A 54,871-nucleotide genomic window follows, 5' to 3' on the forward strand; every position below is an offset into this window, starting at 1 on the left:
GTGCTCGATACGCCCCCGCGCGGCTGCCTGAACATCCACGCCAGCCTGCTGCCGCGCTGGCGCGGCGCCGCGCCCATCCATCGCGCCATCGAGGCCGGCGATGCCGAGACCGGAGTCACCATCATGCAGATGGACGCCGGCCTGGACACGGGCGACATGTGCCTGGTCGAGCGCCTGCCCATCACCGCCGACGACACCACGGCCAGCCTGCACGACAAGCTGGCCGACCTGGGCGGGCGCCTCATCGTCGAGGCGCTGGAGATGAGCGCCTGCGGCGGCCTGCCGCGCACGCCCCAGCCCGCCGAGGGCGTGAACTACGCGCACAAGATCGAAAAGGCCGAAAGCCAGATCGACTGGCGCCAGGATGCCGAGGCCATTGCCCGGCGCCTGCGCGCCTTCAATCCCTTCCCGGGCGGCGCCACGCAGTACGGCGATGAATCCATCAAGGTCTGGGAGGCTCACGCCGACCCCGCCGCCGCCGTGGCGGCGGCAGTGCCCGGCACCGTGCTGTCCGCAGGCGCCGACGGCGTGCGCGTGGCCTGCGGCCAGGGCGTGCTGTGCATGACGCTGCTGCAGCGCGCGGGCGGCAAGCGGCTGGCGGCAGGCGATTTCCTGCGCGGCTTCGATCTGCCTGAAGGAGCCATCCTGGACGGTGCTGCCAGCGGCGGCACGCCATGAACCTGCAGCCCCTGGTGGAACGCGCACGCGGCATTGCGCGCGATCCCGCCTTCATGACCGGCGTGCGCGACATGTCGGGCACGGCGCTGGGCATAGGCGCCTGGGGCCTGGTCACGGGCGTGGCCATGATCAAGAGCGGCATGTCCCTGCCCCTGGCGCTGTTCATGGGCCTGCTGGTCTATGCCGGCAGTGCCCAGCTGGCCGTGCTGCCGCTGATGGCCGTGGGCGCGCCCATGTGGGTGGTCTGGTTCACGGCCATCTGCGTGAACCTGCGCTTCGTCATCCTCAGCAGCATGTGGCGCAGCTACTTTGCCCACCTGCGCCTGCGCCACCGCCTGGCCATCGCCTATTTCAGCGGCGACGTGATCTTCGTGGGCTTCATGAAGCGCTACCCCGATGCCCGGCCCCAGCCCGAGCAGCTGCCCTATTTCTGGGGTGCCGCATCGACCAACTGGCTGGCCTGGCAGATCCCGTCCACGCTGGGCATCCTGCTGGCCGACCAGGTGCCCCTGTCCTGGGGCCTGGGCTTTGCGGGCGTGCTGGCCCTGATGGGCGTGCTGCTGTCCATGCTCAACGACCGTGCCACCTGGGTGGCAGGCGTGGTTGCAGCCAGCGCGGCCGTGGCGGCCTTTGCGCTGCCGCTCAAGCTCAATATCCTCGTGGCCATCGCGGCAGCCGTGGCCGCAGGCCTGCTGGCGGAATCGCTGCAGCAGCGCCTGCGCGCACTGCAGGCGCCTGAAAAAGAGGAGCCAGGCCCGGTGATTCTCCCGCCCGATACAGCCCATGGCGAGCGCCATGCCCGGCTGCCGCTGGACGAAGACGCCCGGCCCGTGCAAACCAAGGAAAAGGAAACGCTCTGATGGATCTGTCCTGGCTGTGGCCCTGGCTGGCCTGCGTGGGCCTGGCGGCCATCACGCTGTTCACACGCGCCTTCTTCCTGATTCCCGAGCGCGAGGTGCCCTTGCCGCAATGGCTCAAGCGCGGCCTCAAGTACGCGCCGCTGGCGGCCCTGGCGGCCGTGATTGCGCCCGAGATCGTGATGACCAACGGCCGGCTGATCTCCACCGTGGTCGATGCGCGCCTGCCGGCCCTGGCTTGCGCGGTCATGTATTTTTTTTACAAGCGCAGCATCATGGGAACGATCGCGCTTGGCATGGCGGTCTATCTGCCACTGCATATCGGCCTGGGCTGGTAGGCGCAGCGCGGCCGAGAGCGACCGAGAGCGCCCGGCTGCCCGGCTGAAACCGGATTACAGGCGCTCCCGATGCCCCGGATCGCCGGTGCGCCCGCCCGCTGCCAGGGCGGGCACGCCGCCTACAATGGCCGCGCTTTACCTCTTTTTCGTTTCAATTCCATGGCGATCGCCACCGATCGCAACGCCGCCGTCATGAACATTCTCCGTTTCTCCGATCTGTGCGCCCAGGGCAAGGCCCAGGGCCAGCGCGTCTTCATCCGCGCCGACCTCAACGTGCCCCTGAACGATGCTGGCGAGATCACCGAGGACACGCGCGTGCGCGCCTCCGTGCCCGCCATCGAGATGGCACTGAAGGCCGGCGCCGCCGTGATGGTGACCAGCCACCTGGGCCGCCCCACCGAAGGCGAGTTCAAGCCCGCCGATTCGCTGGCGCCCGTGGCCCGCCGCCTGGGCGAGCTGCTGGGCCGCGAAGTGCCCCTGGTCGCCGACTGGGTGGACGGCGTGCAGGTGGCGCCCGGCCAGGTCGTGCTGCTGGAGAACTGCCGCGTGAACGTGGGCGAGAAGAAGAACAAGGAAGAACTGGCCCGCAAGCTGGCCGCGCTGTGCGACATCTTCGTGCACGACGCCTTCGGCACTGCCCACCGTGCCGAGGGAACCACCTACGGCATCGCCCAGTTCGCGCCCATTGCCTGCGCGGGACCGCTGCTGTCGGCCGAGATCGACGCCATCACCAAGGCCCTGGCCAACCCGCGCCGCCCGCTGGCCGCCATCGTGGCCGGCTCCAAGGTGTCGACCAAGCTGACCATCCTGCAGTCGCTGGCCAAGAACGTGGACCAGCTCATCGTGGGCGGCGGCATTGCCAACACCTTCATGCTGGCGGCGGGCCTGAAGATCGGCAAGAGCCTGGCCGAGGCCGACCTGGTCGGCGAGGCCCGCGCCGTGATCGACGCCATGGCCGCACGCGGCGCCGAGGTGCCGATTCCCACCGACGTGGTGGTCTCCAAGACCTTTGCGGCCGACGCGCCCGCCACCGTCAAGAAGGCCACCGAAGTGGCTGACGACGACATGATCCTGGACATCGGCCCCGAGACTGCCGCCCGCCTGGCCGAGCAACTGCGCAAGGCCGGCACCATCGTCTGGAACGGCCCCATGGGCGTGTTCGAGTTCGACCAGTTCGCCAACGGCACCAAGGTCGTGGCCCAGGCGATTGCCGAGTCCGACGCCTTCAGCATCGCCGGTGGCGGCGATACCCTGGCCGCCATCGCCAAGTACGGCATCGAGGACAAGGTCGGCTACATCTCCACGGGCGGCGGCGCCTTCCTGGAGGTGCTGGAAGGCAAGACCCTGCCTGCCTTCGAGATCCTGCAAAAGCGCGCCAACGGCTGAGCACGGCAACATCCGGATACGGGGCACTTTCTTGTCAGTGCCTCGCGGCGAAGCCACAATCGACACTTTGCGCAGCTGCAGCAATCCGCCGCAGCGCGCCCCCGCACCGAGGAGAAATCCATGCGATCGTTCAAATCCGCCGGCGGCCTGGCCCTGGCGGGCCTCTGCCTGGCCCTGGCGGGCTGCGTCAATGCACCGATGACCAGCTACTTCGAAGCCACGGCCCAGCCCAAGATCGGCGCTGCCGGCCACTGGGACTCCGTGGCCAACGATGTCGTCGCCAAGACGCTGGAGACACTGCAAAAGACCGGCATCGAGCGCACCACGCCGGTCCACGTGGCCCTGCCGGCCGAGCCCAGCCCGTTCGACAAGGGCTTTCGTGAGCTGATCATCACCAAGCTCGTGCAAAGCGGCGTGACCGTCATGCTGCAGCCGGCCCAGGCCCAGCTGCAGGTGAGCTACGGCGCCCAGGTCGTGCGCCACGGCAAGCGCCTGCCCAACCCCGAACTCGTGCTGACGACGACGGTGGTGCGCAACAACCAGTACCTGGCGCGCAAGACCGACGTCTACTACCTCGAAAAGAGCGACGCCGTGCTGTTCACGGCCGAGGACGAGCGCCCCGAATTCCCCGCCAAGAACCTGAAGGTGGTGGGCCAATGACGCTGCGCACGCCCCTCCTGCCGGCCGCGCTGGCTGCGGCGGCCCTGCTGTCCGCCTGCGCCGTGCCCGCCCCCGCGCCTTCGCCCGAGTTCTCGGCCGCACGCCGTGGCGAGCCCACCTACCAGTCGGCCGCAGCCAACCCCTTCATCGCCAGCAGCCGCGCTGCCGTGGACGAGCTGGTCAAGGGCCTGAACACCGAGGAACTGGGCGAGGCGCCCGTGCTCGTGGCCACCGTGGTCAACGTCAACGACCTGACGCGCTCTGCCCCCCTGGGCCGCACGCTCAGCGAGCTATACGCCTCCCAGCTGTCCGCCAAGGGCTACAACGTCAAGGAGCTGAAGCTGCGCGGCGATGTGTACGTCAAGGAAGGCACGGGCGAGCTGCTGCTGTCGCGCGAGATCAAGGACATCGCCCGCAACCACAATGCGGCCCTGGTCCTGGTGGGCACGTACTCGGCGGCTGCCAAGTACACCTATGTGAGCCTGAAGCTGGTTCGTACCGACGACAGCCGCATCGTGCGCAGCCACGACTACGCGCTGCCCAACAACATCGACATCCAGCGCCTGCTGGGCGCCCCGGCCACGGCGCAACGCTGAGGCCCTGCAGCCTGACTGCGCCCGTGTGGGCAGTCAGGCTGCGTCTTCTTCTCCCGACCTTCCCCTGCTTGCCCTCAGCGGCCGCGCGCCGGCCACAGCACCGAGGCGATGGCCACCACCATCAGCGCCACGGCCGTCCAGTCCTGCCAGTGCAGCACCTCGCCCAGCCACCAGGCGCCGCTGAACACGCCCAGCACGGGGATCATCATCACGCTCAGCGTGGACGCCACGGGCGGCAGGCTGCGCGCCAGGAAGAACCAGACCGTCTGGCCAAAGCCCAGCACCAGCACGCCGTTGAAGACGATGGCGCCCGTGGCCTGGGCATCGGGCCAGTGCCACTGGTGGCGCTCGAAGACGAAGGCCAGCACCGTGAGCGTCAGCGCGGTCAGCGCCACCATCCACAGCGTCATCGTCAGCAGGGGCACGGGCACCTCGGCGCGGCGCAGCTTCTGCGTGCCGAAGGCCCAGCTCAGCGCGGCGGCCAGCATCAGGCCCACGCCGATGGGGCGGCTGCCCAGGGCGCCGACCTCGTGCCACAGCAGCAGGAGCACGCCCGCCAAGGCCGCCGCCACACCCGCCCAGGCACGCGGCGCCAGCCGGTCATGGAAGAACAGGCTGCCCAGCACGGCCGAGAAGATGGGCATGGTGTAGCCCAGGATGGCCGCCCGCCCGCTGGACAGCATGGGGATGGCAATGATGATCAGGCTGTTCCACAGCACCATGTTGAACAGCGTCAGCTGCGCCAGCCGGGGCCAACAGGCGCGCGGCACGGCCAGCGGCAGGCGGCGCCAGACCACGAAGGCCGCCAGGATGGGCAGCCCCACCCACATCGAGGCCATGCGGAAACTCAGCGGCGGGAAATGCTGCACGCCCAGCTTCATCACCGGCCAGTTGATGCCCCAGATCAGGGTCAGCGCGATCAGCAAAAGGATTTGTCGGGCGGTGAAGGCAGGCATAGGCCGCCGATTGTGCCCATGGGCCGCCAAACCCGCTGGATGCCCGGCGACAGGCCCCGGGAAGGGCCGATCGCTAAAATCGCGCCCCATGACCTTTCTCGACATGCTGCGCAATGCCACCGCCCAGAACCAATCCATGCTGTGCGTGGGCCTGGACCCCGAACCCAGCCGCTTTCCTGCGGCCATGCGCGGCGATGCAAGCAAAATCTACGAATTCTGCGCCGCCATCGTCGAGGCCACGGCCGACCTGGTGAACTCCTTCAAGCCCCAGATCGCCTACTTCGCGGCCCACCGCGCCGAAGACCAGCTGGAAAAGCTCATGGCCCACATGCGCGCCGTCGCGCCCCATGTGCCCATCATCCTGGACGCCAAGCGCGGCGACATCGGCTCCACCGCCGAGCAGTACGCCAAGGAAGCCTTCGAGCGCTACGGCGCCGACGCCGTGACCCTGTCGCCCTTCATGGGCTTCGACTCCATCACGCCCTACCTGCAGTACGAGGGCAAGGGCGCCTTCCTGCTGTGCCGCACCTCCAACCCCGGCGGCGACGACCTGCAGGCCCAGCGCCTGGCCGACCTGCCGGGCCAGCCCCACCTGTTCGAGCATGTGGCGCGCCTGGCGCAAGGCCCCTGGAACACCAACGGCCAGCTCGGCCTGGTGGTGGGCGCCACGCGCCCGCAGGAAATCGAGCGCGTGCGTGAATTCGCGCCCTCGCTGCCGCTGCTGATTCCCGGCGTGGGCGCCCAGGGGGGCGATGCCGTGGCCACGGTCAAGGCGGCGCGCATCGGCGGCGGCCCCATCATCATCAATTCCTCGCGTGCGGTGCTCTATGCATCGCAGGGCGACGACTTCGCTGCCGCCGCGCGCACCGCCGCCCAGGCCACGCGCCAGACGCTGCAAGACGCAGCCGCCGCCTGAGACGGCAGGGAAGCCCGGCCATGCAAGGCAAATGGCTGGAAGACTTCCTGCTGCTGGCCCAGGAGCGCAGCTTCACGCGCGCGGCCGAGCTGCGCCATGTCACCCATCCGGCCTTCGGGCGGCGCATCCGCGCGCTGGAGGCCTGGGCCGGCACGCCCCTGGTCGAGCCCGGCGGCGGCCCCGTGCGGCTGACGCCGGCCGGCGAAGCCTTCCGCGATACGGCCGAGCAACTGGTGCGCACGCTGGCCCAGTCGCATGACGAACTGCAGGCCGTGGCCGGGCGCCAGGCCCGCGTGATCACCCTGGCCACGGGGCGCACGCTGGCGCGCACCATCGTGGCCGACTGGCTGACGCGCCACGGCAGCGTGCTGCAGACGGCCGAGCTGCGCGTGGTCACACGCACGCTGGACGAGACCGTGGCCATGCTGCAGCGCGGCGAAGTCAGCTTCACGCTGGTCTACCACCACGCCGCCATTGGCGTGCGCCTGGACGGCCGCCAGTTCAGCTACCTGACGGTGATGCAGGACAGGCTGGTGCCCGTGGCCCGCGCCGATGCCCGGGGCCGTCCGATGTACGAGCTGTCGGCCAGCCACCAGCCCGTCGCTCCCGTGCCCTACCTCGCCTTCTCCCACAGCATGGCCCTGGGCCGGCTGGTGGAAGACCACCTGGCCCGGCATCCGCTGGCGCCGCGCCTGCGCCGCTGCGTGGATTGCGACTCGGCCGACGCCCACTACGAATACGTGCTGCGCGGCCTGGGCCTGGCCTGGATGCCGTGGTCCATGGTGCGCGGCGACTGCCAAGCCGGCCGCCTGGCCGTGGCCGGCGACCCGGGCCTGGAAGTGCACTTCGACGTGCGCCTGTACCGTCCAAAGCGCCACCTGGGCCCCGCGGCCGAGCAGTTCTGGAGCGACATCACGGGCGCCTGACGGGTGCATGCATGCGCCCTCCTGGTGCAAACCCGCACCGCGCTGTGGAACAAGCGGGTTTTGGTGCTGCAACGGCTCCGCCTCGTGCCGAATCAGCACCAAATGCCTGGGTAGTCCTTCGCACAATCAATCTCATACATTTCAGGAATAACCCCATGCCCAGCAACTCCCTCCTGCGCCGCACCGCCCTGGCCTGCGGCCTGCTGATCGCCGCCACCGGCAGCGCCTTGGCCGACGACGCCGCCAGCTACCCCAACCGCGCCATCACCATGATCGTGGGCTACCCCGCCGGCGGCAGCACCGACCTGGTGGGCCGCTTCGTGGCCGATGGCCTGGCCTCGCGCCTGGGCCAGCCCGTGGTGGTGGAGAACCTGGGAGGAGCCGGCGGCGCCATCGGCGCGCAAAAGGCCGTCAAGGCCACGCCCGACGGCTACACGCTGTTCGTGGGTGCCAACAACGAGCTGGCCATCGCCCGGCTGATCAACAAGAGCATCAAGTACTCCATCGGCGACTTCACGCCCATCGGCATGATCGGCTCCCAGCCCATGGTGCTGGTGGCCTCGCAGAAGGCCGGCGTGAAGACAGCCGCAGAGTTCAGCGCCCTGGTGGCCAAGAACCCGGGCAAGTTCAGCTACGGCAGCTCGGGCGTGGGCACGGCACTGCACCTGGCCGGCGAGATGGTCAAGGAGCAGGGCAAGCTGCACATGACCCACATCCCCTACCGTGGCGTGGCGCCCCTGACCACGGACCTGGTGGGCAACAACATCGAGTTCGGCATGTTCGTGCTGTCCTCGGGACTGCCCCAGATCCGCGCGGGCAAGGTCATCGCCCTGGGCACGACGGAGGCCAAGCGCTCGGCCATCACGCCCGACATCCCGGCCCTGTCCGAGCTGCCCCAGTACAAGAACGTGGACATCAACGTCTGGTTCGCGCTGATGGCGCCCAAGGGCCTGCCCGCACCCGTGGCCGCCAAGGTCAAGAAGGCGCTGGACGAGACCATGGCCTCGCCCGAGTTCCGCAAGAAGATGGAAGAGTCGGGCTCGGTCGTGGCCGATCCCAAGACCGATGCCGGTAAGTACATCAACGCCGAGATCGCCAAGTACACAAAAATCGTCCAATTTGCCCATATTGAGAACTGACCCCCCTGAGCGGCTGCGCCGCTTCCCCCCACTCTCGCCGTGCTGCGCACGACGGGCGGGGGGACGCAGCCCTTGCTGCGGGGCGGCCCTTGCTTGGCTGCCCTCGCTTGCGCTGCGCCAGTTGCAAAAGCCGTGCGCGTGTAGACAACGGAGTGAGTGATGGAAACTTTGCGATTTGACCTTCCCCTGCCCGACCTGAGCGCCTGGCGCGCGGGCAATACCGGTACCGAGGGCGTGTGGCAATTCGACTCGGGACGCCCGGGCCGCCACGTGATGATTTCCGCGCTGGTGCACGGCAACGAGATCTGCGGCGCCTGGGCCGTGTCCGGGCTGCTTCAGGCCCTGTACAACGGCCTGGCGCTGGACAACGGCCGCCTGACCCTGGTGCTGGCCAACCTCGATGCCTTCGACCGCTTCGACGCGGCCAGCCACGATGCCTCGCGCTTCGTGGACGAGGACATGAACCGCCAGTGGATAGACGCACGCATCGACGAGGGCAGCACCCGCGAACGCCGCCGCGCCGCCGCGCTGCGCCCCTTCGTGCAGCAGGCCGACTGGCTGCTGGACCTGCATTCCATGCACGAGCCCTCGGCCCCGCTGCTGCTGACCGGCATGCAGCCGCGCAACCGCGATCTGGCACGCCAGATGGGTGCGCCGGCGAACATCGTCGTGGATGCCGGTCACAAGGACGGCACGCGGCTGCGCGACTACGGGCGCTTCGGCCTGCCCGACGCCGAGGCCGGCGACTCGCGCTCGCTGCTGATCGAATGCGGCTTCCACGGCGATCTGGCCAGCCGCGACGTGGCGCACGACCAGTGCCTGCGTTTCCTCGAAGTGGCCGCCATCTTCGACAACGGCGCGCTGCACGCCGCCCTGCCCGACTGGAAGCAGGCCGACGCACCGGCCCAGTGGGCGCTGGAAGTCACGGCGCCCGTGGTGGCCAAGAGCAGCGGCTTTCGCTTCACGGCGCCGTTCACGGGACTGGAGCGCTTCGAGAAGGCCGGCACGGTGATCGGCGACAACGATGGCGAGCCGGTGATCACGCCCTATGGCGACTGCGTGCTGGTCATGCCCTCGGTGCGCCAGGCGCGCGCGGGCGTGACCGTGGTGCGCTTTGCGCGGCGCTCGCCGCTCTGAGCCTCAGGGGCGCTGGCAGCGCGCAGGCGACAGCCGTTCAGGCTGCACGCCCTGCGCGGCCAGGCGTGCATCCAGCGGCTCGCCACGCAGCAGGTTGCGCGCCAGCAGGCTGTAGCCGAAGGCGCTCTGTATGCCGTAGCCGCCCTGGGCGGCCACCCAGAAAAAGCCCGGCAGCGGCACGGGCGAGGCATCCCAGCCCACGGCCATCTCGCCGTCGGCCACAAAGCTGCGCAGCCCGGCCCAGGTGTGGGAGGGGCGGCGGATCTGCAGCGTGGTCACTTCCTCGATGCGCCAGATGCCCGTGGCCACGTCCAGTTCCTCGGGCGCCACGTCCTGCGGCGCCACGGGGTCGGCGTTGGCGGGCGAGCCCAGCAGTTGGCCTGCATCGGGCTTGAAGTAAAAGCCCTCGTCGGCGCTGATCACGGCGGGCCAGTGCGCGGCGTCCATGCCGTCGGGCACGGCAAAGGTGAAGGCACTGCGCCGCTTGGGCACCAGGCCGATGGGCGCTGCGCCCGCCAGTGCGCCCAGCGCATCGGCCCAGGCGCCGGCCGCGTTGACCACGCAGCGCGCGCGCACCTGGCTGCCGTCGGCCAGGTCCACGGTCCAGACACCTGCGGCATGCGCCAGCGCACGGACCTCGGCGCTGCAGCGCAGCTCGCCGCCGCACTGGCGCAGGCCGCGCAGGAATCCCTGGTGCAGGCCATGCACGTCGATGTCGCGCGCGCCGTCGTCCGCAAAGCCATCGACCAGCAGCGTGGTGTTCAGGCAGGGCACCAGGGCCTTGAGTTCATCGGGGCCCAGGCGCCGCGCCTGGGGCGAGTGCAGGAGCGCCTCGGCATGGGCGGCATCGAGCAGGTCCTTCTGCGCGGCCGTGCCCACATAGAGCACGCCGCGCGGCGCCAGGATGGGCGCCTGCACAAAGCCCTGCGGCGGCTGCTCGTAGAAGGCGCGGCTGGCGCGCGTCAGCGCCTGGACTTGCAGCGGGCCATAGTGCTCCTCATACAGCGCGGCCGAGCGGCCCGTGCTGTGGTAGCCGGGCTGGGATTCGCGCTCCAGCACCAGCACCGAGGCGCCGCCATCGCGCGCCAGCTGCCAGGCCACCGAGGCACCGGCCATGCCCGCGCCCACCACCACGAAATCAAGGATGCTGCTGTCCATGGCCAGCCTCACTGTGCTTTCCGGCGACCAGCCTTGGCCGCTGCAGGAGCCGACACCGACGCTGCCTCCAGATAGGGCCGCAGGTAGCGCCCCGTATGGCTGGCCGGGTTGGCCGCCACGTCCTCGGGCGTGCCCGTGGCCACCACCTGGCCGCCGCCCGAGCCGCCTTCGGGGCCCATGTCGATGATCCAGTCGGCCGTCTTGATCACGTCCAGGTTGTGTTCGATGACCACGATGGTGTTGCCCGCATCGCGCAGCTGCTGCAGCACCTTGAGCAGCAGGGCGATGTCGGCGAAGTGCAGGCCCGTCGTGGGCTCGTCCAGGATGTAGAGCGTGCGCCCCGTGTCGCGCTTGGACAGCTCCTGGGCCAGCTTGACGCGCTGCGCCTCGCCGCCCGACAGCGTGGTCGCGCTCTGGCCCAGTCGGATATAGGACAGGCCCACGTCCAGCAGGGTCTGCAGCTTGCGGGCGATGGTGGGCACGTCCTTGAAGAAGGCATGGGCGTCCTCCACCGTCATCTCCAGGATCTGGGAGATGTTGCGGCCCTTCCACTGCACCTCCAGCGTCTCGCGGTTGTAGCGCTGGCCGTTGCAGATGTCGCAGGGCACATAGACATCGGGCAGGAAGTGCATCTCCACCTTGACCACGCCGTCGCCCTGGCAGGCCTCGCAGCGGCCGCCGGCCACGTTGAACGAGAAGCGCCCGGGGCCGTAGCCGCGCTCCTTGGCGGTGTTGGTCTCGGCCATCAGGTCGCGGATGGGCGTGAACAGGCCCGTGTAGGTGGCCGGGTTGCTGCGCGGCGTACGGCCTATGGGCGACTGGTCCACATTGATGACCTTGTCGAAATGGCCCATGCCGATGATGTCGTCGTGCGGTGCAGCCTCGCCGCCGGCGCGGTGGATCTGACGTGCCGCCTCGGTATAGAGCGTGTCGTTGACCAGGGTGCTCTTGCCCGAGCCCGAGACGCCGGTCACGCAGGTCAGCAGGCCCACGGGAAAGTCCGCCGTCACGCCCTTGAGGTTGTGGCCGCGTGCACCCACCACGCGCAGGGCCTGCAGTTGCGGCGCAGCCGCACCGGCCTCGGCCGGATGCTGGCCCGTGCGTGCGGGGAAGCCCTTGGCAGGAGACCGGACCTCGCCCTCGGCCGGCGCCTCGACCACGGGCTGCCAGGGCGTGCGCCGCGCAGGCACTTCGATGCGCTGGGTGCCCGCCAGGTAGCGGCCCGTGGGCGAATCGGGGTTGGCGCGCACCTCTTCGTAGCTGCCCTGGGCCATGACGCGGCCGCCATGCACGCCCGCGCCGGGCCCCAGGTCGATGATCTGGTCGGCCGCGCGCATCATGTCCTCGTCGTGCTCGACCACGATGACGCTGTTGCCGATGTCGCGCAGGTGCTGCAGCGTGCCGATGAGCTTGTCGTTGTCGCGCTGGTGCAGTCCGATGCTGGGCTCGTCCAGCACATACATCACGCCCGTCAGGCCGCTGCCGATCTGGCTGGCCAGGCGGATGCGCTGGGCCTCGCCGCCGGACAGCGTGTCGGCCCCGCGCTCCAGGCTCAGGTAGCTCAGGCCCACGTCGTTGAGGAACAGCAGGCGCGAGGCGATCTCGCGCACCACCTTGCCCGCGATCTCCGCCTTGGCGCCCGACAGCTGCAGGGACGCGCACCAGGCATGGGCCTCGGCCAGCGTGGCGTGGCCCACCTCGTAGATGGCGCGGGCCTGCTCGCCCTCGCCGATGCGCACGAAGCGCGCCTCGCGGCGCAGCCGCGTGCCGCCGCAGTCGGGGCAGACGGCGACGCTGCGCAGCCGCGCCAGGTCGTCGCGCACCACGCTGGACTCGGTCTCGCGCCAGCGCCGCGTGATGTTGGGGATGATGCCCTCGAAGGGATGGCTCTTGACCAGGGTCTCGCCCTTGCGCGCGCCGCTGTCGAAGACATAGGTGAAGGGCATTTCCTCCTCGCCCGAGCCCCACAGCATCACGTTGCGCACCTTCTCGGGCAGCTCCTCGAAGGGCAGCTCCACATCGGCGCCATAGTGGCGCGCCACGCTCTCCAGCATGGAGAAGTAGTAGCCGTTGCGCCGGTCCCAGCCCTTGACGGCGCCGCTGGCCAGGCTCAGCGTGGGAAAGGCCACCACGCGCTCGGGATCGAAGGACTCCGTGCAGCCCAGGCCGTCGCAGCCCGGGCAGGCGCCCATGGGCGAGTTGAACGAGAACAGGCGCGGCTCCAGCTCGGGCAGCGAATAGCTGCACAGCGGGCAGGCGAACTTGGCGCTGAAGAGGTGTTCCTTGCCGCTGTCCATCTCCAGGGCGATCACGCGGCCGCCGGCGTCGGCGCCACCCGCGCGCAGGGCGGCCTCGAAGCTCTCGGCCAGGCGCTGCTGGGCGTCGGCACGCACCTTGAGGCGGTCGATCACCACGTCGATGTCGTGGCGCTCGTTCTTCTCCAGCGCGGGCAGGGAATGGGACTCGTGGATCTTGCCGTCGATGCGAAAGCGCACATAGCCCTGGGCCTGCATCTGCGCGAACAGCTCGGCGAACTCGCCCTTCTTGTTGCGCGCCAGCGGCCCCAGCACCATGAGGCGCGTGTCCTCGGGCAGGGCCAGGGCCGCATCCACCATCTGGCTGATGGTCTGGGACTGCAGCGGCAGGTTGTGGTCGGGGCAGTAGGGCGTGCCGGCGCGTGCGAACAGCAGGCGCAGGTAGTCGTTGATCTCGGTCACCGTGCCCACGGTGGAGCGCGGGTTGTGGCTGGTGGCCTTCTGCTCGATGCTGATGGCGGGCGACAGGCCCTCGATCAGGTCCACATCGGGCTTGTCCAGCCGCCCCAGGAACTGGCGCGCATAGGCCGACAGGCTCTCCACATAGCGGCGCTGGCCCTCGGCGTACAGGGTGTCGAAGGCCAGGCTGGACTTGCCCGAGCCCGACAGCCCGGTGATCACCACCAGCCGGTTGCGCGGAATGTCCAGGTCGATGTTCTTGAGGTTGTGCGTGCGCGCACCGCGGATGGCGATGCGTGACTGCGCCAGCGCCTGGCCGAGGTAGCGGCCGTCGGGCTGGGAGCGGGAGTCGGCGGCCCGGTCCAGGCCGCCGTCTTCGGAAATCGTGTGGGAACCAGGCATCGGGAAAACCCCTGCGAAGGCGAACCCGCCATGATAGGTCAGAACCCGTGCCACCGCATGGCGGCTCGGTCTGCGGGGCGGCAGGGCCTGCCGCGGCGCCCCTTCACAAAACTGTCTTGCACTGCCTTGCATAACCCAGCCACCCCGCAGCGCCGGCCTATGGGCGAGAATGGCGGATTGCTTGCCCCCACAACAGTGCACCCCGTGCTCGATTCCCCCACACCCGTCCACGGCGCCCAGGCGCCAGCCCCCTCCTCGGCCGCATCGGGCCGCATGACCCCGCAGGAACGCCGATCCAGCGCCAGCCTGGCGCTGATCTTTGCGCTGCGCATGCTGGGCCTGTTCCTGGTGCTGCCGGTGTTCGCGCTGGAGGCGCGCAAATACCCGGGCGGGGATGATCCGGCCATGATCGGCCTGGCCATGGGCCTGTACGGGCTCACCCAGGCCGTGTTCCAGCTGCCCCTGGGCCTGGCTTCGGACCGGTTCGGGCGCAAGCGCGTCATCGTCGCCGGGCTGCTGGTCTTTGCCGCGGGCAGCCTGCTGGCGGCCACGGCCGACTCGCTGCTGGGCCTGATGTGGGGCCGGGGCCTGCAGGGCGCGGGCGCCGTCTCGGCCGCCGTGACCGCGCTGCTGGCCGACCTCACGCGCGACAGCGTGCGCACCAAGGCCATGGCCATGGTGGGCGGCAGCATCGGACTCATGTTCGCGCTGGCCCTGGTGCTCAGCCCCCTGCTGGCGGCCTGGGGCGGGCTGCCTGGCATCTTCGGCCTGACCTGCGCCCTGGCGCTGGCGGGCATTGCCGTCGTGCTCTGGGTCGTCCCGCCCGAGCCCGCGCGCCACGCCGACCAGCCGCGCGGCCGCATGGCCGAGCTGTGGCGCCATGGCGACCTGGTGCGGCTGAACCTGGGCGTGTTCGTGCTGCACACCGTGCAGATGTCCATGTGGGTGGCCGTGCCCGCCATGCTGGTGCAGGCGGGCCTGGACAAGCAGGCGCACTGGCATGTCTACCTGCCGGCCGTGGTGCTGTCCTTCGCCGCCATGGGCGGCCTGTTCGCCATGGAGCGGCGCGGGCGCCTGCGCGCGGCCCTGCTGGGCGCCATCGCCCTGATCACCCTCGTGCAGATCGGCCTGGGCCTGCTGGCGGCCGGCGGCGCGCAGCCGCCGCTGTGGGCCATGGCCGTGCTGATGTTCGTGTTCTTCTGCGGCTTCAACGCGCTGGAGGCCACCCAGCCCAGCCTGGTCTCGCGCATGGCGCCGGCTCCGCTGCGCGGCGCGGCGCTGGGCGCCTACAACACGCTGCAATCGCTGGGCCTGTTCGCAGGCGGCGCCCTGGGCGGCGCCGTCGCCAAATGGGCCGGCATGCCGGGCCTGTTCACCCTGACGAGCGTCCTGGCCGTGCTGTGGCTGGTCGTCACCTGGCCGCTGCGCCCCGTGGGCCGCCACGGCTGAACGGTAGTTTTCCGACGGTTACAAACTGCTGCAGCCAGCCGCTGCACCGGCATATCCGTCCCCTGCCAACGGCGGACGGCTTGCGGCACAATGGCGCGTCTGGCCCGGGATCCATCCTTCTATGCCCGGGCCACTTCTCTCTGTAAAGGTATTTCACTCATGGCATCCGTCAACAAGGTCATCATCGTCGGCAACCTCGGGCGCGACCCCGAAATGCGCACCTTCCCGAGTGGCGACCAGGTGGCCAACGTGACCATCGCCACCACCGACCGCTGGCGCGACAAGAACACGGGCGAGAACAAGGAAGCCACCGAGTGGCACCGCGTGGTCTTCAACGGCCGCCTGGCCGAAATCGTGGGCCAGTACCTGCGCAAGGGCAGCCAAGTCTATGTCGAAGGCAGCCTGCGCACGCGCAAGTGGACCGACCAGGCCTCCGGCCAGGAACGCTACGCCACCGAAATCCGCGCCGACACCATGCAGATGCTGGGCAGCCGCCAAGGCGGCGGCGGTGGCCAGCAAGGCGGCGGCTATGGCGATGAAGGCTATGGCGACAGCGGCTACGACGCCCCTCCCCAGCAGCAACAGCGCCGCCCGGCCCCTGCCCCCATGGCAGCGCCCGCCCCGCGCCAGGCCCCTGCCCAGCGCCCCGCCCCCGCACCCATGGCACCCCCGCCGCAGCGCGCAGCCTCGGGCTTTGACGACATGGATGACGACATTCCGTTCTGATTCGGACCATCAAGGTTCTTGAGCATCCAGACCCGCTTTCCCCGGAAAGCGGGTTTTGTTTTTCCAGGCGCCCGACGACAAATCCCATGCCCCTGCCGCGTGCCAGAACCCTGTTGTGGAGTCTTGTCCTGTGCCTGCCGCTGGCCGTGTTCGGCTGGCTGGCTGCAGCCCTCTGCCTGATCTCGCAAGAGGACTACACGCCCGAGCCCGGCAGCTTCACCTACTACATCGGCATCTCGTCCCTGGTGCGCCATGCGCCGCTGGTGGGCGCGCTGGGCAAGGCGGAGTACTTCGGCACCGTGGGCGACGGCAACAAGCCGCCACACGACCTGATGTCCTATGACGTGGAGTTCGCAAGCATTGGCCCCGCCACGCACGCCTTCGATGCCTACCTGCTCGGCAAAGGCTATTCCCGGACTGCGGACGACGAAACGCCCGGCCCCTCCTACGGCATGGGGCGGCGCGTTCGCCATGCCAGGTACACGGCGTCTTCGGGCCAAGTCGTCTACGTGGAAGTGGTGCAGGCCTCGTCGGCCGAGCAAGGCCCTGTGCGCTACCGCGCCACCATGGCGCACTACGACTGATTGCGGCCAGGGGCCCATCCCGCGGCAGGCAGCACCCCCTCGTACAATCGCGCCCGTGATTTCAGTCCACCGGCACCCTCAACCCGAGGCTCGCCAAGCGCGCAGCCGCGATGCCGCACGCCTTCACAGCTTCACGCTGGCCCGCATCGCGCGCGGCTCGCAGAGCCGGCGCTCGGGCTGCACCCGCCTGGCGCCGCCGTAGCACGGTCGAACCGTACAAGCCGCCAGGTTGTTTCGGGCATCGCCCGACGCCCGGCATGTTCATTCCCGTCTACAAAATCCTGCCCCGCCCTGCCACACCCAGCGCGGCGGGACTGGCCATTTCCATGTCGAAACACCCCCATCCCTTTCGCGCCGAGTGGGCGCCCAGCATTCCGCGCGAGCTCATGGCCGGCGCCGTGGCCACCTTTGCGCTGATCCCCGAGGTCATCGCCTTTTCCTTCGTGGCTGGCGTCGATCCTGCCGTCGGGCTGTTCGCCTCCTTCATCATCAGCATCGTCATCGCCTTCACGGGCGCGCGCCCGGCCATGGTGTCGGCGGCTGCGGGCTCGGTCGCCCTGGTGGCCGCTCCGCTAGTGCATGCGCATGGCGTGCAGTATCTTTTTGCGGCCGGCATTCTTGCGGGGGCCGTGCAGATCCTGTTTGGCCTGCTGCGCCTGGGCGTGCTGATGCGCTATGTGTCGGGCTCGGTGCGCACGGGCTTCGTCAATGCGCTGGCCATCCTGATCTTCTCGGCCCAGATGCCGCACTTGATCGGCGCCAATGCCGCCACCTGGGCCATGGTGGGCGCCGGCCTGCTGATCATCTACGGCCTGCCCCGGCTGACCACGGCCGTGCCCTCGCCCCTGGTCTGCATCGTGGTGCTGACGGTGGCGGCGCATTGGCTGGACCTGCCCCTGAAGACGGTCGCCGACCTGGGCCTGCTGCCGGACGGCCTGCCCAGCTTCGGGCTGCCGCAGGTGCCGTGGTCGCTGGAGACGCTGCGCCTGATCGCCCTGCCCGCGCTGGCGATCGCCATGGTGGGATTGCTGGAGTCCATGATGACGGCCAGCGTGGTCGATGAACTCACGGACACGCCCAGCTCCAAGAACCGCGAGTGCAGCGGCATCGGCGTGGCCAACATCGCAGCCAGCCTGTTCGGCGGCATTGCCGGCTGCGCCATGATCGGCCAGACCGTGGGCAATGTGCGCTACGGCGGCCGCGGCCGGCTGTCCACGCTGTTCGCGGGCGCCTTCCTGCTGATTCTGATGGTGCTGCTCAAGCCCTGGGTGTCGCAGGTGCCGGTGGCGGCGCTGGTGGCCATCATGGTGATGGTGTCGGCCTCCACGCTGGACTGGGGATCGGCCCGCGCCCTGCTCAGGCACCCCAAGCTGTCCAGCGCCGTGATGCTGGCCACCGTGGTGGTCACCGTGGCCACGGACAACCTGGCCGCCGGCGTGGGCGTCGGCGTGCTGCTCAGCGGGGTGTTCTTCACCTTCAAGGTCTCAAGGCTGCTGTCCGTCGAGAAGACGCAGGACGGCGCAGGCCTGACCTACCGCGTCTCGGGCCAGGTCTTCTTTGCCTCGGCCGACCTGCTGGTCGATGCCTTCGACGTGCGGGACATCGAAGGCCGGCCCGTGCGCATCGAACTGACCAACGCCCATTTCTGGGACATCACGGCCGTCAATGCGCTGGACAAGGTCTGCCAGCGCCTGCGCAAGCACGGCAGCACGGTCGAGGTGACGGGCCTGAACGAACACGGCCGGGCACTGGTGTCGCGGCTGGATATCGGCATCGAGTAGGAAACCTGCCCCGGGCATGGTTTCCCTGCGCCGGCAGACCGCTTGCTTTCCTGGGGCAAATGCGGTCTGCTCTTTCGCAAAGAGAAATCCGTCAAATATCAAATGGGGCATTCAGAAAATTCTCTATTTCAAAGAGTTACTCTTTTGAAATAAAGATTTCAGCCCGCTCATTTAGGATCTGGACCGCTGCCACCTCCCCGAACCCGTTCCATCTCTTCCATGCGACTCAGATCCGTAATCTTGGGCCTTGTCCTCCTGGTCTTTGCCGCATCCGCATCCTGGTTGGCCGTGTATGGGTTTCTCATCTCCCAGGAGGACTACTCGCCTGAGCGGGGATCGCTCAGATATTACGTAGGCATCTCTTCCCTGATACGCAATGCGCCAGCGACAGGGACGATGGCGCAGCCCACCTACTTCGGCTCCGTCGGTGATGGCAACAAGCCACCGCAGTCCGAGATGACTTTCGAGACCAGCGCCAAGGACATCACCGAGGCCACTGCGGCCCTCACCAGCTACCTGCGCCAGAAGGATTTCCACCAGAGATCCATCGAAGCCGATAATGCCGCCGCATCGCTTGTCCCCGAGGGAGAGCGCCTTGTCCAATACGCGCAATACGCGTCATCGGCCGGCGAAGTTGCCGTACTGGCGGTCACCCAGGCAATCGCAACAGGCCTGTGCAAGGTCACGCTCACCCATTACGACTGAACATGTCCAGCAGATCCCACATACCCCGAAGACTCATCTATACCTGCAACTGCGGATGGATTGACCTGGGCCACCTCCAATCGGTCGAGAGCCATCGCAATCGCTACGCCAGTGCGGCCTATCTCTGGAAAGACATACTGCATGAGCGTGGCATCGGGATTCCCGGTCACTCCGACAGCCATCTGATTCAATACAAGCAATCCATGGGGCGCTTTGGCCTGACCCAGGAATTTGCCAAGTTCTATCTCGTCAAGAAAGGCCTGTCTCTTTCAGCGAAGCGCTCCGTGGCCCTGGCCATATTCATGGAGGTTTCCATGGGCTTCGAGAGCCTGCAGGCATCCATGTCGCTCCTCACAGACAGTGGATTCAGCCAGGAAGACCTGGTTTCCAACCTGATTGGCTTCTACATGGTCGTGCACGGGGCACTGGACTGGAAGAACCTGTGCAAGCCGGTTTCCACCGAGGCATCGCTGGCCGTCTGGGATGCCAACGGTCCCGTGGGAAGCCATAAAAACAAAGTCTTCCAGCCGCAGTTCCACGCCTGCGAGGAATGCAAGAGCAAGCACCATGTGCAGCTGCCGCGCTTTCCTTCCGCGTTTCAGTCCATACAGCCCGCATCCAAGGGTCTGCATTTCATCGAAGCATCTGATGGGCTGCCAGTGCCAAAGCACATGCTTTCGACACTGTTTCCCTGAGTCTTCCTGCCCTGCTCCAGAACGCAGGCGCCCTCACCGCTCATCGAACGACAGCACCACGCGCTCGGTCAGCGGATGCGCCTGGCAGGTCAGGACAAAGCCGCAGGCGACCTCGTTCTTGTCGAGGGCAAAGTTGCGCTCCATGCGCACCTCGCCCTCGACCACCTTGGCGCGGCAGGTGCCGCAGACGCCCGAGGTGCAGGAATAGGGCACTTCCAGCCCGGCCGAGGAGGCCGCATCCAGGATGCTGGCCTGGCCGCGCGTAAAGGGGATCTCGCGCGAGAGGCCGTCGCGCACCAGGGTGATGCGGGCGGTGGCGGCGTCGCCGGGCTGGGCCTCGTGCACCACGGCGCCCACCGTGCCCTGGCCTGCGGCCGGCAGGGCCACGCCGAAGCGCTCGATGTGGATGCGCTCCTCGGCCACGCCGGCGGCCAGCAGGGCGGCCTCGGCCTCGTCGTTCATCTGGAAGGGGCCGCAGATGTAGGCATGGTCGATGTGCGCGGCCGGCACCACGCCCTGCAGGAATTCGGCGATCTTGGCTCGGTCCATCACGCCCATGTTCAGCGGCAGGTCGGTGTGCTCGTCCGAGAACACATGCTGCAGCGACAGCCGCGACATGTAGCGGTTCTTGAGGTCCTCGATCTCCTCCTTGAACATGGTGGACTGCAGCTGGCGGTTGCCGTAGATCAGCGTGAAGCGGCTGGCGGGCTCGCGCGCCAGCACGGTCTTCATGATGGACAGGATGGGCGTGATGCCGCTGCCGCCGGCGATGCCCACATGGTGGCGCGCGGCCCCGGGCTCGATGGGCACGAAGAAGCGGCCCTGGGGCGCCATGACCTGCAGTGTGTCGCCGGGGCGCAGATGCTCGTTGATCCAGTTGGAGAACTGGCCGCCGCGCACCTTGCGCACGCCCACGCGCAGCTCGCCGTCATCCACGCCTGCGCAGATGGAGTAGCTGCGGCGCAGGTCCTGGCCGTCGATCTGGTGGCGCAGGGTGAGGTACTGGCCCTGGGTGAAGCCGAAGACCTCGCGCAGCGCGGGGGGCACGTCGAAGGAGACGACCACGGCCTCGGCCGTGTCGGGCGCAATGCTGCGCACGCGCAGCGGGTGGAACATCGTGGTCGTGGTCATATCGGCTTGAAGTGTTCGAAGGGTTCGCGGCAGTCCAGGCAGCGGTGCAGGGCCTTGCAGGCCGTGGCGCCGAAGGCCGAAAGCCGTTCGGTGTGCGCGCTGCCGCAGTGCGGGCAGGCAACGGGCTCGGGCGCGGCGATGCCCTGGCGGCGGCGCACCAGGCGGATGGGCGAGGTGCCTTCCGGCAGGCCGGAGTCGCCACAGCGTCCGGGCGGCGCGATGCCGTACTCGCGCAGCTTGCGCCGGCCGTCGTCGCTGATCCAGTCCGTGGTCCAGGCGGGGGCGCGGCGCAGCACGGCGCGCGCGGGGCCCAGGCCCGCGGCCTCGATGGCATCGAGCACGCTGCGCTCTATGACCTCGGTGGCGGGGCAGCCCGAGTAGGTGGGCGTGAGCACGATCTCCATGCCCTGGCCTTCGGGCAGGGCATGGACCTCGCGCACGATGCCCAGCTCGCAGACCGAGATCACGGGCACCTCGGGATCGGGCACGTCCTGCAGCGCGGCCCAGGCCAGGCGCTCGCGCTCGGCCGAGGCGGATGTGACGGCCACCAGCCGTGCGGCAGCCATCACCACACCCCGCCCGGATAGGCGCGCTGCAGGTGCTGCATCTCGGCCAGGATGAAGCCCATGTGCTCGCTGTGCACGCCGTTGCGGCCCGTGCTGCGGAAGGCGGATTCGGCCGGCATGTCCAGCGTGGCCTCCTGCAGCAGGGCGGCCATTTCGGCCTGCCAGGGCTCGCGCAGCTCGGACCAGGCCGGGCCCAGGCCGCTGGCGCGCGCGGCGGCGTCCGTGGCGTCGTCGGTGAACAGCTCGGCCGCATAGCGCCACAGCTGGGCCAGCGCCGCCTCCATGCGCTGGCGCGATTCCTCGGTGCCGTCGCCCAGGCGCACCACCCAGTCGCCCGCGTGCTGCTCGTGGTAGCGCGCTTCCTTGAGCGCCTTGGCGGCGATGGCGGCCAGCTCGGCGTCGCTGGAGTGCACCAGACGCTCCCACATCAGGCGCAGCCAGGTGGCAGCCATGGCGTTGCGCAGCACGGTGAAGGCGAAGTCGCCGCGCGGCAGCTCGGCCAGCGTGGCGTTGAAGTAGTCGCGCTCGTCGCGCAGAAAGGCGAGCTGGTCCTCGTCGTGCGCGCGGCCTTCGAGCTGGCCGGCGCGCGTGAGCAGCGCACGCGCCTGGCCGACCAGGTCCAGCGCCATGTTGGTCATGGCGATGTCCTCTTCGAGGATGGGCGCGTGGCCGCACCACTGGCCCAGGCGCTGGGCCAGGATCAGGCAGGTATCGCCCAGGCGCAGCAGGTACTGCACCTCGGGGCGGGCGTCGATGGAGATGGAGGAGGCGGAGGCGGTCATGGCTGCACCCCGCTCACATGTGGTCCACCGAGGGCGGCAGCTGGTAGAAGGTCGGATGGCGGTAGACCTTGTCCTGGGCCGGGTCGAAGAACATGTCCTTGTCGCCGGGGTCGCTGGCCACGATCTGGTCCGAGCGCACCACCCAGACGCTCACGCCCTCCTGGCGCCGCGTGTAGACATCGCGCGCCATCTGCAGCGCCATCTGCGGGTCGGCCGCATGCAGGCTGCCGCAGTGCTTGTGGTCCAGGCCGGCCTTGCTGCGGACGAAGACTTCCCACAGCGGCCATTCGTTGGTGATGTTCTGTTCGGCGGTGGTCATGCGGCCTCCTTGCGGGTCTGGTTTCTCTGTGTCTGCTTGCGGGCATGGGCCAGGGCGGCCTCGCGCACCCAGGCGCCTTCGTCCCAGGCCTTGACGCGGGCGCCCAGGCGCTCGCGGTTGCAGGGGCCGTCTCCGGCGATCACGCGCCAGAACTCGTCCCAGTCGATGGGGCCATGGTCATGGGCCTGGCGGGCCTCGTTCCATTTCAGGTCGGGGTCGGGCAGGGTCACGCCCAGCACCTTGGCCTGGTCCACCGTGGCGTCGATGAACTTCTGGCGCAGCGCGTCGTTGGAGATGCGCTTGATGCCCCAGCGCATGGACTGCGCGCTGTTGGGAGACTGGTCGTCGGGCGGGCCGAACATCATGATGGACGGCCACCACCAGCGGTTGACGGCGTCCTGCACCATGGCCTTCTGCGCCTCGGTGCCCTGCTGCATCATGGTCAGCAGCGCCTCGTAGCCCTGGCGCTGGTGAAAGCTCTCCTCGCGGCAGATACGCACCATGGCACGCGCATAGGGTGCATAGGAGCAGCGGCAGATGGGCACCTGGTTCATGATGGCCGCGCCGTCCACCAGCCAGCCGATGGTGCCCATGTCGGCCCAGGTCAGCGTGGGGTAGTTGAAGATGGAGCTGTACTTGGCCTTGCCCGTGTGCAGCGCGTGCAGCATCTGGTCGCGGCTGCTGCCCAGCGTCTCGGCGGCCGCGTAGAGGTACAGGCCATGGCCGCCCTCGTCCTGCACCTTGGCCAGCAGGATGGCCTTGCGCTTGAGCGTGGGTGCGCGGCTGATCCAGTTGCCCTCGGGCAGCATGCCGACGATCTCGCTGTGCGCATGCTGGCTGATCTGGCGCAGCAGCGTCTTGCGGTAGTTGTCGGGCATCCAGTCCTTGGCCTCGATGAATTCGCCGGCATCGATGCGCTCGTCAAAGCGCTGCTGCAGGCGCATTTCGTCGGCCGAGCGCACGGCCTTGCCGCCATCGCCCGCTTCCTTGCCCATGGTGTCCATGGCCTGGGTGTACATGTGCGATCTCCTTCAGTGAAATGGTTGACGACGGCCGGCGGTGCCTCAACGCGGCCGCCTGTCGTACACGCGCCGGGCCTTGCCGGTCTGCGTGCGCTCGATGGTGTCGGGATCGAAGACGCGCACCGCCGTGGAAATGCCCACCAGGGTCTTGATGCGCTGCTGCACCCACTGCGCGATCTCGCCGCGCTCGGCATCGCCCAGGCCGCGCCGCTGCGGCTGCAGCTCGCAGTGCACCTCGACGGTGTCCAGCAGGCCTTCACGGCTGATGTGCATCTGGTACAGGCCCGTGAGGCTGGCATTGGCCAGCACGATTTCCTCGATCTGGGTCGGAAAGACGTTGACGCCGCGGATGATCATCATGTCGTCGCTGCGCCCCACGATCTTGCCCATGCGCCGGAAGCTGCGCGAAGTCGGCGCCAGCAGCCGCGTCAGGTCCCGCGTGCGGTATCGCACGATGGGCATGGCTTCCTTGGACAGCGACGTGAAGACCAGCTCCCCCTCGCTGCCGTCGGGCAGCACCTCGCCCGTGTCGGGGTCGATGATCTCGGGATAGAAATGGTCTTCCCAGATCACCGGCCCGTCCTTGCTCTCCACGCATTCGCTGGCCACGCCCGGGCCCATGACTTCGGACAGGCCGTAGATGTCCACGGCATCCAGCCCCGCCTTGCCCTCGATCTCGCGGCGCATGGCCTCGGTCCAGGGCTCGGCGCCGAAGATGCCGATCCGCAAAGAGCTCTCGCGCGGGTCCATCCCCTGGCGCTGCATCTCCTCCACGATCACCTGCATGTAGCTGGGCGTGACCATGATGATGTCGGGCCGGAAATCCTGGATCAGCTGCACCTGCTTTTCGGTCTGCCCGCCCGACATGGGCACCACGGTGCAGCCCGCGCGCTCGGCACCGTAGTGCGCGCCCAGGCCGCCCGTGAACAGGCCGTAGCCGTAGGCCACATGCACCATGTCGCCGGGCCGCCCGCCCGCCGCGCGGATGGAGCGCGCCACCAGGTTCGCCCAGTTGTCGATGTCATTCAACGTGTAGCCCACGACCGTGGGCTTGCCCGTGGTGCCCGAGGAGGCATGCACGCGCGCCACCTTCTGGCGCGGCACGGCGAACATGCCGAACGGATAGTTCTCGCGCAGGTCCTTCTTGGTGGTGAAGGGAAAGCGGGCCAGGTCGGACAGCGTGCGCAGGTCGGACGGATGAACGCCCTTCTCATCGAAGGCGCGGCGGTAATGCGGCACATGGTCGTAGGCATGCTGCAGCGACCAGCGCAGGCGCTGCAGCTGCAACGAGGCGATCTCGTCGCGGCTGGCGGTTTCGATGGGGTCGAGGTCGCCGGGGGCGGGGCGCAGGTCTTTGTTCATCGGGGTTCTGGCGTCGTGAGGCAAGGGGTTCAGAATAATTGACCGACCGGACGGTAGGATTATAAGATGCAGCTTTCTTGAGCAACAAGGCTTGTTGTCCGGTACTAACCCTGATAGCGACGCCACATTCCAACCCAGGAGACATCCCATGCCCGCCCACGCCCTCTACGAACGCCACCGCCCCCTGCTCGACGACGCGCTGCAGGCCCTGTCCCGCCGGGGCCACTGGTCGCCCTTCCCCGAGGCGCCCTCGCCCAAGGTGTATGGCGAGACCGCCCAGGCCCAGGGCCACGCCGCCGTGCAGGCGCTGTTCGGCAAGGACTATCCGCTGCGCCAGCCCGGTGAACGCGCCCGCGTGGCCACCGAGCAGTCGCCCTATGGCGTGGCCCTGGACATCCGCTACCCCGAGTGCGATGCCCAGGCGCTGGTGGATGCCTCCCAGGCGGCCGAGCCCGCATGGCAGGCGCTGGGACCCCAGGGCCGCACCGGCGTGCTGCTGGAGGCGCTGACGCGCATCCACCAGCGCAGCTTCGAGATTGCGCATGCCGTGATGCTGACCACGGGCCAGGGCGCGATGATGGCCTTCCAGGCCGGCGGCCCCCATGCCCAGGACCGCGCCCTGGAAGCCATTGCCGTGGCCTGGAAGGCCATGGCCGACGTGCCTGCCGAGGCCGTCTGGGAAAAGCCCCAGGGCAAGCATGCGCCCGCCGTGCTGCACAAGCGCTTCGAGATCGTGGGGCGTGGCGTGGCCCTGGTCATCGGCTGCGCCACCTTCCCGACCTGGAACACCTACCCGGGCCTGTTCGCCGCGCTGGCCACGGGCAACCCCGTGATCGTCAAGCCCCACCCCAACGCCGTGCTGCCGGCCGCGCTCACCGTGAGCGTGCTGCGCGATGTGCTGACCGAGCAGGGTCTGGACCCCAACCTCGTGACCCTGGCCGTGAGCGACAAGCCCGAATTGACCCAGGCCCTGGCCACGCACGCGGCCGTGGCCTCCATCGACTTCACGGGCGGCAATGCCTTCGGCCAGTGGCTGCAGTCCAACGCTTCGCAAGCACGCCTGTATGCCGAGATGGCCGGCGTGAACCTGGTGGTGATCGAGTCCACCGATGCCTACGCAGGCATGCTGCGCAATCTGGCCCTGTCACTGTCGCTGTACAGCGGCCAGATGTGCACCACCACGCAGAACCTGCTGATTCCGGCCGGCGGCATAGAGACTGACCAGGGCCACAAGAGCTTCGAGCAGGTCGGCGCCGATCTGGCCGCCGCCATCGACCAGTTGCTGGCCGATCCCAAGGTGGCCTTCACCGTGCTGGGCGCCATAGGCTCTGACCAGACCGTGGAGCGCGTGGAACAGGCCGCCACCGTGGGCCGCGCCGTGCGCGCCTCGCAAAAGCTCACCCATCCCGAGTACCCGCAGGCCGAGGTGCGCACGCCCGCGCTGCGCGCGCTGGACGTGGCGGACGCCGCCATCTACGAGCGCGAATGCTTCGGCCCCGTCTCCTACCTGGTGGCCGTGCCCTCGGCCCAGGCCGCGCGCGAGCTGGCCGAGCGCAGCGTGCGCGCGCATGGCGCGATGACGCTGGGCCTGTACTCCACGGATGCGGCCTTCGTCGATGCCGTGGCGGCCTCGGCGCTGCGCTCGCGCGTGGCCCTGTCCATCAACCTCACGCAGGGCGTGATGGTCAACCAGTCGGCAGGCTTCTCGGACTTCCATGCCACGGGCGGCAATCCCGCGGCCAATGCCAGCTACACCACGCTGGCCTTCGTGGCCGACCGCTTCGTGGTCGTGCAGCGCAGGTGGTGAGGGGCCGGGCCGAGCCTAGGCCTGGCGGGCCTTGCGCGGCTTCTTGCCGTCCGGCACGCTGACCGCGCGCACGCCGCCGAAGAACAGCTGGGACACCATGGTGCCTATGGCGTCATGGTCCAGCGTGCCGCCCGGCTTGAGCCAGGTGAAGGTCCAGTTGATCATGCCGAACAGCAGCATGGCCAGGGGCTTGCCCAGGGCGCTGTCGGCGGGCTCGCCGCGCACCTGGGCAATGGTCTGCGCAAAGGCGGCGACCACGCGGCGCTCCACGTCCAGGATGCGCTGCTGGTCTTGCTCGCGCAGGAAGCGCACGTCCTCGGTCAGCACGCGGTGGGCATTCTGGGCCTGGGCGTACTCCTGGCCGAAGCCGCGGATCAGCGCATGCAGGCGCTGCTCGGGATCGGCATGGGCCTGCAGGGTGTCGTTGACCAGGGCTTCGAGGCGCAGCACATGCTCTTCGGCAATGCGCACGGCCAGGTCGTGCTTGTCGAGCACATAGTGGTAGAGCGTGGCCTTGGAGACGCCGCAGGCCGCAGCCACCTCGTTCATGGAGGTGCCCGCATAGCCGCGCTGCGCGAACAGCTGGGCGGCGTGGGAGAGGATCATTTCACGCTGGCCATCGTAGCCAGCAGGGTCACGTACGCGTGCCATGCGGCGGCGTCCTTTCGGTAGGTGTCGTTGCCAGGGTCCGCCCGTGCGGCCCGGGCCGGAATTATGGACGGCGCAGCGGCGCGCGCCCCCGCGATTACCAGTTTTCAGGGATATGCAAAGATGCGGGCTTCGCCCACAGTCGGGCGGCCATCCTGCCCCTTTTTACGCCCGCCGCTGCGCACGCCTTTTCCATGCCCGCCCACCTGCTTGTCCCAGAGTCCACGCTTCCGGCCCCGGTGCTGGTGGTGGAGGACGAGCCGCTGATCCGCCAGCGGCTGCAGTCCGTGCTGGGCCAGCTGGGCTACACGCCCGATGCCCTGCTGTTCGCAGGCTCCCTGGCCCAGGCGCGCGCCTGCCTGGCCGAGCCCGTGGCCCTGGCCCTGGTGGACCTGGGCCTGCCCGACGGCAGCGGCATCGACCTGATCGCCGAGATGCGCAGCGCAGACCCGGCCGTGGGCATCCTGGTGATCTCGGCCTGGAGCACGGAGGACGCCATCCTCGCGGCGCTGCGCGCAGGCGCCACCGGCTATGTGCTCAAGGAGCGCGACGACCTGGAAGTGTCGCTGTCCATCCGCAGCGTGCTGCGCGGCGGCGCCCCCATCGACCCCTTCATCGCGCGCCGCGTGATCGCCGAGCTGCAGGGCGCGGCACCGGCCACGCCGGAGAGCAGCGGCACCGAGTCCACGCTGAGCGCGCGCGAAAGCCAGATCCTGCGCCTGGTGGCCGATGGCCTGACCAACCGCGAGATCGCCGAGCAGCTGCACCTGTCGCGCTACACGGTGGAATGCCACATCAAGCACATCTACCGCAAGCTGGCCGTGTCCTCGCGCACGCGCGCCGTCAACACGGCACGCGTGCGCGGACTGCTGGGCTGACGGCCATGGGCGGGTGGCGCCGGTGGTTCGGCCCGGTGCGGTGCCAGGCCCTGGGCCTCGCCCAGGGCCTGGCGGTTCTCCTGTGCAGTAGCTGCGCCTTGGCCCAGGCCTGCCTGCCGCAGGTCCTGTCCATCCAGTCCGCCAAGGCCGCAGGCCTGGGACCGCCGCCCATCGCCAGTGCGGTACGCGACTGGCACAACGTGACCCTGCCCGACCACTGGCTGGACCGCTGGCCCGGCTACAGCGGCGCCGTCTGGTACCGCATCGACTGGCAGCGCGGCTGCGCTCACGCCGCTGCCACCGCTCCCGCCGCCGCCGATCCCGTGGCGCTGGCCCTGCACTCCATGGTCATGGCCGGCGAGGTCTTCGTGAACGGCGACCTGCTGTGGCGCGACCGGCACCTGGTCGAGCCCCTGTCGCGCAGCTGGAACATGCCGCGCTTTTGGCTGCTGCCCGAATCCGCCCTGCATGCGGGCACCAACAGCGTGTGGATACGCGTGCACGGCCTGGCCGAGCAGACGCCCGGCCTGGGCGAGGTGCGCCTGGGCGAGCCCGAGGCGCTGCGCCAGTGGCACGCGCAGACCTGGTGGAACCAGCGCACGCTGTTTGCCATGAACATCGTGGTCTCGCTGGTGCTGGGCGTGCTGTTCGCCTTTGCCTGGCTGCAGCGGCGCGCCAGCAAGGCCTTTGGCTGGTACGCGCTCAATGCCTTCTGCTGGGCGCTGTTCCTGGCCAATATCCTGGCCACCGAGGCCTGGCCCTTCCCCGACACCCTGGCCGTGGCACGCGGCAACCTGCTGGTCTTTTTGCTGTTCGGCCAGAGCTTTTGCCTGTTCACCTGGCGCTTCGGAAAACTGCACCTGCCCCGGCTGGAAAAGCTGCTGTGGGCGCTGACGCTGGCCGGCATGGCCGCCGCCATCTTCGCGCCCTGGTCGCTGGTGGACGGCGTGCTGCACATCGGCCTGGTGTACTTCGGCATCTGCGTGGCCGTGTCGCTGCACTTTCCGCTGCACGCCTGGCGCACGCGGGAGCCGGGCCACCTGGTCTACGCGGCCTGCCTGCTGGTCTTCCTGTGCGCGGGCCTGCACGACATGCTGGCGCTCAAGAAGGTGATCGGCCCCGCCACGCCCTGGATGCCCTATACCGCGCCGCTGACCATGCTGGCCCTGTCCATGGTGCTGGGCCGGCAGTTCGTGCTCAGCATGCGCCGCATCGAACAGTTCAACCAGGAGCTGACCGACAGCGTGGCGCGTGCCTGCGACGAGCTTGGCGGCACGCTGGCGCGCGAGCATGCGCTGGCGCTCAGCCACTCGCGGCTGCAGGAACGGATGCAGCTGGCGCACGACCTGCACGACAGCCTGGGCGGCTCCCTGGTGCGCTCCATCGCCATGGTGGAACAGGCGGGCGGCCCCATGCACAACCGCCAGTTCCTGTCCGTGCTCAAGCTGCTGCGCGACGACCTGCGCCAGATGATCGACAGCGGCACCAGCGTCTCCGTCACCGTGCCGGACACGCCCCAGGCCTGGATCGTGCCGCTGCGCCACCGCTTTGCCAGCCTGTTCGACGCGCTGGACATGCAGTCCGACTGGCAGGTGCCTGCCGCCTGGCCGCAGCCGCCCGGTGCGCTGCAGTGCCTGGCGCTGACGCGCGTGCTGGAGGAAGCGCTGGCCAATGTGATCAAGCACAGCCGTGCCCAGTGCGTGCAGGTGCAGCTGCAGTGGCCCGAGCCGCATTGGCTGATGCTGCGCATCACCGACGACGGCGCAGGCTTTGACGTGGCCGCCGTGCAGCAGGCCGGCATGGGCGTGGGCCTGCGCAGCATGCAGGCGCGCCTGCAGCGCCTGGGCGGCCATCTGGACATGGATTCGGAGCCCGGTGCCACCGTGCTGGCCGCCTGGCTGCCCGTGCCCGGCGATCACCTGCACGACGGCACGGAGCAGGCCACCCTCAGCGCGAAAAGCGCCCTATCCCCGCACTGACGCCGGCCGGGGTCAGCACATCGTCGAAATACTCCAGCGTGAGCTGGTTGCCGTCGAACGTGGCCTTGGACAGGCTGCCCGGCGAATCGCCCTCGGGCACGAAGCTGAAGACCTCGCCATCCCAGTGGCTGAGCAGCATGCGCTGCGAACCCAGGCTGACCTGCAGCCCCCCACCACCCGTCTGCAGGCTGACCTGGGCCGGTCCGTAGAAGCGGTTGGCGTAGCTGCCCACATAGGCGCCCAGCGGCCGGGGCGGGCGCGGGAAAGGGGGCCGGGTCTTGCCTGCCAGCTCGCCATGCGGCTGCATGATGGGTGCCAGCCGCTTGGTCCAGATGCTCTCCCAGTCCTGGCGCTGGCGGCCCCATTCGACCTGGTCCAGGAACTGCGAGACCACGATCTCGGGCACGCCGATGGGCATGCCGTTGGTCAGCACCACGATGCCCAGCTTGAGCTCGGGCATGACGGTGAAGCTGGTCGCGCTGCCCGTGCCGAAGGCACCCGAGTGGCTGTAGGTGGTGCGCCCCGCCTCGGACACGCCCACGTTGAAGCCGAAGCCGTAGTAGCGCGCAGGCTCGCCGTTGCCGGCCGGCGACTGCAGCATCTGCGGCGACAGCGCCGTGCGCAGCGCCTGCGCATCGACCACCTGGCGGCCCTCGAAGCGGCCCTCGTCCAGCAGCATGGTCATCCAGCGCGCCATGTCGCGCACCGTGGAGCTGACGCCGCCGGCGGCCGACTGCGCATCGGGCCGGCGCACCGGCCCCGTCTGCCACACGCCATTGACGCGCAGGTGGCCGGCCGCGCGGTTGGCGCGCGCCTCGAAATCGGCAAACAGCGAGCTGGTCTGGGTCATGCCCAGCGGGCCGTAGACGGCCTGCTGCGATAGCGCCGCCCAGGACTGGCCTGCGATGGCGGCCACCGCCTCGGCACCCGTGGTCAGGCCGAAGTTGCTGTAGGCGTACTGGGTGCCCACGGGCCGCAGCGGCAGGTAGCGCAGGCGCTCCAGGATCTGGCGCTGGCTGTAGCCCAGCTCCTCCAGCGCATCGCCGGCCTGGCCGGGCAGGCCCGAGCGGTGGGCATACATGTCGCCCACGGTGATGCGCTGGGCGGCATCCGCGTCCTCCAGCGTCCACCAGGGCAGGCCCTGCTGCACGCGCGTGTCCCAGGACACGCGGCGCTGGCCCACCTGCTGCGCCACCACGGTGGCGCCCACGGACTTGGAGACGGAGGCGAGCTGGAACACCGTGTCCGCATCCACGGCCAGCAACGAGCCCAGACGGCGCACGCCCATGCCCTGGGCATAGACCAGGCGCCCTTCATGCACGACCGCCACGGCCACGCCGGGCACGCCCGTGCGCCGCATCTGCGCGCGCACCTGGCCGTCGAGTTGATCGAGCGCACGCTTGACGCGGTCCGTCACGGGCGGATCGATGGGGTCGCCCCAGGACACCTCGCCGTTGCATCCGGCCGTGGCCACGGCGCCCAGGGCCGCTCCCAGAAAATGCCGGCGCGCAAGAATCGATGAAGCCATGGGGTCTCCTGTGGTGCTGTCGTGAAGAACAAAAGGAAAAAGAAAAAGGGGCGGTTGTGCCGCCCCCCGTGACGATAGCAAAACGCGACGGGCCGAATCCTGCCCGGCATCAATGCCGCATCAGTGCCGCGTCAGTGCTGCATCAGGTGCGGATCCACCGCCGCGATGATGCCGCCGCCCAGGCACACGTCGCCGTCGTAGAGCACGGCCGACTGGCCGGGCGTGACGGCCCATTGCGGCTCGGGGAAATCCAGCCGGAAGCCCTCGGGCGTGGCGCCCGAGATCAGGGCCGGCGAGTCGGGCTGGCGGTAGCGCGTCTTGGAGCCGTAGGCCTTGCCCTCGGCGGGCGCGTGGCCGGCCACCCAGCTGACCTGGTCGGCCAGCAGCGACTGCGACAGCAGCCAGGGGTGGTCATGGCCCTGCACCACGCGCAGCGTGTTGGTATCCAGCTCCTTGCGCGCCACGAACCAGGGCTCATGGTCGCCGCCGCCGCGCGGCGCGCCCTTTTCCTTGACGCCGCCGATGCCCAGGCCCGAGCGCTGGCCCAGCGTGTAGAACGACAGGCCCACATGCTTGCCCAGCTTGCGGTTGCGGTCGTCGAGGATGTTGCCAGGCTCCTTGCTGATGTAGCGGTTCAGGAAGTCGCGGAACGGCCGCTCGCCGATGAAGCAGATGCCCGTGGAGTCCTTCTTCTTCGCGTTGGGCAGGCCGATCTCCTCGGCAATGCGGCGCACCTCGGTCTTCTTCAGCTCGCCCACGGGGAACATGGCCTTGGACAGCTGGGCCTGGTTGAGGCGGTGCAGGAAGTAGCTCTGGTCCTTGGCCGGGTCCAGTCCCTTGAGCAGCTCGAACAGCTGCGTGCCGGGGTTCTGGCGCACGCGGGCGTAGTGGCCCGTGGCGATCTTCTCGGCGCCCAGGCGCATGGCGTGGTCCAGGAAGGCCTTGAACTTGATCTCGGCATTGCACAGCACATCGGGGTTGGGCGTGCGGCCGGCCTGGTACTCGCGCAGGAACTCGGCGAAGACGCGGTCCTTGTACTCGGAGGCGAAGTTCACATGCTCGATCTCGATGCCGACCACGTCGGCCACGGCGGCGGCATCGACGAAATCGACATTGGACGAGCAGTATTCGCTGTCGTCGTCATCTTCCCAGTTCTTCATGAAGATGCCGACCACTTCATGGCCCTGTTGCTTGAGGAGATGGGCCGTGACAGCGGAGTCCACACCGCCCGACAGGCCCACCACGACGCGGTGTTTAGTCATGGCAGCGATTATCCCAGCGCCCTTCAAAGGCTGCGCGCCACGGGCTTTGCAGCCCTGCGCCAGCAGGAATAATGGCCCTCCTGCTCCCTAGGAAACGCCCGCATGCGCTACGACCTGACCGATCTGAAGCTGTTCCTGGCCATCGCCCAGGCCGGCAATCTCTCGCGTGCCAGCCAGGCGCGGCACCTGACGCCCTCGGCCGCCAGCCAGCGCCTGCGCAATCTGGAGCAGGCCCTGGGCTGCCAGCTGTTCACGCGCGAGCACAAGGGCATGCGGCTGACCGAGGAAGGCCACGCCATGCTCGAGCATGCGCGCGGCGTGTTCGCCGCCATCGACGGCATGGAGGCCGAGGCCGCCCTGCTGGGCAGCAGCCTGCAGGGCAAGGTGACGCTGGCGGCCAACAGCTCCTCGCTGCACGGCTTCATCGGCCCGCACATCGGCGAGTTCCTGACCGCCTTTCCCGAGGTGAACCTCACCCTGGTGGAGCAGACCAGCGAGACGATTGCCGCCAGCGTGGCCGAGGGCGAGGCCGACCTGGGCGTCTACGCGGGCGAGCCCATGGCGGGCGCCGTGGCCTGCGAGACCTTTGCGCTGGACCGCCTGGTGGTGATCGCCCCGCCCGGCCATCCGCTGGTGCCCCAGCCGGTCGAGAGGCAAGAGGACGGCGAAGGCCCTTCCTGCCGGTTCTTCGACACCCTGTCCCATGCCTTCGTGGGCATGGCGCTGACCAGCAGCAACTACGCCTTTCTGCGCGAGCTGGCCAAGCGCCATGGCCGGCCGCTGCGCTGCCGCATCCACGTGGACGATTTCACCTCCATCGTGCGGCTGGTCTCGCAGGGCGTGGGCCTGGCCATCATTCCGCACAGCATCTACCGCAGGCTCGGCACCGCGCATGCGGTGGCCTGCCTGCCGCTGGAGGAAACCTGGGCACGGCGCCCGCTGCAGCTGGTGCGCTCCAGCGAACGGCCGCTGACGCCCACCGCGCAGCGGCTGCGCAGCTTTCTGAAAGGGCTGGCCGACAAGGCCTAGGTTCAGGGCTGGGGCTGGGCCTGGGCCTTGGCCTGCTTGCGCTCCAGGAAGGCATTCATGTGGTGCTGCGGCTCGCCCGTGTTGAAGGCCGCGCCGAACTCGGCCACGCTGTCGGTGATGGCCGAGTCCACGCCCATGCCTTCCCAGCGGCGCAGCAGGCGCTTTTGCTGGCGCAGCGCCTCGATGCCGATCCCGCCCAGCCCCTCGGCAATCTGCGCGATGCGCGCATCGAGCTGGTCGCCGGGCACGCATTCGTTGAGCAGGCCCCAGCGCTCGGCCTGCAGGGCGCCGATGTTCTCGCCCGTGAGCAGCAGCCAGCTGGCGCGCGTGCCGCCGATCTGCGCGGGCATCATGGCCGCGTGGATCACCGAGGGAATGCCGACCTTGACCTCGGGCATGCCCACCACGGCATCATCGGCCGCGATGCGCAGGTCGGCCGCCATGGCCAGCTCCAGCCCGCCGCCCAGCGTATGGCCCTGCAGCCGGGCGATCACGGGCACGGGGAAATGCCGCACCGCGTTGCACAGGTCGCGCAGCCCGCTGATGAAGGCGCGTGCCGAGGCGGCGTTGAGCGACGCCATCTCGCGGATATCGGCCCCCGCCACGAAGGCGCGCGTGCCCGATCCGCGCAGCACCAGGCAGTGCAGATCGGGGCGCTCGGCCAGTTCGGCCAATTGCGCGGTCAGCGCGCGGATCACGGGCGTGCCCAGGATGTTCAGCGGCCCGCCGCCGGTGATGGTGAGTACGGCGGTCTGCGGGGTGGGAAAGGTCACTTGTGCATGCACGGCAGATCTCCTCAAAGTTTCTCGAATCCGATGTCGCGGATCAGCTGGGACCAGGCGCGGTTGGAGCGCTCCACCGTCTGCCTGAACTGCGCAGGCTCCTGGAAGTCCACGACGGCGCCCTGCTGCTCTATGGTCTTGATCAGCTCGGGCTTTTGCAAGGTCTTGCGCATGGCTTCGCTGAGCCTGGCAAGAATGGCGGGATCGAGCCTGGCAGGCGCGCCCAGGCCGTACCAGGACATGTCGTTCATGGGCTTGAGCCCGGCCTCGGCATAGGTGGGCACGCCCGGCAGGGCCGGCAGGCGCACGGGGCTGGACACGGCCAGCGCACGCAGCTGGCCGCCCGCGATCAGCGCACCGGAAGACGGCATGTTGTCGAACACCACATCGAGCTGCCCCGCCATCAGGTCGTTGAGCGCCGGCCCCAGGCCCTTGTAGGGCACATGGGTGAGGGTGGTGCCCGTGGTGCTGCCGAACAGCGCACCGCTCAGGTGGCTGAGCCCGCCATTGCCCGAGGAGCCGTAGTTGAGCTTGCCCGGCGCGGCGCGCGCCGCGTCGCTGACGTCCCTGGCGCTCTTGTAGGCCGAGCCTGCGCTGACCACCATCACGCCCGGCACGTTGGCGATGTTGGTGATGGGGGTGAAGTCCTTCACCGGGTCATACGCGGGCTTGGCGTAGACGTTGGGGTTCACGGCATGCGAGCTCTCCACCATCATCACCAGGGTGTAGCCGTCGGCCGGCTGCTTGGCCGCATAGGCCGAACCCGTGCTGCCGCCCGCGCCGGGGCGGTTTTCCACCACCACGGCCTGGCCCAGCGCCTCGCCCAGGTAGCGCGCCGCCACGCGCGCGATCACATCGGTGGCGCCGCCCACCGCATAGGGCACGACCAGGCGTACGGGCCGCTCGGGATAGCTTCCTGCCCCTGCTGCATATGCCAGCGGCATCCCCGCCAGCGCGGCGGCTGCCACGGCGGCCTTCAGTGCTTTCATGCGTTTCGTCATCCTTGTCTCCTTCTTGGCTTGTCGATGTCTAGGGATTCAGAGGTCCTGCGGCGCCGCACCGAGCACGGGCGGCGGCGGCACCTGGGCGCCGCTGCCGGCCGGCACCATGGGGTTGCGCACCAGCTTCAGCGTGCCCAGCTGCGGGTGCTCCACCGTCTGCAGCATCTGGCGGTGCCGAACCTGCGGATGGGCGAAGACCTGTTCCATGGTGTTGATGCAGCCCCAGGGCACCTGGGCGGTGTCCAGCGCATCGGTCAGGGCCTGCAGCGGCCAGCGGCCCAGCGCCGCGCGCAGCAGCGGGCGCAGCTGCGCCATGCCGGTCAGGCGCGCGGCATTGGTGGCAAAGCGCGCGTCCAGGTGCCAGTCCGTGCCCAGCACGGAGCACAGGGCGGCGAACTGCCCGTCATTGCCGATGGCCAGGATGAAATGGCCGTCTTCGCAGGCAAACACCTCGTAGGGCGCGCAATTGGGATGGGCGTTGCCCGTGCGGCGCGGGTTCTCGCCGCTGACCAGGTAGTTGGCCGCCTGGTTGGCATTCATGGCCACGGCCACGTCCAGCAGCGCCAGGTCGATGTGCTGGCCGCGCCCCGTGCGCTGGCGCTGCACCACGGCCGCCAGCACGGCGCTGGTGGCATACATGCCCGTCATCAGGTCCACCACGGCCACGCCCGTGCGCAGCGGGCCCGCTCCCTCCTCGCCATCGGCCACGCCCGTGTAGCCCATGAGGCCGCCCAGCCCCTGGAACACATAGTCGTAGCCGGGCTTGTGCGCAAACGGGCCGCTCTGGCCGAAGCCCGTGATCGACAGGTAGATCAGCCCGGGGTTGATGGCGGCCAGCGCCGCGTAGTCCAGCCCGTGGCGCGCCAGCGCGCCGGCCTTGTAGTTTTCCACCAGCACGTCGGCATCGCGGATCTGGCGCAGCAGCCAGGCATGCGAGGCCGGCTCGGTGAAGTCCAGCGCCACCGACTGCTTGCCGCGGTTGCAGGACAGGAAGTAGGCCGACACGGCCTCGCCACCGGGCGCCTGCACGAAGGGCGGGCCCCAGGCGCGCGTGTCGTCGCCCGTGCCGGGACGCTCGATCTTGAGTACCGATGCGCCCAGGTCGGCAAGGTTCTGGGTGCACCAGGGTCCCGCCAGGATGCGAGACAGGTCCACCACGCGCAGGCCGTCGAGGGCGCCGGACAATCCATGGGTTTGTTGCATGGACTCCATGCTCGCGGCATGGCGCGCGGTGGTCCATCGGTCATTGCTTCACGCAGCGTTCGCGGAAACTGCATGCCCCGCGTAGGGGATGGCTTCCTCCACCGTTTCCCAGATGAACCGGCCCGACGGGCTTTGCTGCTCCTCCACCACATGCGCCACCAGCCCGGCGGCCCGCGAGATGACGGCAAAGCCGCGCATCACGGCTGTGGGCACGCCGATCTCGCCCAGCAGGGCGGCCACAGCCCCCGTGGCATTGATGGTGATGGGCCGGCCCGCCGCGGCGTCCACGGCGGCGGACAGGGTTTCGAGCGCGCGGATTCTGCTGCCCGCCAGTTCGGGTTCGGCACGGCCCATGTCCAGCAGCTTGTAGGCGCGCGGGTCCACGGGCTTGTGCAGGTGGTGGCCGAAGCCGGGCACGGGGCTTTTCAACGCCTTGTGGTGCTGGGCGATGGCGCGGGCCTCGGCCTCGGGGTCGGCGGCGGCGGCAATGCGGTCGAGCAGCGCGGCGCAGTTCTCCATGGTGCCCACGAAGGAGCTGCCCACGGCCAGCAGGCCTGCCGAGACGGCGCCCTGCAGGTTCTCGGGCGCGCTCATGTAGATGAGGCGCGTGGCGATGGCGCTGGGCGTGAGGCCATGCTCCATGAGCACGATGAGCACCACATCGGCGATGCGCAGGTCCACGGGGCGCGGCGTGCGGCCCAGGATCTGCATCAGCATCACCTCGGTGAAGGTCTTCTTGCCCATCAGGTCCTCGACCAGGTCGGCATCGCGGTAATGCAGGCTGGTGAGGGTGTGGGTGCACAGGCGGGTGACGGGGGGTTGGGGGGTTGCCATGGCCAGGGTCTCCTTGTGATGGTGTGCGGGATCAGCGGGGCGCCAGCGCGAGCTCGCGCACGGCCGTCTTGAGCAGCTTGCCCACGGGCGAGCGCGGCAGGCTGGCGTGAAAGTGGATGCGCTTGGGTGTCTGCACGGGGCCCAGGCGCTGGCGCACGAAGGCGATCAGCTCGGCCTCGTCCGGGCGCTGGTCGGGGCGCAGTTCGGCGCGCAATTGCACGGCGGCCTGCACGGCCTCGCCCCAGTGGTCGTCGGGGATGCCGAAGACCACGCACTCGTGCACGGCCGGGTGCTGGCCCAGGGCGTTTTCCACATCCACGGGATAGACGTTGAAGCCGCCCGTGATGACCAGGTCCTTCAGCCGGTCCTTGAGGTGCAGGTAGCCCTGCGCATCGATCAGGCCCCGGTCCCCCGTGTGCAGCCAGCCGTTCACCAGGGTCTCGGCCGTCTTGCCGGGCAGGCGCCAGTAGCCGCTCATCAGCAGATCGCCGCGCGCCACGACCTCGCCCACCTCGCCCCGGGGCAGCAGGCGGCCGTCGGGCGCCATGATGGCCAGGTCGCTGAACCAGGTGGCCCGGCCCACGGAGGTCCACAGGCCTTCGTCCTCGAAGTCCTCGGGCCGCATGGCCGTGAGGATCTGCGGAGCCTCGGTCTGGCCATAGGTGGTGGCCAGCACGGGGCCGAAGAAGGCGCGCACCTGGCGGATTTTCTCGGGCGGCATGGCGGCGCCGCCGTAGATGAGGCGGCGCAGGCCGGGGAAGTCCGCACGGCTGGCGCCCGGCAGCGCCATCAGCATGTAGATCAGGGTAGGCGGCATGAAGCACACGGTGCCGCCGCGCAGGGCAAAGGCGCTGCGCACGGCCTCGGCACCCGCACCATCCAGCAGCACATGGCAGCCGCCCTGCGCCAGGATGGGCAGCAGGTAGGTGGACGTGCCATGCGTGATGGGCGCGGCCATGACGTAGCGGTCATGCTCATCGAACCCCCAGGCTTGGATCTGGTTGGCAATGCCGGCCATCCAGGCGCGGCAGGGCTGCATCACGCCCTTGGGCAGGCCCGTGGTGCCACCCGTGAACTTGATGGCCTGGATGGCATCGGCGGGCAGGTCGGGCATCACAGGCAAAGCGCCGGTCTGCGCCTGCTCCAGCGCCGCCGTGCCCTCGCCCAGCACCAGGTGGATGCCCGGCGCCCCTTGCACCAGTGCAGCGCCACCCGCATCGCACAGCACGATGGAAGGCTCGGTGGCATCGATGATGCGGCGCACCTCGGACTGCGTGCTCTTGGGATTGAGCGGCACCCAGACCTTGCCGCTGGCCATCACCGCCAGCAGGGCGGCGATATGGTCTGCGCTGTTGCCCGCGCAGATGCCCACGCGGCTTTGCACGGCGGGCTCCAGCGCCTGCAGGCCGGCCGCCAGCGCGGCCACCTTGCGGGCCAGCGCGTCATAGCGGATGCAGCCGCCCGGTGCGTCGATGGCGATGCGCTGCGGCCAGCGCTCGGCCGCGCGCCAGAAAAAATCAATGGGTTGCATGGGGGTCGTCTCCTTGTGGGGCGGTTGTGTCGAGCTTTTGCCGAACGTGTGCCGAACTACTGGGCGGTGGCGCCCGAGGCCTTGACCACCTCGCGCCAGCGCCTGATCTCCGACGCCGCAAAGCTGCGCATCTGCGCCGGGGTGCCGGGCTCGGGCGTGGCGGCCATCTCGCCCAGGCGCTGGCGCAGCTCGGGTGCGGCCAGGGCGGTGTTCAGGGCATGGTTCAGGCGCTCGATCACGGCGGGCGGCGTGCCCGCAGGGGCGGCCAGGCCGAACCACGACTGCACGTCGAAGCCCGCATAGCCCGACTCCGCCAGCGTGGGCACATCGGGCAGCAGCGCCGAGCGCCGGGCGCTGGTGATGGCGATCGCGCGCAGCTTGCCGGCCTGCACGTGGGGCAGGGCCGAGGGCGCGTTGTCGAACATGGAATCCACCTGCCCGCCCAGCAGGTCGGTGATGGCCGGTGCGCTGCCCCGGTAGGGCACGTGCAGCATGCGCAGGCCCGACAGCTGACGGAACATCTCGCCCGACAGGTGGATCGACGAGCCGCTGCCCGACGAGGCGAAGCTGATGCCCTGCGCACTCTGCCGGGCATGGCGCACATAGTCGGCCACGTTCTGTATGGGCAGGCGCGGGTTGACCACGAGGATGTTGGGAATCTTGGCGATCAGGCCGATGGGCTCGAAGTCCTTGACCGGGTCATAGCCGAGCCGGGGGTAGAGCGAGGCATTGATGGTGTTGGCAATGGTGTAGACATACAGCGTGTAGCCGTCCGCAGGCGCCCGCGCCACGGCCTCGGCGCCCACATTGCTGTTGGCGCCCGTGCGGTTGTCCACCACCACGCTCTGGCCCAGCTGCTCGCCCATCCGGGCGGCCACCAGGCGTGCGATCACGTCGGTGGCGCCACCGGCCGCATAGCCCACCACGAGCCGCACGGGCCGGGCCGGCCAGGCCGCCGGCTGCGCCAGCACGGGCGCGGGCGCCAACGCCACGGTCGCGACGGTCGCGGCGGCCATGCCGGCCAGTGCGCAGGTGAAGGAACAGGCCAGCAGGCGCCGGCGCGCCCACGGATTGAAACGGGCAGGGATTGTCATGTCTTGTCTCCAGGTGATCGTTCTGATGTCTGCTTATGTCCGCTGATGTCCGCTCATGTCTGCCTGTGTGGGCTTTCGACGGCCTGCGGCACACTGCGCGCTGCACGCAGGCCCTTTTCTGCCCTGCCTGCAATCACCGGGAAATTCTTTTCCATGCCTTCGCGCAGCACCAATCCAAACGTCCGGCCAGCGGACATTCCAGTCTCCGCCGACGATGCCGGCAGCCGCACCCTGCGCCGTGGCCTGCAGGTGCTGGACGCCGTGCTGGCCGCTGGCCGCGAGGGCCTGCGCGTCGCTGACCTGTGCCGCGCCACGGGGCTGGAGCGCGCCACGGTGTACCGCCTGCTGTCCACCCTGGTGGACAGCGGCTATGTGGCGCACAGGGGGCGCTTCGCCTATGCGGCCGGCCACCGGCTGGCGGCCACGGCCGCCAGCGCGGGCCAGCCCAACATGGCCGTGCGGCTGCAGCCCGTGCTGGAGCGCGTGAGCGCGGGCTGCGCGGACGCGGCCTTTGCCATCGTGCGCGAAGGCGCGGCATCGCACTGCATCGCCCGCCATGTGGGCACGCATCCGGTGCAGATCCTGGTGATCCAGGTGGGTACGCGCCAGCCGCTGGGCGTGGGAGCGGCGGGCCTGGCCCTGCTGGCCGCCCTGCCCGATGCCGAGGTGCAGGCCGCGATGGCGGCCAACGCGCCCGTGCTGGAGCAGTACGGCGGCATGACGCCCGAGCGCATGGCCCTGCTGGTGAAGGCCACGCGCCAGCGCGGCTGGTCCGTCATCGGCAACCACGCCACGCGCGGCGTGCTGGCCGTGGGCATGGCGGTGCGCAATGCCGAAGGCGAGCCCGTGGCCGCCGTCAGCGTGGCCTCCACGCTGGAGCGCATGCCCGGCGAGCGCCAGAAGCTGATTGCGCGCTCGATAGGCGAGGCCCTGGCGGCCCTGCTGCCGCGCGGCATCTGAGGCCAAGCCCCGGTCTGCACCGACAATCGGCGCTGCACACCACAAGCGCCGCCCCCATGGAACTGAGACAACTCCGCTACTTCGTCCGCATCGTCGAACTCGGCTCCATGAGCCGCGCCGCCCTGGACCTGGACATGGTCCAGTCCGCGCTGAGCCAGCAGGTCAGCCGTCTGGAAAGCGAGCTGTCCACCCGGCTGCTGCAGCGCACGCCGCGCGGTGTGGTGCCCACCGAGGCGGGCGTGGCCTTCTTCCGCGAGGCCCAGCTCACGCTGCGCCATGCCGAGCAGGCCGTGCGCAGCGCGCAGCAGGCGCGGCTGTCGGGCTCGGTCAGCGTGGGCCTGGCGCCCACCACCTCGGCCATGCTGGGCCTGCCCATGATGCAGGCCATGCGCGCGCGCTACCCCGATGTGCGCCTGCACATGGTGGAAGGCATGTCCGGCCACCTGACCGACATGCTCAATGCGCGCGCGCTGGACATGGCCGTGCTGTTCGACGCCCGCCTGCACGGCGGTCAGGCCCGCGCAGGCGGGCGGCGCTGGCAGGTGCACCCGCTGATCGAGGAAGAACTGTTCCTGATCCGCGCGCGCGGCCACCACCCCGAGCCGCTGCCGCCGCAGATGGCGCTGGCCGACCTGGCCGGCGAATCGCTGATCCTGCCCACGGGCCTGCACGGCCTGCGCAGCACGCTGGACACGGCCTTCTCGCAGGCGCGCTTCACGCCGCATCTGGTGCTGGAGGTGGACTCGCTGTCCATGGTCATGGCGGCCGTGGATGCGGGCCTGGGCAGCACGGTGCAGCCCTGGGCCTCCATGGGCCGCTATGCCGATGCCGCGCAGCGCTTCGAGTGGTCGCGTATCACGGACAAAGATGCCCTGCGCACCAACCTGCTGTGCAGCCTGTCCGAGGATGAGCTGTCGCCCGCCGCCCTGGCCGCGCGCGTGGTGCTGATCGACTGCGTGCGCCAGCTGCTGCGCGGCGGCGCCTGGGCCGGCACGGCCCTCATCCATCACGAAGACTGATACCCCCATGCCGGCGGGCCCCTGCCCGCCGCGCTGCGTTCTCCCTACATTCGCAATCCCCACGATGGCGAATGCAAGGAGAACTCCATGGACCCCGATGTCCTGGTCATAGGCGGCGGCAATGCCGCCCTGTGCGCGGCCCTGATGGCGCGCGAGGCAGGCCGCAGCGTGCTGCTGCTGGAGGCGGCGCCGCGCGACTGGCGCGGCGGCAATTCCGGCCACACGCGCAACCTGCGCTGCATGCACGACGCGCCCCAGGACGTGCTGGTCGAGGCCTACCCCGAAGAGGAGTTCTGGCAGGACCTGCTCAAGGTCACGGGCGGCATCACCAACGAGCACCTGGCGCGCATGGTGATCCGCGCCTCCTCCACCTGCCGCGACTGGATGCGCCGCCACGGCGTGCATTTCCAGCCGCCGCTGTCGGGCGCTTTGCACGTGGCGCGCACCAATGCCTTCTTCATGGGCGGCGGCAAGGCCCTGGTCAATGCCTACTACCGCAGCGCCGAACGGCTGGGCGTGCAGGTGCGCTACGCGTCGCCCGTGGACCGGCTGGAGATCGAGGGCGGCGAGTTCAAGGCCGCCTGGGTGGGCGCGCAGCGCATCACCGCAAAGACCTGCGTGCTGGCGGCGGGCGGCTTCGAGTCCAACCGCGAGTGGCTGCGCGAGGCCTGGGGGCAGAACGCGCGCGGCGAATGGCCGTCCGACAACTTCCTGATCCGCGGCACGGCCTTCAACCGCGGCGTGCTGCTGCGCCACCTGCTCGAAGACCATGGCGCCGACCGCATCGGCGACCCCACCCAGGCCCACATGGTGGCCATCGACGCGCGCGCGCCGCTGTACGACGGCGGCATCTGCACGCGCATCGACTGCGTCTCGCTGGGCGTGGTGGTCAACCGCGAGGCCGAGCGCTTCTATGACGAGGGCGAGGACTTCTGGCCCAAGCGCTATGCCATCTGGGGCCGCCTGGTGGCCCAGCAGCCGGGCCAGACCGCCTGGTCCGTCATCGACGCCAAGGCCATAGGCCGCTTCATGCCGCCGGTCTTCCCGGGCGTGCGCGCCGACTCCCTGCCCGAGCTGGCACGCAAGCTGGGCCTGGACGAGGACCGCTTCATGCAGACCCTGGATGCCTACAACGGCGCCTGCCGCGTCGGCCACTTCGACCACACGGCGCTGGACGACTGCCATACCGAGGGCCTGGCCCCCGCCAAGACCCACTGGGCCCGCCCCATCGACACGGCGCCCTTCTACGGCTACCAGCTGCGCCCCGGCGTGACCTTCACCTACCTGGGCCTGGAGACCGACGACACGGCGGCCGTGCGCTTTGCCGGCCAGCCCAGCACCAGCCTGTTCGTGGCCGGCGAAATGATGGCCGGCAACGTGCTGGGCAAGGGCTATACGGCCGGCGTGGGCATGTCCATCGGCACGGCCTTCGGCCGCATCGCGGGCCGCAACGCGGCCCTGGCCGCCGCCGGACAACCTGCCGTGCGCGGCGCAGTGAGATGAAGACCCCCCTGAGTCGCTGCGCGCCATCCCCCAAGGGGGACGACAGCCTCGCTGCGGGGCGGCCCTTGCTCGCTGTCCCTGGTCAGGAGCAGGCCTACTTCAAGCGCTGCGGGCGGCAAGCCAACCCCATGGACGACACATATGCAAAACACAATTAGCGCCCTGGCCCAAGAAGCCCAGGACCTGGCCGCAGGCCGGGTCATCCCCATCCTGCCGGTCTCCACCGAAACGGCCGCCGAAGGCGAGGTGGCGCGCGCCCTGCAGATCTGCAACGCCTGCCGCTACTGCGAAGGCTTTTGCGCAGTCTTCCCGGCCATGACGCGGCGCCTGGAGTTCGGCAAGGCCGATGTGCACTACCTGGCCAACCTGTGCCACAACTGCGGCGCCTGCCTGCATGCCTGCCAGTACGCGCCGCCGCACGAGTTCGCCATCAACATCCCCAAGGCCATGGCCGAGGTGCGCGGCCAGACCTATGCCGACTACGCCTGGCCGCCCGCCCTGGGGCGCCTGTACCAGAGGAACGGGCTCACGCTGTCGCTGGCCCTGGCCGCAGGCCTGTCGCTGTTCCTGGTGCTGGCCGTGGCCCTGCAGGGCGGCCCGGGCCGGCTGTGGGGCGCCGACCTGGGCGCCAACTTCTACAACCTGTTCCCGCACAACCTGCTGGTGGGCATCTTCGCGCCCGTGTTCCTGTTCGTGGTGCTGGCGCTGGCCATGGGCGTGCGCCGCTTCTGGAAGGACGTCAAGCCCGCCACCGGCGGCGTGGACGTGGGCACGCCGGCGGCGGCCGAGGCTGCGCACGACGTGCTGCGCCTCAAATACCTGGACGGCGGCCACGGCGAGGGCTGCCACAACGACGACGATGCCTACACCCTGAGCCGCAGGCGTTTTCACCACCTGACCTTCTACGGATTCATGCTGTGCTTTGCGGCCACGGCGCTGGCCACGGTCTACCACTACGTGTTCGGCTGGGCCGCGCCCTACGAATTCCCCAGCCTGCCCAAGCTGCTGGGCGCCGTGGGCGGCACCAGCCTCATGCTGGGCACCGCAGGCCTGTGGCGCCTGAACCGCAGGCGCCACCCGCTGCATGGCGACGCGCGCCAGAAACCCATGGACCTGGGCTTCATCGCCCTGCTGTTCCTGGTCGCGGCCAGCGGCATGGCGCTGTGGCTGGGCCGCGGCACGCCGGCCCTGGCCCTGCTGCTGTGCCTGCACCTGGGCGCGGTGATCGCCCTGTTCGCCACCCTGCCCTACGGCAAGTTCGCGCACGGCGTGTTCCGCACGGCGTCCCTGCTGCGCCACAACACCGAAAAGCGCCAGCCCAGCCCCATCGGGCTGGGCGCCGACTAGCCGCATCCGCCCCGATTCCCAGCCAATGACGGAGACAACCCCATGATGAACAAGCGCAACTTCCTGCACGCCAGCGCCCTGGCCGCCTCCCTGCTCGCACTGGCCGCCAGTGCGCAGGCCCAGGACTTTCCTCCCAAGAAGCCCGTGTCCCTGGTCGTGGGCTTCGCCGCCGGCGGCGCTGCCGATGCGGCCGCGCGCCTGATCGCCAAGAAGCTGGGCGAGAACATCGGCCAGAGCGTGGTGGTGGAGAACAAGGGCGGCGCGGGCGGCAACATCGCCCACCAGCAGGTGGCCAATGCGGCGGCCGACGGCTCGGTGCTGCTGTTCGGCTCGGTGGGGCCACTGACCATTGCGCCGCACCTGATGAAGCTGCCCTACGACCCCTTCAAGGACCTGGCGCCCATCTCGGGCGGCGTGAACTTTCCCAACGTGCTGGTGGTGCACAAGGGCGCGGGCGTGAAGACCCTGGCCGAGTTCGTGGCCAAGGCCAGGAAGAACCCGGGCACGGTGGACTACGCCTCGACGGGCGCGGGCTCGGCCTCCCACCTGGCAGGCGAGCTGTTCAACCAGCGCGCGGGCATCGACATGGTGCACGTGCCCTACAAGGGCGGCGCGCCCGCGCTGCAGGACCTGCTGGGTGAGCGCGTGACCAGCTACTTCGCAGCGCCGCCCACGGCCCTGCCCCACATCGAGGCCGGCAAGCTGATCCCGCTGGCCACCACGGGCCTCACGCGCCCGGCGTACATGCCCGACATCCCCACGGTGGCCGAAGCCGGCTATTCCGGCTTCGAGGCACTGAACTGGTATGCCTTCGTGGCACCGGGCAAGACGCCCAAGCCGATGCTGGACCGCTGGAACACCGAGATCGTCAAGGTACTCAATGACCCCGGCGTCAAGGACGCGCTGAACAAGCACGGCCTCACCCCCCAGCCCACCACGCGCGCCGAGTTCGCGGCCTTCATGAAGAAGGAGTACGAGCAGTGGGGCAGGCTGGTCAAGGAGCGAAAGCTCACGGCGGAGTGAGCGGCTTGCGCACGTTCAGAGCTTGATCGGCTTGCGTACCACGGGGGCTGCAAAGCCCGCGCACAGGCGGTTCCAGACATTGATGCTGCCGATGGCATAGGTCAGCTCCACCATCTCGCGCTCGCTGAAATGCGCGCGCAGCGCCTCGAAGTCCTGCTGCTCGGGATGGGCCTGGCTCAGGCGCGTGCAGCGCTCGGCCCAGTTCAGGGCGGCGCGCTCGCGCCCGTCGTAGAAATCCACCTCGGGCCAGGTGACGATGCTGTTGATGCGCTGCAGGTCCTCGCCCCGGGACAGCAGTTCGCGCGTGTGCATGTCCACGCAGAAGGCGCAGCCGTTGATCTGCGAGACGCGCAGGAACACCAGCTCCAGCAGCTGGATGCCCAGGCTGGACTCGTGCAGCAGCGCGTTGATGCCGGCCTGGGCCTTGTACAGCTCGGGGGCCACGGCCTGGAAGTTCAGGCGCGGCGTGGGGGCGGCAAGAGGACGGGCGCCGGTGGCAGCGGAAGACGAAGCGGTCATGGAAAACACTCCTTGAGGGATGTAGCAGCCGGCCGGAATGGCTGGCCCATACCTTCAAGACGCGCGGGGCGTGCGCGTTGTGACAGCGTTGGCGAAAATTCTTTCGCAGCCCCTATCCTCCCTTTCGCCGGCTGCCCCTCAATCCGCCACGATGCGCCGCTCCGTGGCGATCTTGCGGTACAGGGCGTTCTCGGCCGCGATCTCGCGCGCGAACTCCTCGGGGCGGTTGCCGATCACGCGCGAGCCCGTGTCCTCGATCTGGCGGCGCACCTCGGGGCTGGCCAGCGCGCGCTGGGCGGCCGCATGCAGGCGCGCCACGATCTCGGGCGACAGCCCCTTGGGGCCGTAGATGCCGTAGAAGGCGCTGCGGTTGACAGGCTCCAGCCCCAGCTCCTTGAAGGTGGGCACCTGGGGCAGCTGGGCCAGGCGCTCGGGCGCGGCCACCGCCAGCGCGGTGAGCCGGCCCGCCTTGATGAAGGGCAGGGCCGAGGGCAGGTTGTCGAAGACGATGGGCACCTGGCCCGCCACCGCATCGTTGAGCGCCGGGCCCGAGCCCCGGTAGGGCACATGCGTGAGCGACAGCCCCGAGCGGCTGGACATCAGCTCCATCAGCATGTGGCCTATGGAGCCCGTGCCCGCCGTGCCGTAGGCATGCTTGCCGGGGTTCTTCTTCACCTCGTCCACGAAGGCCGCAAAGCTCTGCGCCTTGAAGCCCGGATGCACGGCCAGCACATTGGGCGTGGCCGCAATGTTGGTGATGGGCGTGAAATCGGTGAGCGGGTTGTAGGGCAGGCGCGGGTTGATGGCCGCATTGGTGGCCGTGGTGGACACGGTGGCCACGCCCAGCGTGTAGCCGTCGGGCTGGGCACGCGCGGCCTCGTGCGCGCCGATGGCGCCTCCGCCGCCGCCCTTGTTGTCCACCACCAGCGGCTGGCCCAGGGCCTCGGCCATGCGCGGCGCAATCGCGCGCGCCACGATGTCGGTGGTGCCGCCGGCCGCAAACGGCACGATCAGGCGCACCGGGCGCGTGGGATAGGCGCCGGCATCGGCCGCCATGGCGCCCGGTGCGGCGCCTGCGGCCAGCAGCAGGGCGCACAGGCTGCGGCGTGAAGTGAAGTGGTTCATGGGATGTCTCCTGGGAATGGCTGTGTTTTGAACGGACGGTGGAGGTTTCTGTCAGGCCGATGCGCGGCGCACGATGTGCGAGCGGTCCAGCGCGCCGCAGGAGGAGGCGCCCAGCATGGCCAGGTTGCGGTCCACCTCGTCGCGCAGCAGGCCGATGGCGTGCAGCACGCCGGCCTCGCCGCCCACGGCGGCGGCGTAGTTGAAGGGCCGGCCCACCAGCACCATGCGCGCGCCCAGCGCCACGGCCTTGAGCACATCGGAGCCGCGCCGAAAGCCCCCGTCGATCAGCACGGGATAGTCCGGCCCCAGGGCCGCCACCACGTCCTCAAGAATGCGCATGGCCGACACCGCGCCGTCGAGCTGCCGCCCGCCATGGTTGGACAGCACGATGCCGTCGGCCCCCACGCGCCGGGCCTGCAGCGCGTCCTCCACGCTGAGCACGCCCTTGATGACCAGCGGCCCCTTCCAGCGGCGGCGGATGGCCTCGATGTGGTGCCAGCTCAGGTGGTCGCGTGCCGAAAAATCGCGCATCACGCTGGACGACATGATGGGCGCGCCGCGCGTGGCAAAGGAGTTCTCGAAATGCGGCATGCCGTGGCGCAGCAGCGTGCGCAGGAAGGTGCCGGCCACCCAGCCCGGGCGCACCATGCCGTCCCAGGCCAGGCGCAGGCTGGGCTTGAGCGGCGTGGAAAAGCCGGTGCGGATGTTGTTCTCGCGGTTGGCGGAGATCGGTATGTCCACCGTCACCACCAGGGTGCGAAAGCCTGCGCGCTCCACGCGGTCGATCAGCGCGTCGATGCGGGCCTGGTCCCCGGGGATATAGGCCTGGAACCAGGTGGCCGGGCTCTCGCGCGCCACCTCCTCCATGGGGATCAGCGAGGTGCCGCTCATCACCGACACAATGCCCGCGCGCTGGGCCGCGCGCGCCAGCACCAGGTCGCCCCGGTAGGTGGACAGCGCATTGATGCCCATGGGCGCAATGCCGAAGGGGCTGGCATAGCGCTCGCCGAACAGCTCCACGGCCTGCGAGCGCTGCGACACATCGGCCAGCACGCGCGTGGTCAGGCCCCATTCGCCGAACACCTCGCGGTTGTCGCGCAGCGAGGCGTTGTCCTCTGCCGCCCCGGCGATGTAGCCGAAGATGGGCCGGGGCAGCCTGCGGCGCGCGGCCTCCTCGAAATCATGCAGCGACAGCATGCGGCGCAGCACGGCCGGGGCGCGCGGCGCTGGCAGGGCGGGTGCCGAAGGCGTGGAGGCAGAGGCAGAGGAGGAAGCGATGGCGGCCATGGTGCGGACCTCGGAATGTTCAGGAACCGGCGCCACTGTAGGCCGCGCATCCATTGAATGAAAGTGGATTATTTAGAATGCACTTGTTCGCTTTTTGCCAATGACAAGCCCATGTCCACACCCTCGGTCAAGCAGCTCGAAGCCTTCTGGTGGGCCGCCACCTGCAGCAACTTCGCCACGGCCGCGCAGCGCGTGCACCTGTCCGTGTCCTCGCTGTCCAAGCGCATCACGGAACTGGAGTCCGCGCTGGGCCAGCCGCTGTTCGACCGCAGCGGCCACCGCGCCGTGCTCACCGATGCCGGCCAGCGCCTGCTGCCCGCCGCGCTGGAGGTGCTCAACGCCATGGCCGCACTGGGCCAGGCCCTGGACACGCGCGAGGCGCTGGCCGGGCATTGCCGCTTCGGCGTGGGCGACCTGTCGGCGCTGACCTGGCTGCCGGCCTTCGTGGCCGCCGCGCGCCAGGCCCATCCGCAACTGGTGCTGGAGCCCCATGTGGATGTGGGCGGCGTGCTGGAGCAGCGCCTGGACGACGGCGAGCTGGACTTTGCCGTCATCGCGGGCCGCTCCTCGCGCAGCAGCCTGCTGTCCCGCCCCGTGGGCGCCGCACGCTTTGCCTGGGCCGTGGCCCCCGGCCTGGCAGGCGCGGGCCGCCTGGGCGCCACGGCCCTGCTGCAGCGCCATGCGCTGGTCACCCTGCCCCCGCAGGCCGGCACCACACGCCTGCTGGACGACTGGCTGCTGGCCCAGGGCGCCAGCGTGCGCGAGCGCATCCTGTGCAACAGCTGGGGCGCCGTGGCCGGCATGCTGCGCGCCGGCCTGGGCGTGGGCTTCCTGCCCACCGGCTGGATCGCCGCCCTGGGCCTGCGCGCCGTCGGGGGCGCCCATCCCAAGGCCGCCCTCGCTCCCCTGCACTACGCCTTCCAATGGCGGCGCGGCGACGCCCGCGCCCTGATCCCGGCCATGCAGCAACTGGCGCAGGCGCAGGTGGATTTCACGGTGATGCCGGGGTTGGTGGGTGCAGGGCGATGAAGGCCAATGGATCCAGACGCAATACCCTTGATCGCGTTGATGCGATACAACATGCGTCAAGGTCGGCGCACTCCAGAATCAAAGGGCGAGCGCGGTTGTGACCAAGGGCAGGAGGTGAGCAGCGCCACTGCGCTGGCTGTCGGCAACTCCTGCACAAACAACATGAAAGGAGGAGAGGGTGGATAGTCTTGACGAGGCGGAGGCTCGCCAGATACTGTCAGAACGTCACTATTGCGACGACGCCGAGGCCGACGATTGGAAGTTACTGGACAAGCCACAGGGAGCGTTCAACTTTGAACAGGGCTTGGTAACGGACAGCGGCAAGGGGACAGGCCTTGTGGTCCAGTTGAACTTCTATCGCTCTTCGGATACTGGGCTCATCACCCTGAAGATGAGTGTGTTCCGTCACATGAAGAAGCAGCCCAAGGCAAGGGTTTACCAATTGCAGATCACGACGAAAAGCTACAACCCCGACAATTGGCACGATCAGGCGCATGAGCATCTGGGAGATGCACGAAACCCTGTTCCAGAGTGGAAGTCATGGCGGACTTTCCATGATGTTTTCGCATTTTTCTGTCAACGCACCAACATCGAATTCAGGCCCGCACTTGAGGATCCAGAACAGCTGAGGCTCCAACCATGATCTGCCAGAACCTTCTCAACCTGACCGGGTTTGCGTGCCAGCCCATCAACGAGCAAGGCACGCTTGCAAGGATCAACACGCCCTTCTGTTTTGCCGATGGCGACCCCGTGCCTGTGTATGTGCAGAGTTTCGACAACGACGTACATCGGTTTTTCGACGATGGCCAGACCGTCCTGCACTTCATTGGCAGAGGGATGAATTTCTCGTCAGGGCACAAGCTGAGGTTCCTCAGCAACCTGGCGAGCAAACACGGGGCCTCACTCAATGCCAAGGGCGTCATAGAGATCCTGTCAACGGACTCGTCGTCCGCCGACGCCTTTGCACGGTACATCTCCTGCCTTGTAGCCATCACCCATTGGGAGATGGAGCACCAGGGCGTGGACGCCGATGGATCGGCCTTTGCCACGGAGGTAGCACAAGCCCTGCTCCAAAGGTACCCCGGCAAGGAGCTGCAACTTAGGCCCGAATACCTTGGAAGCTCGGGCAAGCGGCATGAGTTGGACTTCAAGATGGAAGGCTCTGGGTATCTGGCCGTCAAGCCAACGCAGCAGTCTGCGGCTCCCGCCCTCTACAAGCTGGTGGACATCACCAACCGGCAAACCAATGACGGCGAAAACATCGTGGTCGTGATCGATGACAGATTCGACAAACAGGCCGCCAAAAACACCCAGCAAGTCTTCAGAAGCATCGTCAGCGACGTGATCCACTTCAGCAAGCTTGTCCCTGCAGACCCTGCAAGCGCTGCGATCGTGCACTGAGCAGGCAAAAGCCCTGAACCTATGGCGGGGGACTCAAAATCCCCCACTCCACCAACTGCGGCCGCACCTGCACCACCTGCCCCGCGCGCAGGCCTTCGCCGTCGATGGCGCGGAAGGCCTCGGCCATCAGGCCTTCGACGTTCTGGCGCACCATGTGCACCGGAAAGCGCAGGCATTCGGCATAGGGGTCCCAGTCGTAGCTGCCAAAGCTGCATTGCGCCAGTTCCGCATCGGGCAGTCCACGCAGGAAGCGGATGGCGCCTTGCAGCGTGATGCCCGATGAGAACAGCAGGGCGCGCGGCAGGCCGCCCAGGCGCTGGTAGAGCGCTGCCATGGCAAGGCGGGCCGTTTCGGGGTCGTAGCCGCAGCAGAGTATGTGCTCGTCCGCCACCGGCGTGTGGGGCGCCAGGGCTTCGCGAAAGCCGGCCAGGCGCTGCTCGGTGGCGTACTCCTTGCGGACGCCGCCCAGAAAGCAGATGGCGTCCTGCGGCGCACCTGCCGGGGGCCTGGAGCGCGCCAGCAGCAGGCGCGTGAGTTCGGCCGCACCCCAGCGGTTGTCGCTGGTGACGGAGGGCGCCTTTTTCCCGGGCAGATCCACGTTGACATGGCGCACGCCGGCCTGGCGGCATTCGGCGCTGATGGCGTCGGGCCGGGTGGCGCCCGTGACGATGAGGTGCTCCACGCGAAAGGCGATCAGCGAGCGCACGGTCTCCACCTCCAGCGCGCCGTCGCGCAGCGTGCTGACCACCAGCGGGCACAGGCCCCGCGCGTGGGCCATGCGCTCGAAGGCCTGGGACAGCGCGCCGAAGAAGCGGTCCTCGTGCGTGGGAATCACCATGCCGATCAGCCCCGAGCGCTGACGGCGCAGGCCGCTGGCCTGGCGGTTCACGGCAAAGCTGTGTTCCTGGGCGAGCTGCTGCACGCGGCGCGCGGTCTCCTCGCTGATGCGCCGCGACTGCCAGCTGCCGTTGAGGATGGCGCTGACCGTCGAGGCCGAGGTGCCGGCCAGTTCGGCCAGGTCGTAGATGGTGGAGGTTCGGGGGCGGTTCACGGTGCTCTGCAGGGGTTGGGACGGGAGCGCTCGGCGGCCATCGTAGCCGCTGCGGCAGCGATTCGGGCGGGCCGGAGCCGGCACGCAGCAGCGGCCCGGGAAATCCCGCATCGGCAATGGAAGTCCATCTGTCTATAGTTTGCGCAATCGATTGTGCAAAACAGAGGGAGGAGCGCCATGTTCCATGGATTCAGCCGGTTCTCGAGGGCACTGTTGGCCTGCACCCTGGCTGCGCTGGCAGGCGCGGCCGGTGCCGAGGATGTGTCGGTGGTGGCCAAGGTCGGGGGCATTCCGTGGTTCAACGCCATGGAGGCCGGCATCCGCAAGGCGGGCCGCGAGCTGGGCATCTCCAGCGGCATGGTCGGACCCACCGAGGCCGATGCGGCCCAGCAGGTGCGCGCGGTCGAGGACCTGATCGCGCGCCGCAGCAAGGTCATCGCCGTGGTGCCCAACGATGCCAGGGCACTGGAGCCCGTGTTCCGGCGTGCGCGCAGCGCGGGCATCAAGGTGCTCACGCACGAGTCGCCCGACCAGAAGGGCGCCGACTGGAACATCGAGCTGAGCAGCGTCGCGGGCTTTGGCGAGCGCCACATGGACAGCCTGGGCAAGGCCATGGGTGGCGAGGGCAAGTACGTGGTCTTCGTGGGCTCGCTGACCGTGCCGCTGCACAACGCCTGGGCCGATGCGGCCATCGCCCATCAGAAAAAACAGTGGCCGAAGATGCAGCTGGTGTCCGAGCGCTTCGGCGTGGCCGAGAGCCTGGACGACTCCTACCGCAGCGCCCAGGACCTGATGCGCGCCCATCCCGACCTCAAGGGCTTCCTGGCCTTCGGCAGCCAGGGTCCCATTGGCGCGGGCCGCGCGGTGGCCGATGCGCGCAAAGCCGAGCGCATTGCCGTGGTGGGCTCGTTCTCGCCGGGCCAGGGCGCCAAGCTGGTGCGCGACGGCGTGATCCGCGAAGGCTTCATCTGGAACCCCGCGCTGGCCGGCGAGGTGATCGTGCATGTGGGCAAGATGCTGATCGACGGCCGCGAGCCCACGGACGGCATGGAGATACCGGGCCTGGGCACGGTCCAGGTGGACCGCGAGCGCCGCAACATCCAGGGCCAGAAGCTGGAGCCGATCAACCGGCAGACCATAGACCGGCTGGTCGGCCTGGGCCTGTGAGCCGCGCGCTGCCATGGATGCCACCACAACGGCGCTGGTCCGCATGCAGGCGGTCACCGTGCGCTTTGGCGAGGCCACCGCGCTGCATGCGCTGGACTGGGACGTGATGCCCGGCGAGGTGCACTGCCTGATGGGCAGCAACGGCAGCGGCAAGAGCACGGCGATCAAGGTGCTCAGCGGCGTGCACGCGCCGCAGCCGGGCGCGCGCATCGACATCGGCGGACAGCCCGTGCAGCGGCTGGACCCGGCGCTGGCCAAGTCCCTGGGCATCCAGGTGATCTACCAGGACCTGTCGCTGTTTCCCAACCTGAGCGTGGCCGAGAACATTGCCTTCGACCAGGCCATGGGCCGCTGGTGGACGCCCGTGCGCCGCAGGCGCCAGCGCGAGGCGGCCCAGGCCGTGATGCGGCGCCTGGGCATTGCGCTGCCGCTGGATGCGCGGGTGGGCGACCTGCCCATTGCGGGCCGCCAGCTCGTGGCCATCTGCCGGGGCATGGCGGCCCGGGCCAGGCTGCTGTTCATGGACGAGCCCACGGCCTCGCTCACGCGCGCCGAGGTCGATGCGCTGCTGGCCGTGGTGCGCCGGCTCCAGGCCGATGGCATGGCCATCGTCTTCGTGAGCCACAAGCTGGACGAGGTCATGGAGATCGCCGACCGCGTCACCGTGCTGCGCGACGGGCGCAAGCTGGGCACCTGGCCCGCCGAACAGTTGTCGGGCCGGCAACTGGCCGCGCTGATGACCGGGCAGGAAGTGGAGGAGCGCCTGCATGCGCGCGACATGTCCGCCGCGCCCGCGCTGCTGGAAGTGCGCGGCCTGGGCCGCGACGGCGACTACGAGGACGTGAGCTTCGACGTGCGCGAGGGCGAGATCCTGGGCCT

52 protein-coding genes (2 of these 52 cut by a window edge) are annotated in these 54,871 nt (G+C 69.2%); 30 read left to right on the forward strand and 22 right to left on the reverse strand.

Going from position 1 to position 54,871, the window contains the following annotated elements:
* From fmt to HFGMBDPB_RS08645, 6 genes are all read left to right on the forward strand, one after another.
* Nucleotides 1–678: the 3' portion of a methionyl-tRNA formyltransferase gene (gene fmt, locus HFGMBDPB_RS08620; RefSeq protein ID WP_212645217.1), read on the forward strand. It extends 306 nt beyond the left edge of the window; only the last 678 of its 984 coding nucleotides appear in the window; its start codon lies beyond the left edge, outside the window; the stop codon is at nt 676–678.
* Entirely contained in the window at nt 675–1,538 is an 864-nt protein-coding gene (locus tag HFGMBDPB_RS08625) for an AzlC family ABC transporter permease (protein WP_047218910.1), read from the forward strand. The genes fmt and HFGMBDPB_RS08625 overlap by 4 nt, the downstream gene beginning before the upstream one ends.
* The gene (locus HFGMBDPB_RS08630; protein ID WP_012202761.1) at nt 1,538–1,873 is read left to right on the forward strand and encodes an AzlD domain-containing protein; all 336 of its coding nucleotides are present in this window, start codon (nt 1,538–1,540) and stop codon (nt 1,871–1,873) included. The genes HFGMBDPB_RS08625 and HFGMBDPB_RS08630 overlap by 1 nt, the downstream gene beginning before the upstream one ends.
* Nucleotides 1,874–2,065: 192 nt before the next feature.
* Nucleotides 2,066–3,259: a phosphoglycerate kinase gene (locus tag HFGMBDPB_RS08635; protein ID WP_026062985.1), complete on the forward strand. Its 1,194-nt coding sequence runs from the start codon at nt 2,066–2,068 to the stop codon at nt 3,257–3,259.
* Nucleotides 3,260–3,379: 120 nt separating this feature from the next.
* The gene (locus tag HFGMBDPB_RS08640; RefSeq protein ID WP_016454259.1) at nt 3,380–3,919 is read left to right on the forward strand and encodes a hypothetical protein; all 540 of its coding nucleotides are present in this window, start codon (nt 3,380–3,382) and stop codon (nt 3,917–3,919) included.
* A complete protein-coding gene (locus tag HFGMBDPB_RS08645) occupies nt 3,916–4,515 on the forward strand; it encodes a FlgO family outer membrane protein (RefSeq protein ID WP_017407706.1) in 600 nt (199 codons plus the stop codon). The genes HFGMBDPB_RS08640 and HFGMBDPB_RS08645 overlap by 4 nt, the downstream gene beginning before the upstream one ends.
* A 74-nt stretch (nt 4,516–4,589) precedes the next feature.
* Here the strand turns inward: HFGMBDPB_RS08645 and HFGMBDPB_RS08650 are convergent, their stop codons facing one another.
* Nucleotides 4,590–5,471 (reverse strand): DMT family transporter, encoded by an 882-nt coding sequence (locus HFGMBDPB_RS08650; RefSeq protein ID WP_074920912.1) that lies wholly within the window; start codon nt 5,469–5,471, stop codon nt 4,590–4,592.
* Nucleotides 5,472–5,559: 88 nt separating this feature from the next.
* On the opposite strand from HFGMBDPB_RS08650, the gene pyrF reads away from it, so the two are divergent.
* From pyrF to HFGMBDPB_RS08670, 4 genes are all read left to right on the forward strand, one after another.
* On the forward strand, nt 5,560–6,387 hold the full coding sequence (gene pyrF, locus HFGMBDPB_RS08655; RefSeq protein ID WP_016449352.1) for an orotidine-5'-phosphate decarboxylase: 828 nt from the start codon (nt 5,560–5,562) through the stop codon (nt 6,385–6,387).
* Nucleotides 6,388–6,407: 20 nt separating this feature from the next.
* Complete coding sequence (locus HFGMBDPB_RS08660) at nt 6,408–7,313, forward strand: LysR family transcriptional regulator (RefSeq protein WP_061288760.1); 906 nt, start codon at nt 6,408–6,410, stop codon at nt 7,311–7,313.
* 155 nt (nt 7,314–7,468) lie between these two features.
* Nucleotides 7,469–8,452 carry a Bug family tripartite tricarboxylate transporter substrate binding protein gene (locus HFGMBDPB_RS08665; protein ID WP_034366202.1) on the forward strand — a complete coding sequence of 328 codons (984 nt, stop codon included), beginning with the start codon at nt 7,469–7,471 and terminating at the stop codon, nt 8,450–8,452.
* A 159-nt stretch (nt 8,453–8,611) separates the two neighbouring features.
* Nucleotides 8,612–9,589, forward strand: a complete 978-nt coding sequence (locus tag HFGMBDPB_RS08670; protein ID WP_212645218.1) for a M14 family metallopeptidase — start codon at nt 8,612–8,614, stop codon at nt 9,587–9,589.
* A 3-nt stretch (nt 9,590–9,592) separates the two neighbouring features.
* Here HFGMBDPB_RS08670 and HFGMBDPB_RS08675 read toward each other — a convergent pair whose 3' ends face one another.
* Both HFGMBDPB_RS08675 and uvrA read right to left on the reverse strand, forming a co-directional pair.
* Nucleotides 9,593–10,747: an NAD(P)/FAD-dependent oxidoreductase gene (locus HFGMBDPB_RS08675; protein WP_017407709.1), complete on the reverse strand. Its 1,155-nt coding sequence runs from the start codon at nt 10,745–10,747 to the stop codon at nt 9,593–9,595.
* An 8-nt stretch (nt 10,748–10,755) separates the two neighbouring features.
* Complete coding sequence (gene uvrA, locus HFGMBDPB_RS08680; protein WP_212645219.1) at nt 10,756–13,863, reverse strand: excinuclease ABC subunit UvrA; 3,108 nt, start codon at nt 13,861–13,863, stop codon at nt 10,756–10,758.
* Nucleotides 13,864–14,136: 273 nt separating this feature from the next.
* Between uvrA and HFGMBDPB_RS08685 the strand changes: the two genes are divergently transcribed.
* The 6 genes from HFGMBDPB_RS08685 (at nt 14,137) to HFGMBDPB_RS08710 (ending at nt 19,803) form a co-directional block, all read left to right on the forward strand.
* Complete coding sequence (locus HFGMBDPB_RS08685; protein WP_043796511.1) at nt 14,137–15,312, forward strand: MFS transporter; 1,176 nt, start codon at nt 14,137–14,139, stop codon at nt 15,310–15,312.
* A gap of 159 nt (nt 15,313–15,471) precedes the next feature.
* Entirely contained in the window at nt 15,472–16,038 is a 567-nt protein-coding gene (gene ssb / locus HFGMBDPB_RS08690; protein ID WP_016449346.1) for a single-stranded DNA-binding protein, read from the forward strand.
* Between the two features lie 86 nt (nt 16,039–16,124).
* Nucleotides 16,125–16,622 carry a hypothetical protein gene (locus HFGMBDPB_RS08695; protein ID WP_017406889.1) on the forward strand — a complete coding sequence of 166 codons (498 nt, stop codon included), beginning with the start codon at nt 16,125–16,127 and terminating at the stop codon, nt 16,620–16,622.
* 326 nt (nt 16,623–16,948) lie between these two features.
* On the forward strand, nt 16,949–18,403 hold the full coding sequence (locus HFGMBDPB_RS08700; protein WP_249343358.1) for a SulP family inorganic anion transporter: 1,455 nt from the start codon (nt 16,949–16,951) through the stop codon (nt 18,401–18,403).
* 396 nt (nt 18,404–18,799) lie between these two features.
* A complete protein-coding gene (locus tag HFGMBDPB_RS29680) occupies nt 18,800–19,108 on the forward strand; it encodes a hypothetical protein (protein ID WP_249343359.1) in 309 nt (102 codons plus the stop codon).
* A 2-nt stretch (nt 19,109–19,110) separates the two neighbouring features.
* A complete protein-coding gene (locus HFGMBDPB_RS08710; RefSeq protein WP_016449342.1) occupies nt 19,111–19,803 on the forward strand; it encodes a hypothetical protein in 693 nt (230 codons plus the stop codon).
* A 33-nt stretch (nt 19,804–19,836) separates the two neighbouring features.
* Here the strand turns inward: HFGMBDPB_RS08710 and paaE are convergent, their stop codons facing one another.
* Genes paaE through paaK form a run of 6 tightly spaced genes read right to left on the reverse strand, consistent with a single transcriptional unit; the run spans nt 19,837 to nt 24,985 of the window.
* The gene (gene paaE, locus HFGMBDPB_RS08715; RefSeq protein ID WP_212645222.1) at nt 19,837–20,934 is read right to left on the reverse strand and encodes a 1,2-phenylacetyl-CoA epoxidase subunit PaaE; all 1,098 of its coding nucleotides are present in this window, start codon (nt 20,932–20,934) and stop codon (nt 19,837–19,839) included.
* Nucleotides 20,931–21,500 (reverse strand): 1,2-phenylacetyl-CoA epoxidase subunit PaaD, encoded by a 570-nt coding sequence (paaD, locus tag HFGMBDPB_RS08720; protein WP_212645223.1) that lies wholly within the window; start codon nt 21,498–21,500, stop codon nt 20,931–20,933. Before paaD ends, paaE begins: the two co-directional genes overlap by 4 nt.
* The gene (gene paaC / locus HFGMBDPB_RS08725; RefSeq protein ID WP_016449339.1) at nt 21,500–22,282 is read right to left on the reverse strand and encodes a 1,2-phenylacetyl-CoA epoxidase subunit PaaC; all 783 of its coding nucleotides are present in this window, start codon (nt 22,280–22,282) and stop codon (nt 21,500–21,502) included. Before paaC ends, paaD begins: the two co-directional genes overlap by 1 nt.
* A gap of 13 nt (nt 22,283–22,295) precedes the next feature.
* Entirely contained in the window at nt 22,296–22,601 is a 306-nt protein-coding gene (gene paaB, locus HFGMBDPB_RS08730) for a 1,2-phenylacetyl-CoA epoxidase subunit PaaB (protein ID WP_013804631.1), read from the reverse strand.
* Nucleotides 22,598–23,620 (reverse strand): 1,2-phenylacetyl-CoA epoxidase subunit PaaA, encoded by a 1,023-nt coding sequence (gene paaA, locus HFGMBDPB_RS08735; RefSeq protein ID WP_012202742.1) that lies wholly within the window; start codon nt 23,618–23,620, stop codon nt 22,598–22,600. Before paaA ends, paaB begins: the two co-directional genes overlap by 4 nt.
* A gap of 45 nt (nt 23,621–23,665) precedes the next feature.
* Entirely contained in the window at nt 23,666–24,985 is a 1,320-nt protein-coding gene (gene paaK, locus HFGMBDPB_RS08740; protein ID WP_212645224.1) for a phenylacetate--CoA ligase PaaK, read from the reverse strand.
* Nucleotides 24,986–25,133: 148 nt separating this feature from the next.
* Here paaK and paaN point away from each other — a divergent pair, with 148 nt between their 5' ends.
* Nucleotides 25,134–26,792 carry a phenylacetic acid degradation protein PaaN gene (gene paaN, locus HFGMBDPB_RS08745; RefSeq protein WP_212645225.1) on the forward strand — a complete coding sequence of 553 codons (1,659 nt, stop codon included), beginning with the start codon at nt 25,134–25,136 and terminating at the stop codon, nt 26,790–26,792.
* A 15-nt stretch (nt 26,793–26,807) separates the two neighbouring features.
* Here paaN and HFGMBDPB_RS08750 read toward each other — a convergent pair whose 3' ends face one another.
* Nucleotides 26,808–27,443: a TetR/AcrR family transcriptional regulator gene (locus HFGMBDPB_RS08750; RefSeq protein WP_209799385.1), complete on the reverse strand. Its 636-nt coding sequence runs from the start codon at nt 27,441–27,443 to the stop codon at nt 26,808–26,810.
* Nucleotides 27,444–27,634: 191 nt separating this feature from the next.
* On the opposite strand from HFGMBDPB_RS08750, the gene HFGMBDPB_RS08755 reads away from it, so the two are divergent.
* The gene (locus tag HFGMBDPB_RS08755) at nt 27,635–28,318 is read left to right on the forward strand and encodes a LuxR C-terminal-related transcriptional regulator (protein ID WP_013804635.1); all 684 of its coding nucleotides are present in this window, start codon (nt 27,635–27,637) and stop codon (nt 28,316–28,318) included.
* A gap of 5 nt (nt 28,319–28,323) precedes the next feature.
* Entirely contained in the window at nt 28,324–30,297 is a 1,974-nt protein-coding gene (locus HFGMBDPB_RS08760) for a sensor histidine kinase (RefSeq protein WP_212645226.1), read from the forward strand.
* Here the strand turns inward: HFGMBDPB_RS08760 and HFGMBDPB_RS08765 are convergent.
* Together HFGMBDPB_RS08765 and mnmA are read right to left on the reverse strand one after the other, a co-directional pair.
* The gene (locus HFGMBDPB_RS08765; RefSeq protein WP_212645227.1) at nt 30,266–31,825 is read right to left on the reverse strand and encodes a serine hydrolase; all 1,560 of its coding nucleotides are present in this window, start codon (nt 31,823–31,825) and stop codon (nt 30,266–30,268) included. The genes HFGMBDPB_RS08760 and HFGMBDPB_RS08765 overlap by 32 nt on opposite strands.
* A 131-nt stretch (nt 31,826–31,956) precedes the next feature.
* Nucleotides 31,957–33,087, reverse strand: coding sequence for a tRNA 2-thiouridine(34) synthase MnmA (gene mnmA, locus HFGMBDPB_RS08770; protein WP_061289047.1), 1,131 nt, complete (start codon nt 33,085–33,087; stop codon nt 31,957–31,959).
* A gap of 102 nt (nt 33,088–33,189) precedes the next feature.
* Between mnmA and HFGMBDPB_RS08775 the strand changes: the two genes are divergently transcribed.
* On the forward strand, nt 33,190–34,116 hold the full coding sequence (locus HFGMBDPB_RS08775) for a LysR family transcriptional regulator (protein WP_212645228.1): 927 nt from the start codon (nt 33,190–33,192) through the stop codon (nt 34,114–34,116).
* 2 nt (nt 34,117–34,118) lie between these two features.
* On the opposite strand, the gene HFGMBDPB_RS08780 is transcribed toward HFGMBDPB_RS08775, so the two are convergent.
* The 6 genes from HFGMBDPB_RS08780 to HFGMBDPB_RS08805 are packed head-to-tail and all read right to left on the reverse strand — an operon-like array spanning nt 34,119 to nt 40,561.
* Entirely contained in the window at nt 34,119–34,901 is a 783-nt protein-coding gene (locus tag HFGMBDPB_RS08780) for an enoyl-CoA hydratase (RefSeq protein ID WP_013804640.1), read from the reverse strand.
* A gap of 11 nt (nt 34,902–34,912) precedes the next feature.
* Nucleotides 34,913–35,899 carry a Bug family tripartite tricarboxylate transporter substrate binding protein gene (locus HFGMBDPB_RS08785; protein ID WP_212645229.1) on the reverse strand — a complete coding sequence of 329 codons (987 nt, stop codon included), beginning with the start codon at nt 35,897–35,899 and terminating at the stop codon, nt 34,913–34,915.
* Between the two features lie 36 nt (nt 35,900–35,935).
* Entirely contained in the window at nt 35,936–37,102 is a 1,167-nt protein-coding gene (locus HFGMBDPB_RS08790) for a CaiB/BaiF CoA transferase family protein (protein WP_198406388.1), read from the reverse strand.
* 48 nt (nt 37,103–37,150) lie between these two features.
* Complete coding sequence (locus HFGMBDPB_RS08795; RefSeq protein WP_212645230.1) at nt 37,151–37,936, reverse strand: citryl-CoA lyase; 786 nt, start codon at nt 37,934–37,936, stop codon at nt 37,151–37,153.
* Between the two features lie 31 nt (nt 37,937–37,967).
* Nucleotides 37,968–39,467 (reverse strand): class I adenylate-forming enzyme family protein, encoded by a 1,500-nt coding sequence (locus HFGMBDPB_RS08800; RefSeq protein ID WP_212645231.1) that lies wholly within the window; start codon nt 39,465–39,467, stop codon nt 37,968–37,970.
* A 56-nt stretch (nt 39,468–39,523) separates the two neighbouring features.
* Nucleotides 39,524–40,561, reverse strand: a complete 1,038-nt coding sequence (locus tag HFGMBDPB_RS08805; protein ID WP_212645232.1) for a tripartite tricarboxylate transporter substrate binding protein — start codon at nt 40,559–40,561, stop codon at nt 39,524–39,526.
* A 153-nt stretch (nt 40,562–40,714) separates the two neighbouring features.
* On the opposite strand from HFGMBDPB_RS08805, the gene HFGMBDPB_RS08810 reads away from it, so the two are divergent.
* The 5 genes from HFGMBDPB_RS08810 (at nt 40,715) to HFGMBDPB_RS08830 (ending at nt 46,413) form a co-directional block, all read left to right on the forward strand.
* On the forward strand, nt 40,715–41,521 hold the full coding sequence (locus HFGMBDPB_RS08810; protein WP_016449568.1) for an IclR family transcriptional regulator: 807 nt from the start codon (nt 40,715–40,717) through the stop codon (nt 41,519–41,521).
* A gap of 56 nt (nt 41,522–41,577) precedes the next feature.
* Nucleotides 41,578–42,540: a LysR substrate-binding domain-containing protein gene (locus HFGMBDPB_RS08815; RefSeq protein WP_012202727.1), complete on the forward strand. Its 963-nt coding sequence runs from the start codon at nt 41,578–41,580 to the stop codon at nt 42,538–42,540.
* Between the two features lie 87 nt (nt 42,541–42,627).
* Nucleotides 42,628–44,043 carry an FAD-dependent tricarballylate dehydrogenase TcuA gene (gene tcuA / locus HFGMBDPB_RS08820; RefSeq protein ID WP_212645233.1) on the forward strand — a complete coding sequence of 472 codons (1,416 nt, stop codon included), beginning with the start codon at nt 42,628–42,630 and terminating at the stop codon, nt 44,041–44,043.
* Between the two features lie 141 nt (nt 44,044–44,184).
* Nucleotides 44,185–45,390 carry a tricarballylate utilization 4Fe-4S protein TcuB gene (gene tcuB, locus HFGMBDPB_RS08825; protein ID WP_212645234.1) on the forward strand — a complete coding sequence of 402 codons (1,206 nt, stop codon included), beginning with the start codon at nt 44,185–44,187 and terminating at the stop codon, nt 45,388–45,390.
* 42 nt (nt 45,391–45,432) lie between these two features.
* Nucleotides 45,433–46,413, forward strand: a complete 981-nt coding sequence (locus HFGMBDPB_RS08830) for a Bug family tripartite tricarboxylate transporter substrate binding protein (protein WP_212645235.1) — start codon at nt 45,433–45,435, stop codon at nt 46,411–46,413.
* Nucleotides 46,414–46,428: 15 nt separating this feature from the next.
* On the opposite strand, the gene HFGMBDPB_RS08835 is transcribed toward HFGMBDPB_RS08830, so the two are convergent.
* The 3 genes from HFGMBDPB_RS08835 to HFGMBDPB_RS08845 form a co-directional block, all read right to left on the reverse strand.
* A complete protein-coding gene (locus HFGMBDPB_RS08835) occupies nt 46,429–46,932 on the reverse strand; it encodes a carboxymuconolactone decarboxylase family protein (protein WP_034366461.1) in 504 nt (167 codons plus the stop codon).
* A 138-nt stretch (nt 46,933–47,070) separates the two neighbouring features.
* Nucleotides 47,071–48,057, reverse strand: coding sequence for a tripartite tricarboxylate transporter substrate binding protein BugE (locus tag HFGMBDPB_RS08840; RefSeq protein ID WP_061289031.1), 987 nt, complete (start codon nt 48,055–48,057; stop codon nt 47,071–47,073).
* 51 nt (nt 48,058–48,108) lie between these two features.
* A complete protein-coding gene (locus HFGMBDPB_RS08845) occupies nt 48,109–49,344 on the reverse strand; it encodes an alpha-hydroxy acid oxidase (RefSeq protein WP_016454005.1) in 1,236 nt (411 codons plus the stop codon).
* Between the two features lie 111 nt (nt 49,345–49,455).
* Here HFGMBDPB_RS08845 and HFGMBDPB_RS08850 point away from each other — a divergent pair, with 111 nt between their 5' ends.
* From HFGMBDPB_RS08850 to HFGMBDPB_RS08860, 3 genes are all read left to right on the forward strand, one after another.
* Entirely contained in the window at nt 49,456–50,373 is a 918-nt protein-coding gene (locus HFGMBDPB_RS08850; RefSeq protein ID WP_013804650.1) for a LysR family transcriptional regulator, read from the forward strand.
* Between the two features lie 178 nt (nt 50,374–50,551).
* The gene (locus HFGMBDPB_RS08855) at nt 50,552–51,016 is read left to right on the forward strand and encodes a hypothetical protein (protein WP_016454004.1); all 465 of its coding nucleotides are present in this window, start codon (nt 50,552–50,554) and stop codon (nt 51,014–51,016) included.
* A complete protein-coding gene (locus HFGMBDPB_RS08860; RefSeq protein WP_034366420.1) occupies nt 51,013–51,774 on the forward strand; it encodes a DUF1828 domain-containing protein in 762 nt (253 codons plus the stop codon). The genes HFGMBDPB_RS08855 and HFGMBDPB_RS08860 overlap by 4 nt, the downstream gene beginning before the upstream one ends.
* Before the next feature lie 19 nt (nt 51,775–51,793).
* On the opposite strand, the gene HFGMBDPB_RS08865 is transcribed toward HFGMBDPB_RS08860, so the two are convergent.
* Complete coding sequence (locus HFGMBDPB_RS08865; protein ID WP_046241305.1) at nt 51,794–52,825, reverse strand: LacI family DNA-binding transcriptional regulator; 1,032 nt, start codon at nt 52,823–52,825, stop codon at nt 51,794–51,796.
* Between the two features lie 177 nt (nt 52,826–53,002).
* Here HFGMBDPB_RS08865 and HFGMBDPB_RS08870 point away from each other — a divergent pair, with 177 nt between their 5' ends.
* Nucleotides 53,003–53,992: a substrate-binding domain-containing protein gene (locus HFGMBDPB_RS08870; protein ID WP_046241304.1), complete on the forward strand. Its 990-nt coding sequence runs from the start codon at nt 53,003–53,005 to the stop codon at nt 53,990–53,992.
* 13 nt (nt 53,993–54,005) lie between these two features.
* Nucleotides 54,006–54,871: the 5' portion of a sugar ABC transporter ATP-binding protein gene (locus HFGMBDPB_RS08875; RefSeq protein ID WP_212645237.1), read on the forward strand. The gene runs 634 nt beyond the window's last position; the window shows 866 of its 1,500 coding nt (coding positions 1–866); its start codon is at nt 54,006–54,008; the stop codon falls past the right edge of the window.

It is taken from the genome of Delftia sp. PE138 (genome assembly GCF_018320755.1).
In the GTDB taxonomy this organism is placed as follows: domain Bacteria; phylum Pseudomonadota; class Gammaproteobacteria; order Burkholderiales; family Burkholderiaceae_C; genus Comamonas; species Comamonas tsuruhatensis.

Bases quoted from the DNA above. Each gene is read 5' to 3' on its own strand.
- HFGMBDPB_RS08835 (WP_034366461.1), bottom strand. From the start codon at position 46,932: ATGACCGCTTCGTCTTCCGCTGCCACCGGCGCCCGTCCTCTTGCCGCC.
- HFGMBDPB_RS08785 (WP_212645229.1), bottom strand. From the start codon at position 35,899: ATGACGAAACGCATGAAAGCACTGAAGGCCGCCGTGGCAGCCGCCGCG.
- HFGMBDPB_RS08810 (WP_016449568.1), top strand. From the start codon at position 40,715: ATGCCTTCGCGCAGCACCAATCCAAACGTCCGGCCAGCGGACATTCCA.
- HFGMBDPB_RS08670 (WP_212645218.1), top strand. From the start codon at position 8,612: ATGGAAACTTTGCGATTTGACCTTCCCCTGCCCGACCTGAGCGCCTGG.
- paaB (WP_013804631.1), bottom strand. From the start codon at position 22,601: ATGACCACCGCCGAACAGAACATCACCAACGAATGGCCGCTGTGGGAA.
- tcuA (WP_212645233.1), top strand. From the start codon at position 42,628: ATGGACCCCGATGTCCTGGTCATAGGCGGCGGCAATGCCGCCCTGTGC.
- HFGMBDPB_RS08700 (WP_249343358.1), top strand. From the start codon at position 16,949: ATGTCGAAACACCCCCATCCCTTTCGCGCCGAGTGGGCGCCCAGCATT.
- paaK (WP_212645224.1), bottom strand. From the start codon at position 24,985: ATGAACAAAGACCTGCGCCCCGCCCCCGGCGACCTCGACCCCATCGAA.
- tcuB (WP_212645234.1), top strand. From the start codon at position 44,185: ATGCAAAACACAATTAGCGCCCTGGCCCAAGAAGCCCAGGACCTGGCC.
- HFGMBDPB_RS08800 (WP_212645231.1), bottom strand. From the start codon at position 39,467: ATGCAACCCATTGATTTTTTCTGGCGCGCGGCCGAGCGCTGGCCGCAG.
- paaE (WP_212645222.1), bottom strand. From the start codon at position 20,934: ATGACCACGACCACGATGTTCCACCCGCTGCGCGTGCGCAGCATTGCG.
- HFGMBDPB_RS08645 (WP_017407706.1), top strand. From the start codon at position 3,916: ATGACGCTGCGCACGCCCCTCCTGCCGGCCGCGCTGGCTGCGGCGGCC.
- paaN (WP_212645225.1), top strand. From the start codon at position 25,134: ATGCCCGCCCACGCCCTCTACGAACGCCACCGCCCCCTGCTCGACGAC.
- HFGMBDPB_RS08815 (WP_012202727.1), top strand. From the start codon at position 41,578: ATGGAACTGAGACAACTCCGCTACTTCGTCCGCATCGTCGAACTCGGC.
- HFGMBDPB_RS08850 (WP_013804650.1), top strand. From the start codon at position 49,456: ATGTCCACACCCTCGGTCAAGCAGCTCGAAGCCTTCTGGTGGGCCGCC.
- HFGMBDPB_RS08830 (WP_212645235.1), top strand. From the start codon at position 45,433: ATGATGAACAAGCGCAACTTCCTGCACGCCAGCGCCCTGGCCGCCTCC.
- HFGMBDPB_RS08805 (WP_212645232.1), bottom strand. From the start codon at position 40,561: ATGACAATCCCTGCCCGTTTCAATCCGTGGGCGCGCCGGCGCCTGCTG.
- HFGMBDPB_RS08685 (WP_043796511.1), top strand. From the start codon at position 14,137: ATGACCCCGCAGGAACGCCGATCCAGCGCCAGCCTGGCGCTGATCTTT.
- HFGMBDPB_RS08665 (WP_034366202.1), top strand. From the start codon at position 7,469: ATGCCCAGCAACTCCCTCCTGCGCCGCACCGCCCTGGCCTGCGGCCTG.
- HFGMBDPB_RS08695 (WP_017406889.1), top strand. From the start codon at position 16,125: ATGCCCCTGCCGCGTGCCAGAACCCTGTTGTGGAGTCTTGTCCTGTGC.
- HFGMBDPB_RS29680 (WP_249343359.1), top strand. From the start codon at position 18,800: ATGGCGCAGCCCACCTACTTCGGCTCCGTCGGTGATGGCAACAAGCCA.
- paaC (WP_016449339.1), bottom strand. From the start codon at position 22,282: ATGACCGCCTCCGCCTCCTCCATCTCCATCGACGCCCGCCCCGAGGTG.
- HFGMBDPB_RS08870 (WP_046241304.1), top strand. From the start codon at position 53,003: ATGTTCCATGGATTCAGCCGGTTCTCGAGGGCACTGTTGGCCTGCACC.
- HFGMBDPB_RS08625 (WP_047218910.1), top strand. From the start codon at position 675: ATGAACCTGCAGCCCCTGGTGGAACGCGCACGCGGCATTGCGCGCGAT.
- uvrA (WP_212645219.1), bottom strand. From the start codon at position 13,863: ATGCCTGGTTCCCACACGATTTCCGAAGACGGCGGCCTGGACCGGGCC.
- HFGMBDPB_RS08635 (WP_026062985.1), top strand. From the start codon at position 2,066: ATGAACATTCTCCGTTTCTCCGATCTGTGCGCCCAGGGCAAGGCCCAG.
- HFGMBDPB_RS08750 (WP_209799385.1), bottom strand. From the start codon at position 27,443: ATGGCACGCGTACGTGACCCTGCTGGCTACGATGGCCAGCGTGAAATG.
- pyrF (WP_016449352.1), top strand. From the start codon at position 5,560: ATGACCTTTCTCGACATGCTGCGCAATGCCACCGCCCAGAACCAATCC.
- HFGMBDPB_RS08795 (WP_212645230.1), bottom strand. From the start codon at position 37,936: ATGGCAACCCCCCAACCCCCCGTCACCCGCCTGTGCACCCACACCCTC.
- HFGMBDPB_RS08640 (WP_016454259.1), top strand. From the start codon at position 3,380: ATGCGATCGTTCAAATCCGCCGGCGGCCTGGCCCTGGCGGGCCTCTGC.
- HFGMBDPB_RS08760 (WP_212645226.1), top strand. From the start codon at position 28,324: ATGGGCGGGTGGCGCCGGTGGTTCGGCCCGGTGCGGTGCCAGGCCCTG.
- paaD (WP_212645223.1), bottom strand. From the start codon at position 21,500: ATGGCTGCCGCACGGCTGGTGGCCGTCACATCCGCCTCGGCCGAGCGC.
- HFGMBDPB_RS08675 (WP_017407709.1), bottom strand. From the start codon at position 10,747: ATGGACAGCAGCATCCTTGATTTCGTGGTGGTGGGCGCGGGCATGGCC.
- HFGMBDPB_RS08840 (WP_061289031.1), bottom strand. From the start codon at position 48,057: ATGAACCACTTCACTTCACGCCGCAGCCTGTGCGCCCTGCTGCTGGCC.
- HFGMBDPB_RS08790 (WP_198406388.1), bottom strand. From the start codon at position 37,102: ATGCAACAAACCCATGGATTGTCCGGCGCCCTCGACGGCCTGCGCGTG.
- ssb (WP_016449346.1), top strand. From the start codon at position 15,472: ATGGCATCCGTCAACAAGGTCATCATCGTCGGCAACCTCGGGCGCGAC.
- HFGMBDPB_RS08650 (WP_074920912.1), bottom strand. From the start codon at position 5,471: ATGCCTGCCTTCACCGCCCGACAAATCCTTTTGCTGATCGCGCTGACC.
- HFGMBDPB_RS08775 (WP_212645228.1), top strand. From the start codon at position 33,190: ATGCGCTACGACCTGACCGATCTGAAGCTGTTCCTGGCCATCGCCCAG.
- HFGMBDPB_RS08755 (WP_013804635.1), top strand. From the start codon at position 27,635: ATGCCCGCCCACCTGCTTGTCCCAGAGTCCACGCTTCCGGCCCCGGTG.
- HFGMBDPB_RS08765 (WP_212645227.1), bottom strand. From the start codon at position 31,825: ATGGCTTCATCGATTCTTGCGCGCCGGCATTTTCTGGGAGCGGCCCTG.
- HFGMBDPB_RS08660 (WP_061288760.1), top strand. From the start codon at position 6,408: ATGCAAGGCAAATGGCTGGAAGACTTCCTGCTGCTGGCCCAGGAGCGC.
- mnmA (WP_061289047.1), bottom strand. From the start codon at position 33,087: ATGACTAAACACCGCGTCGTGGTGGGCCTGTCGGGCGGTGTGGACTCC.
- HFGMBDPB_RS08860 (WP_034366420.1), top strand. From the start codon at position 51,013: ATGATCTGCCAGAACCTTCTCAACCTGACCGGGTTTGCGTGCCAGCCC.
- HFGMBDPB_RS08710 (WP_016449342.1), top strand. From the start codon at position 19,111: ATGTCCAGCAGATCCCACATACCCCGAAGACTCATCTATACCTGCAAC.
- paaA (WP_012202742.1), bottom strand. From the start codon at position 23,620: ATGTACACCCAGGCCATGGACACCATGGGCAAGGAAGCGGGCGATGGC.
- HFGMBDPB_RS08845 (WP_016454005.1), bottom strand. From the start codon at position 49,344: ATGGCCGCCATCGCTTCCTCCTCTGCCTCTGCCTCCACGCCTTCGGCA.
- HFGMBDPB_RS08630 (WP_012202761.1), top strand. From the start codon at position 1,538: ATGGATCTGTCCTGGCTGTGGCCCTGGCTGGCCTGCGTGGGCCTGGCG.